Origin of the sequence: Rhizobium sp. Root1203 (assembly GCF_001424945.1) — a bacterium.
Lineage (GTDB): Bacteria > Pseudomonadota > Alphaproteobacteria > Rhizobiales > Rhizobiaceae > Rhizobium.
Window position 1 is genome coordinate 1 of record NZ_LMCW01000014.1, and the last position, 57,671, is coordinate 57,671.

Sequence of the window (57,671 nt, forward strand, 5' to 3'; positions counted from 1 at the left end):
GATCATTCGATATCGGTGCGGTCATCAGATGCTGGCCTCCATCCAGCCAACACCAAGGAATCAGAATAAAACTGATTTGGGAATCACATTCGATTCAGAAAAACACGGAAACGCTTTAAGGCTTTGCATCCGGATGGGTGGCGCGCCTCACATCGGCGAGACCCCGGTTTGCATCCTTGCTTCCGGTGGCTGCTGCCGCGTTGAAGACGCGCTCGGCGTCGCCGTACATCTGTAGGTTCATGTAGCAGTAGCCACGAAGAACCATCAGATCGATGCGCTCCTGCTGCAGCTGCGCGCGCTGGTCGAGATAGATGAGCGTCTCGCGGTAGCGCTTTGCTCCAAAGGCGGCAAGGGCGCGGTCGGAAAGGATGGCGACCTGGAGTTCCGCAGCGCGCTGGCGGCTTTGCGGCGCTTTCGTTGCCGCGACTGCCGCGTTGTTGGAAAGTCCGGCGCGCAGGTAGGCGAGGCTCTGTCCATAAGCCGCATCCTCGCGCACCCTGCGGGTGGGACTGGCAAGCGCGGCTTCGAATGCGTCGGCGGCCTCCATCGGCCGGTTCAGACCCATCAGGCACCAGCCACGGGTGAGCGCGCTCGCGGGGTCAAGGAGTTGCGCGTTGGTCGTCGTCGAGCATCCGCGAGGCTGGCGTGCACCGCGGCGCACGGTAACGGTTTGCATGGCCGCCTGGGTCTGTTCAACCGACCGCGGCGCATAGTCGCTTCGCACCGTCGCCGCATTGGGCGAAGGTGATCTGACTGGCTGTGGAGATGAGCTCGGCGCCTGTGCGTGTGCCGCTGTGCCGGGCGATGGGAGTGTATTCTGCGTCGGCGGTGTGAGCGAGGCCGTTTCTCCGAGCCTTGCTATACGCGTCGAACGTCCCGCCCAAAGGCGTTGAAGCTCCGCGACGCCCTTGCGGTCGTTGAGCTGCTCGCGGGTGATGGCGAGCCCATAGGCCGATGGTTCGTCGTCGGACTTCCAGCGCAAGGCCGTCTCGAACCATCGCGCTGCCGTCTGCGGCTGGTTGAGGGAGCGCGCAAACCAGCCGAATTGCTGCGCCGTCGGCACGTACTTCTGGGCAATCACTTCGGCGGCCATGCGGCCTAGCACGTCCTCGCCGATGTTTGCCGGCGGTTGCAGCGCCATCAGGTTGGCCGTCGCGGCGAGGTAGGTGGCTGTTGCGTCCGGTGAAGCGTCGCGCCATTTGTACATGACGTCTTCTGCTTCCTGCTGTTTCTTCTGCGCGATCAGCGCAAGAGCCAGACCCTGCGAGGCGCTTGCCGAGTCCTCTTTGGCGCGCGCCGCGCGAAACCATTTTTCGGCGTCCGCGTCGTTTTCGCGACGGAGGTGGTACCAGCCGAGTAGCAGATTGTCGGAGGCGAGTCCCTGCGTTTCAGCCAGGTGCTGTACCTGGGCGATATATTCCGGCGCGATTGCCAGATCCGGATTGCCGTTTCCTGCAGCCACAAAGCTGCGGGCAAGATCGTTGCGAATGCTGTCGAATTCGTGGCCGCCGTTGCCGTCGGGACGTTCGAGCGCCAGCAGTATCTGCATCGGCCCATACGGCAGCAAGCCGGAGGCCTTCTGTATCGTTGCAAGCCGTTCCTGCGGGTTCGTGCAGCTCTTCAGGATGTAGGCATAGGCGTCCTGCGCGCGCTCGGCGCGCTCGGTTCGGGCGAAGGCTTCGGCGACGCGCCATAGGACGTCGATGTCGCTGCAGGTGAGCAGGCTCGGCGTGTCGGCTCCGATCTGCACGACCGTGGCATATTGCTTGAGGTTCGAGGCATTCACCAGCCGAGACCGTGCTTCCGCCACGTCGAGGCGGTCGAGAAGATCCGCGGGCGGCTGCCAGGCGGTATCGGCCGCCTGACGATCGGCGATCGCCTTTCGCAGCTCCGCGTATCGCCCTTCCGAATAAAGCTGCCACATCGATTCGACTTGCTTGTCGCCACCTTGCGGGATGGCGAGCGGATCGGCCGGCGGCACCCAGTTCGGATAGAGCGCCTGCAGACGCGAGATTTCCGCCTGAAGCCGCGCCTTGTCGCCTCGGCTGGCAAAATAGCGGAGCGCGCTTTCATCGACCTTCGGCTGGGGGGCGGCCTGGGAGCCTGGCCGCGTAGCGGTCGGTTGCGCCGGCGGGGCCTGCGTTGCTTGGGCGAGCGCGGCGGGCAACTGCGCCGGTTCGTCTGGCGATCGTTCGCCGAGCGGAGCAGGGGCGGCCGCCACGGCCTGAATGCGGTCGGCGACGGAATGCACGTCGAATTCCGGCCTCTTGGGCAAGGGCTCAGGGCCCGTGATGCGCCCCATTAACATGAGCTGTGGGGCGGAACGGTTTGGAGTGTCGAGCCCCAGCGCCTCCTGCAGAGCCGCGCGGTCCTTCAGCGCGGTGACAAGACCTGCCACCACGATCGCAACCGACACTGCAACGAGAGAGGATTTCAAAGACACTCCGGATGTTTCTCCCCGACAAAGGCCAACCCCAGAAGCTGAAGGGTAGACGGATAGTAGAGCGACGGCGCGAACTGCCGGGACGATGCGGGAAGCTTCGTTCCATCTGTTACACAGGCCACAACATCGTTAACAATTCTATAACCAGCGTCCGGAAGCGACTGCTTTGGCTTGCCGGTCTGCAGTTCGATCGTCGCTGGCAAACCGTCTGTGGCCGTCATTCCCGATTGCAATCGTAGCAGCAGCGCCTTGTCCGAAACTCCCGCCCGGGCAAGGTAAAGCGGAATACGAATGGCGTTGTAGCCGAACTCGGCATCGAACCCTTCCGCAGGTCGCGGCTGATGATTGAGGCTCACCCAGTCGGCCGGCAGCTTGCGCGGCCCGAACTGCAACGACCGCAGGAGCGACAAGCCGTCATCGGACAATGCCTGCCATGCGTCGGACGGGGCCAGTACGGCCATGACGGGGATCGCTTCATAGACCCAGTACGACGGATTGATCACCGGGCCGTCGTGGCGTTCAGGTGCAGTAAACCCCTCTACGCCAGGCAGGAGCACGGTGCGCCCGCCGGTCTTTACGACGGCGTGTGCCAGCAGCGCGTCTGCAATTTTCGCCGCGGCTTCCAGATAGGATTGGTTGTTCCAGGCCGAGCCCGCGAGCGCAAGCGCGTAGGCGATCAGCAGGTCGCCGTCGGACGCATTGTTGGTGTCGGTCACATGCGGGGCAACGGCGGGATCCCATTTCCAGACGGCGAGGCCATCGTCGCGCAGCAGCAGTTCGGTGCGGGTGAAATACCAGATCTGCTCGAAATCGGATGGGCTGTCGGCAAGATATGCCAACAGCATCCCGTAGCCTTGTCCTTCGCTGTGGCTAATGCCGCCATTGCCGTCGTCGACGATGCGGCCGCTCGCATCGAGGAATTTTTCCTTGTAGGCGCTCCACGCCTTTGCATCGATCGCCGCTGCCTGTGCAGGCATCGGCTGACACAAGCAGACCATGGCGAGCCCGGCAGCCGCAAGCAGGTTTCGCCACTTGATCATTTGCGCCTGCCCAGTCTAGCAAGCATGCTCGATGTCGAGACGCCGATCAGCAGCGAAAGACCAACCAAGAGCACGGCATAGGACAGAATATTGGTCGATAGCCAGTTTGCCGCGATCAGCCGGTAGTTGGCAATCGTGCCCTGTTCCGCACCGACGAAATCGAAGCGGCTGACAGGCACCGTCTCGATCTTGCCGGTGGCCGCGGAGAAGGTGGTGACATGGCCGGCAATCTGTGGCCAGTTCGCCAGCGCCGTCACGGCATTCGCTCCCTCTCGAAGGTCCTTTGCCGATGGCGCGGAGGCAATCGTCCATGTCGAGTTACCCGAGGTGCTCGTTCCCTGGGCGAGTATGAAGCTGTTGGAGTTCGACGGCGTGAACAGCTGTTCGGCACCTGGAATGAACTGCAGGGAGCTCAACGAAATGTCGAAGTTCCTTCGGAGCCATTCCTGGAACGATGTGATCTGGCCGCGCCAGACCCCGCCGCTGACCTTGGAACGCCATTGGTCGAACATCACGTTGGTCTCGGCCGGGGTGGTCTGCGTGGCGGCGAGCGGTCGCCAGGTTGCCTGGCTGGTGGTCGCGATGTTCAACTGCGACAGCACCCCCTGCGGCATCTGCGAGATCGAGCCGACGAAGATGGCGTCGCGCTCTCCGATTGCGCCTGGTGACGCTGCGGGCTCGATGTCGATAGGACGTCCCGCGACGAGTGCCATCTGGCCGAGCAACGTGGCCGTTGCCGACAGAGTGTCCGCATCGACCCGATCGATGAAGAGCGGCGTCGGCTGCGTGGCGCGGCCGTAGGGATAGCCGGTGCCTGCGAGCGCGGCGAGATTGGGCCGCTGTCCGACCCGGGCGAAATCGGGCATGTGGAATTCGCTGGTATCGAAGAGAGCGAAACGCGGTCCGGCGCCGGCCGTGGTGCCGGGAACACAGAGCTCGTCCTCCTTTGTCATCAGGATCGCTTCGAGCGAAACCGTGTTCAGACCCGGCTTGAAATGCCGCATCGTAACTCGAATGGGCAGGTGCCGGAAGATGCCGCCGCCCGTCGAGGTGATCGGCAGGGTTGAGGCGATGTTGCCGTTGACATAGATGTCGACATGGCTGCCCGGCAGGACCGTTTGCGTGTAGGCCGCATCCAGCAGAACCGTCGCCTCGCCATAGGCATTGGCATAGAAATCAGCCGGCACCGCGATATTGAAGCTTGTTCGAAATCGGCGGCCTGAAAACTCCGTCGATTTCACGCCCAGCTGGGAAAAGGGCAGCGTCCTTGCCGAAAAGATCATCGGCGCATCCGGCGCGCTCCATCTCTGGGTGGAGAGCGCGTCGCGACGGATCGTAGGCGCGCGGTCCGTCGTCGACACGATCGTCTCGATTGCGGTGGAGATGGCCGGCCAGGAGGGGCCGGTCACGAGAAGCACCGGCGCGCCGGACCGCGGATCGGTCGCGAATGTCGCCAGAGGCGCGGTTTGTGACGCCGGCGGCACGGCAAACAAAGGTTGCAGTTCGCTCGGGGTACCCACGACGACGGTCATTTTCCCCGGGCTGGACGCAGGGAGCGAATCCGCCGTGAACGAGAAGGTCTGGTTCGGCATGCCGCTCAATACGGAGAGGCCCTGCGCCAGCCGCAAAAGCGGCTTCGTCGTACCCGGCTGTTCAAGCGCTGGCACGGCGAAATTGAACTCGGTCCGGCCCGCGCCGTCGACGCCCACGGCGCGGATGGCATCGGTGCTGGAGAACTTGGCGGCCTCCTGGCCGGCAAATTTCAGGAAAGTCTCGGAAGGGGCGATGTCCGTCCAGAGCTCGTAGGTCGACTGGACGGTGCAATCGGTGCGGTGGCGATGCGTCGCCTCGATCGTCAGCAGATTTGCGCCCGGCTGCAGAAGCCTTGGGGGTACGGGGAAAGAAACATTGGTGGGCCCGTCCGGCGAGCCGATCGACTGCTCGCCGATGATCCTGTTGTTCAGAAGAATCGTGAGCTGGGAGGCTTCGGGGGCAACGACAATGGCATTCTGGTAGGCGAAATTGAATGTTGCGGTCGCTGCGGCCTGCTCGGGTGTCAGATACACGGACCACGACCTGCGGTCATATTCGCCGTCGAGGCCAAGTTTCGGAAACGGTATGACGTAGCGGCGCGAAAGATCGCCTGCCGCCGGGTTCGCCGGCTGTCGGGTTGCTGTTTGCGAAGTCGGACGCGGCGCAACCGGTGGTGCAATAGGCTGTTCGGGCTGAGCGGGCGCTGCCGTCTGGGGCCGCGGCGCTGCTGCGGGATCCATCGAAAACGGCGCCAGCGGCGGGGGCGTCGCGCCGGGCATTGCCGGCTGGGGCGGGGTCGCAGGTGCTGCCGGCGCCAGGGTCGGGGGTGCTGCCGGTGGGGGAGACGCTGGAATGGTCAAGCGCGGGACGACCGCGCGCGTCTCCGTCGAACGCTCCCCGGACATGTCGAACGGCGCCGTCTGTGCATAGGCGAAAGCCGATGCGCTAACACAAAAAGCAAGTGCGGAGACGACCTTCTTCATCAGCCGTTCGCCTTTGCGGCTTGCCGCTGCTCTTCGCGCTCCGGCCGCATGCTGCGGAAGAAGTAAACCAGGCCACGGCTCGTCTGGTAAAGAGACAGCCCGACAAACCAGATTGTCCCGCGGATAAGGCCGGGATTGCGACGCCGCCCTTCCTGGAACTGTGTCCATTGCGCGGAGTTGGCAAACATCAGATCGGCAATCAGGCGATGGTCGAGCGCGCTCTTGGGGACATACTGGCATCCGACGGCCAGGAGGCCGTCGGATGCCTGAATGTTGCGCACGATCAACGGAAGGGTCTCCGTCTCGGCCCCGCTATAGGGCTGGAAGCGGATTTCGCCTTCGCCACCGACCAGGGCCGCGTCAAGCTGCTTTTCGAATACATGCAAGCGGGCGCCGTGCACGGAGACGTCCTCGATGGAAGCCAGATGCCATTTGCCGTTGATGCCGAACTCGCAGCGGCGGTTGACGCGAACGCGTCGCGACGAGGCACGTTCGCCACGTTCGGATACAACACCGAGCGCGCAGCCAGCCATGATCAGGTTGATGACATTCCATCCGCCGACGACGAGTGTGACGTCGGCCTTGTAGGGTTCCGTGTAGATGCGGAAGATGGTCACGGCGAGCGCGACGATCTGGACGGCAAAGATGACGAAGAACGGCCGACTGATTTCCGACAGTCGGCTGACAGCGATCGACTCGTCCTTCGCGGTCACCTTGAACGTCGGCTTTCGCGGGTTGAGCATCACCGAGATAACGGCCGGCAGGAGATGCACCGTCTGCACGTACTCATAGAGCTCGGAGATCCACGGCCAGCGGAACGAGCCGTAGAGGTAGTTCTGCATCATCAGGTTCACCAGCATGTAGGCGAGCGTATAGGCGAGGAATTCGCCGCCTGAGGCCGTGAAGATCTCGAGATCGAAGAACAGGTAGAAAAGCGGCGCAAACAGGAACACCGTGCGCGGGAAGGGGAAGAGCCAGAATAGCGTCGAGGACATATAGCAGAGGCGTTGCGGGATGGTCAGTCCGCGCTTCAGGAGCGGAAAGCGGAAGCGCAGGATCTGCATCATCCCCTGTGCCCACCGGCTGCGCTGGCCGATGAAGCTCGCGAACGTCGCGGGTTGAAGTCCGGCGATCAGGGGCTTGTCGACGTAGATGCTGTTCCATCCGGCGCCATGAAGAGCCAGAGCGGTTTCGCAGTCCTCGGTGATGCTGATGCCGCTGAAGCCATTCTGCGATTCCAGTGCCTTGCGGCTGAGAACGGCGGCCGATCCGCAGAAGAAGGCGGCATTCCATTTGTCGAGGCCGCGCTGGATGATGCCGTAGAACATTTCGTTCTCGCTCGGCATTTTGTCGAAGGTCCGCAGGTTGCGCTCGAGCGGATCGGGATTGATGAAGAAGTGCGGCGTCTGGACAAGGAAGAGTTTCGGATCGTCGTCGAAGTAGCCGACAGTCTCGAGGAGGAAATCGCGGGCCGGGGCGTGGTCTGCATCGAAGACGGCAATCAGTTCGCCGGAGGAATGCTTCATGCCATTGTTGAGATTGCCTGCCTTGGCGTGTTCGTTGCGGTCTCGCGTCAGATAGCGGACGCCGATGTCCTCGCACAGTTGCTTGAGCTCGTTGTGCCTCGCCACCGCGACCTGCGCTTCGAGCAGCTTGTTGGAGTTGCGCTTCTGCAGTGTCCCGCCGTCGTCGAGGAGCCAAACGTGCAGCCTGTCGGCGGGGTAGTCCATCGCCTTGGCTGCCGACAGCGTATTGGCGAGAAGGTGGGAGTCTTCGTTGTAGGAGGGAACGAAGACGTCGACATGCGGGAACCGGTCCAGTTTGGAGGCACGCGAGGCGCGCGGCGGCAGCGGTGTCGCCACGATAAACAGGCTGAGGGCCAGCATTGCCACGCTGTACATTTCGGCGAGGTAGAGCAGCAGGCCGGGAATGAAGTTTTCAGGCTGGTTGAACGGCGGCAGCGTGCTGGTCGTGCGCCAGTAGACGTAGCGCAACACGATCGACGTGCCGAAGGCAAGCGCGATCAGGCGCCAGATGCCTTCTCCTTTCAATCCCTTGATGACCGCCATGAAGGCGACCACGGTGATGCTGGCGATAAGCTGCGTCTGCAGACTGACGGGCAAGGTGATCAATACGATCACGCAGAGCGAAACCACGGCCCATATCAAGATGCTTCGGGCTTTATGCATCGGCGTCCCTTCGAAGGCATTGAACCGGACACCATGCGGCAATCCGGCCTGTCGTCATCTATCTCCGGCAGGCGGCCGTCATGGCCGCGTCGCCTACGCAGTCCGGCGAGGGCACCGTTACGCCGCTTGCCGTCATCGCTTGCAGTTGGGAGGGCGAGGCCATCGCAACGGCGGCGGCATCGGTTGGCGGCCCGGCCTCGGACATATCGGGCCCCGGCACACGTGGGCCGATGGCTGGTGGCAAGGCTGCCGGCGCCGGCGCTCTGGCAGCCGCCTGACGCGGTGCCTGGCGAACCGCAACCGGTGCAGGCTCGTAGCCGATCGCCATCGGCAAGCTGCGATACCCGCCTTCGTCAGGATAGATCGGGTTTCCCGGCCGCCCGACCGTCGGATCCGCATTTTGGGCCGTGCCGAAAGGATTCCAGATTTCACCGTTGAACGTTCCGACAATGGTATAGCCGTAGACGATGCCGAGAAGCTGGCGTTCCGTCGCTCGAGCATCGCACAGGCGAAGACGAACCTGGATCATCCCGAAATTGCGGGCCTGCGTCTGTGCGGAGCGCGTCGAGCGAATTTGCTGCCAGGAATAGATGCAGGTATCTCCCGCACGGCTTCTGCCTGAAGCGTAGCCGAACGGACCGTAGCTGTTTTGCAGAAATGTCGGCGACCTGACCAATGGGACGCCTGGGACGGCTGCGAACATCTCACGCGATAGGCCGCTTTCGCTGAACATTCTGTATGGCGCGTTACCGGTGTCCGGATTGGCACCGCTCGCGCCGAGAAACTGTACCTTCAGAAAATTCTGGCCCGGCACCGATGACGAGGTGAACAGCGAAATCGCCTGCTCCACACCGTTGCCGCGCTTGTGCTCGACGACGCTGACGATCGACGGCCCGCCGGGCGGCGGCAAGGCCAGCGCCTGCTCGCTCGCCACGGTCTCGGCAGTATTCGGCAGTCTGACGTTGCCGGTGGACGTGCAACCGGCAGCAAGACCTGCTAGCCCGGCAAAGGCTATCAATCTCAGCACGCATGTTTTCGACCGCCGCAATCGCTTTCCTCGCATTCAACGCAAATTAGCGTCGAGTCCTCGAATCAATGACCATCAGAGTCCTCTAATGATGGTAAACGACGGATATGGTTAATAGATCATTAATATTAGGCTCTACGCGGAGAACGAGCCGCGTTGAAACCGCAATCATTGCCGCAGGGCGGTTGCATCGATATCCACATGCCTTTTCAGGTGGCAGGGTGACCGCCTAGGTGCCATCGGTTTCACAAGAACAATCTCTTGTATGAAATATATTTCATAGCATGAATTATATTGACAACGATCTGTTCTGAAGGTTAGTTGTCATCACCGGAGTTCGAGGAGGAAGCCGGTTTCACGATCAAGGTGCGATCCGCGCCATCAGTCTTTTTGGGAGGGGGCTTCGGCCTCGAGGAGGAACTTTGCGCAATTTTCTAGGCACAACCGCATTGGCCGTTTTGGCAGCTGCAGCAATGATCTCGCCAGCAACGGCTGCAGGGACGGAAAATCCGTTTCGCTGCAAGCCCGGCGAAAAATACGTCATGAACGTCATGGTCTCGGGCGTGGAATACTGGTTCCCGGTCTATGAGATGTTCAAGCAGGCAGGCCAGCAGCTCGGCTGCGAAACCGCCTATACCGGCACGCCGGAATATGACGTCAACAAGCAGATCGCCACGTTCGACCAGGCGCTCGCACAGAACCCGGCAGGCATCCTTGTTCATCCGATGAACTCGGACCCTTTCATTGAGCCCATCAATCGCGCGATCGATCAGGGCACGGCTGTCGTCACGTTTGCGGCGGACTCACCGCTGTCCAAGCGTATCTCCTTCATCACGTCGGACAACACCCGCGAGGGCACTTACGCCGCCGACGCTATTGCCCAGAAACTTGGTGGCAAGGGCGAATACGCGGTTCTGGAAAACCCGGGTCAGGACAATCACGACAAGCGCATCTCGGCTTTCATCGCGCGGATGGAAGAAAAATACCCGGACATGAAGCTTGTGGGCCGGGCAGCGTCCAACCAGGATCCGAACAAGGCCTATCAAGGTCTGATGAGCTTGGTGCAGGCGCACCCCAACCTCAACGCCGTCTTCATGCCGGAGGCCAACTCGGCAATCGGTGCGGCCCAGGCGAACAAGGAAAGCGGCGGCAAGATCCTCGTCATGTGCGCTGACGTCAACGCCAACATCCTTGACATGATCAAGGCGGGCGAAGTGTTCGGTTCGATCAATCCGAACCAGGGTATGCAGGGCTACATGGGCTTCATGATGCTGTGGCTTGCCAAGCATCCGGAGCTGATCGACCCGATGAACGATGCCAAGCGTTCCGGCTTCAACCCGATGAGCATTCCCTTTGTCGACAACGGCCTGTCGATCGTGACGGCCGCCAACGCCGAAGACTTCTATTGGGACAAGTATCTCAAGCGCCGCGGTACGAAGGGTATCGAGGAGTAAGCCTTGCAATGCGGCCGTCCGGGACGAAACGCCCGGACGGTCGATGAGACGCTTGAAAATGGAGGGGATTATGGTGCAGGCGCCGGTCCTTGAGATACGCAATATCAGCAAGCGCTTTGGCGCCATCAAGGCGCTGACGGACGTAGGCTTCAGCCTTGAAAAAGGCGAGGTGCATGCTCTTTGCGGCGAAAACGGCGCCGGCAAATCGACGCTGATGAATATTATCGCGGGCGTGCTGCAGCCGAACGAAGGTGAGATCCTGGTCGACGGTGCGCCCGTCAGGATCGCCTCTCCCGCCGTCGCACAGTCGCTCGGCATCGGGCTGGTCCACCAGGAAATCGCTCTCTGCCCGGATGCAACTGTCGCAGAGAACATGTTCATGGCGACAACGAACCGCCGGCGGTCGCCCTTCATGAATTTTGCCAGGCTGGAACGCGACGCGCAGGCCGTCATGAATCGCCTGGCGCCAATCGATGTTCGCCAGAAGGTCGGCGACCTGCCGATTTCCAGCCAGCAGCTGGTGGAGATCGCCAAGGCGTTGACGCTCGACTGCCGCGTTCTGATCTTCGACGAGCCGACGGCGGCCCTGACGGAGGCCGAAGCGCAGGTTCTGTTCGGCATCATCAACGATCTGAAGGCCCACGGGATCTCGATTGTCTACATCAGCCATCGCATGGCGGAGATTTTCAGCCTCTGCGATCGCGTCACGGTGTTTAGGGACGGACGGTATGTCTCAACCGAGAAGGTGTCCGATCTTGTGCCCGACGACGTCGTGCGCCGCATGGTCGGGCGTGAGATCACCCAGCTTTACCCCGAAAAACAACCCGAAGCCGAGCGTACGAGCGAAGCCATCCTCTCCGTTCGCGATCTTGGCGACGGTTCACGCTTCGAGGGAGTCAGCTTCGAACTTCGAAAGGGTGAAATCCTCGGGATCGGTGGTCTGATCGGTTCCGGCCGCACGGAAATCGCCGAAGGCATCTGCGGCTTGCGTCATGCCACCGAAGGCGACGTTCTGTTGAAGGGAAAGGCGCTACGTGTCTCGTCCTACGCCGAAGCCGTACGTGCCGGCGTGGTTTACCTGTCCGAAGACCGCAAGGGCTCCGGCGTCTTTCTCGACCTGTCGATCGCGCAGAATATCGCGGTACTCGATCTCAAGAAGCTGACCGGACGGTTCGGGCTGTTGAATGCCAGGGCAGAGGCCGAGCGGGCAGGTGAGCTGGCACGCCGTCTCGGTGTTCGGATGGGCGGCATCGACATGCCAGTCTCGTCGCTCTCGGGCGGCAACCAGCAGAAGGTTGCGATCGCAAAGCAGCTGGCAGTCAACCCCAAGGTCATCCTCATGGACGAGCCGACCCGGGGAATTGACGTCGGCGCAAAATCGGAAATTCACCGCCTGCTGCGCGACCTTGCGCAGTCCGGTATCGGCATTGTTGTCATCTCCTCGGAACTTCCGGAACTTCTAGGTCTCTGTGACCGGGCAATCGTCATCCGCGAAGGACAGGTTGCCGGCGAAGTCGAGGGCGATGCGATGACGGAGGAGGCGATCATGAGGCTCGCGTCCGGCGTCGGCGCACGACAGCACAACCCATCGAAGGCATCAGAGCATGCCGTCTGAAGAACAAGCAGGGACCGGAGACAAGGCAATGACAGATCACGCATTGGCGATGACGAAGGAGCGCGCTCCTTCCTGGAAGAGACTGGGAACGATGCGCGAAGCGGGTCTGATCGTGATCATACTTGCTCTCTGCATCCTCATGAGCTTTGCCTCGCCGCACTTCCTGACACTCGGCAATTTCAGGGCGATGCTGATGTCGTTCTCGGTTGAGGGAATCGTGGTCGTCGGCATGACGATCCTGCTGATCGTTGGCGGCATCGATCTGTCGGTCGGATCGGTTGTCTGTTTCTCGATGGTGTTGTCCGGATCGCTGTTCCTGTTGGGGCTCGATCCGTGGAGCGCCTCGCTGATCGGCATTCTCGCCAGCGCGTTGATCGGTTGCGTCATGGGCTTCTTCGTGACCGTGATCGGGCTTAACCACTTTATCACCTCACTCGCTGCGATGGTCATCGTGCGGGGTGTCTGCCTGATCATCACGAAGGGAACCCCGCTCTCGCTGTTTACGCTGCCGCCCGCGTTCAAGGCGGTGGGTCAAGGCACGCTCTATGGAATCCCCTACGTGATCCTGATCTTCATCGGCGTGGTCGTTGTCTTCGACTTCCTGCTGCGCCGCGCAACGGCCTTCCGCAAGGTCTTCTACACCGGCAGCAACGAGAAGGCGGCACTCTATTCCGGTATCAAGACGAACCAAGTGAAATTCTGGGTCACCGTTCTCTGCACCACGCTGTCGGGCGTTGCCGGCGTCATCTATATGTCGCGCTTCGGCGCAGCGACCCCCACATTCGGCGTCGGCATGGAGCTGAACATCATTGCGGCGGCGGTCATCGGGGGTGCATCGCTGAGCGGCGGCTCGGGGACGATCCTTGGCGCCATCCTCGGCATGGCACTGCTTTCGGTGGTCACCAGTTCGTTGATCCTGCTTGATGTCTCGGTCTATTGGCAGGATATGATCAAGGGCTGTATTCTCCTTGCCGCCGTTTCGATCGACCATTTCCTGCACAAGCGTAAGGCTGCTTGACATGCCGATTGTCAGACCAAAATCCCAATCCGCCCCCCGCGAGGAAATTGTCATTGCACGCCAGATGCACCAAGCCCTGGTCCTGCATTTCCTGGAAGGACTGACGCAATCGCAGATCGCAGATCAGCTCGGCATCTCGCATGCGACCGTGAACAGACTGATCAAGCGCGGCCGCCAGCTGGGCCTTGTGGAAATCAAGATCAAGTCGCCCGTCGAGCCGCTGCTGGACATGGAGGAACAGCTTCTTGCGCTCGGCGGTATCAGCCGCGCCGTTGTCGTGCCCACGGTGTCCGAGAACCCTCAGACTGCATTGCAATCCGTCGGTGAGGCCGCAGCGCGCCTGCTCCTCGAGCAGATCGCCGACGGCGACACGATCTGCATTACGGGCGGCAAGGGCGTCAGCGCCGTTGTCGCCGGCCTCCAGGCGCCGCGACGCTTCGACGTCGAGGTCATCCCGGCCACGGGGTGCGTCCAGGGCAAGCATTACACCGACGTGAACCACGTCTCGACGATGATGGCCGACCGGCTCGGCGGACGATCGTTTCAGATCCATGCCCCCCTGTTTGCCGACAGCGCGGCCGAACGCGCAATGCTGATCAACATGCGCTCGGTCGAGGACGTCTTCAAGCGGGGGCGCGAGGCCAAGATCGCGGTCGTCGGCATCGGTTCCATCCTATCGGACGACTCGAGCTATTACGACCTGCATCCGTCGTCGAGCATGGACCGTGCGGCAATCGAGCGCTCCGGCGCCTCGTGCGAACTTCTCGCCCATCTCCTCGATGAACATGGCCAGGTCTGCGACTACAGCCTCAATCGCTCCTTGGTGTCGCTGACCCTTGCCGAATTCGCTTCGATCCCCACGAAAATCGGTGTGGCGAGCGGACCAAACAAAGCTGGACCTATCCTGAGTGTCATGCGCGGTCATCACCTCGATACGCTGGTTACGGATGAAGCAACCGGCGCACGCGTTCTCGCGCTGGCAAACGACAAAGGATATCGTGCATGAGCGGGCAACAGTTGATGCGCGGCATCGGCAAATCTGGCGTCACCGCTTCTGCGGTTGGCCTCGGAACCTGGGCCATCGGCGGATGGATGTGGGGCGGCACGGACGAAGCGGAATCGATCGCCGCAATCCAGGCTTCGCTCGACGCCGGCGTGACGCTGATCGACACAGCGCCCGCCTACGGGCTCGGCCGCTCCGAGGAGATCGTCGGAAAGGCGCTTGCCGGCCGGCGTGACAAGGCGGTCATTGCCACCAAATGCGGCCTCGTCTGGCATACCCAGAAGGGCCGGCATTTCTTCGATCAGGACGGCAAGCCGGTTCACCGGTATCTCGGCCGCGATGCAATCTTCCACGAGATCGAGGAGAGCCTGCGGCGCCTCGGCACAGACTACATCGATCTTTATATTACGCATTGGCAGGATCCCACGACCCCGATCGAGGAGACGATGCGCGCGCTGGAAGACCTCAAGGCATCCGGGAAGATTCGTGCGATCGGTGCCAGCAATGTCAGCGCCGCCGACCTCCAAGCCTATATTTCGGTCGGCGGCCTCGATGCCATCCAGGAGCGCTTCAGCATGATCGACCGGGAGATCGAGACCGATCTCCTGCCGTTGACGGCATCAAGCGGTATTTCGACGCTCAGCTATTCCTCCCTTGCGCTCGGCTTGCTGTCGGGGGCAATCGGGCCGGACCGGGTCTTTGCCGGCGACGACCAGCGGCGGGAAAACCCACGATTCTCCGTGGGCAATCGCGAGAAGGCAACGGCTTTCGCCGACTCTATCGGGCCGGTTGCTGCAAAACACGCTGCCAGTATCGCGCAGACAGTCATCGCCTGGACGCTTGCACAGCCCGGCATCACCTTCGCTCTTTGCGGTGCGCGCAATCCCGCGCAGGCATTGGACAATGCCCGAGCCGGTACGATCCGGCTCGACGCGGACGATCATCTAGCCATCAATGCCGCCGTTTCGGCGAAACTGACTGCTATGGACAGGTAACGGGTTACCATCATGAATCGTGAAGAGACATTGGACGGGCTTCGCCAAAGCCCGAAGGTGGACGTGTGTGTCATCGGCGGCGGCATCAACGGCATCAGCGTCTTTCGGGAGCTGGCGTTGCAGGGGCTCAGCGTGCTTCTTGTGGAGAAGTCCGACTATTGCTCCGGCGCCAGCGCGGCGCTGTCACGCATGGTGCACGGCGGGCTTCGCTACCTGGAGAATGGCGAATTCACGCTGGTGCGGGAATCGCTTGCCGAGCGGGACCGGCTTCTCCGTAACGCGCCGCATTATGTCGCGCCGCTTCCCACGACCGTCCCTGTCTTCGATATCTTTTCCGGTCTCGGCAACGGCCTCGTTCGCTTTCTCGGGCTGAGCCGCCGGCCGAGCCGGCGCGGCGCGCTCGCGATCAAAGTCGGGCTAAGCATCTATGACTTCCTGACGCGCAAGCGTGCCATGATGCCGCGCCACGAATTCCGCGGCCGGCGTGCGACGCTCGCCAAATGGCCGGCGCTCAACCCGGATATCAAAAGTTCGGCAACCTACCACGACGCCTGGGTCAGCCATCCGGAGCGCCTTGGCATCGAGCTTCTGGATGACGGAATTGCCGCCGGGTCGGGGGCGCGGGCGTTGAACTATGCCGATGTTCGCTCAGCCGGCGGAGGACGGTTTGTCGTCCACGACCATATCGACGGGGGCTCGGCCACGATTGAACCCACACTCGTCATCAACGCGACGGGCGGCTGGATCGACATCACCAACGGTGCATTGTTTGCGCCGAAAGCGCGGCCGGCGCCCCTGATGGGCGGCACCAAGGGTTCTCATCTGATTATCGAGAATGCCGCGCTCTATGAGGCTCTGGCTGACCACATGATCTACTACGAGAACGAGGACGGGCGGATCTGCATCCTGTTTCCCTATCTGGGCAAGGTGCTGGTCGGATCGACGGATATTCGAGTCGATGACCCGGAGACGGTACGCTGTGAAACAGATGAGCGGGACTATATCCTGCAGTCGCTCTCCTTCGTCCTTCCCGAGATCACCGTTCGGCCCGAGGATGTCAGCTTTCAGTTCTCCGGTGTCCGGCCGCTGCCGACCAGCACGGACAGCTTTACCGGGCGCATTCCACGCGACCACTTCTGCACGGTTGTCGAGGCAGAAGATGGCGGACCGGCGGTGCTGTGCATGATCGGCGGCAAGTGGACGACCTTTCGCTCGTTCGGCGAGCTCGCCGCCGATCTCGCCTTGGAGCGCCTGGGCAAAAGACGCCACGTCACCACGACCGACCGGCCAATCGGCGGAGGCCGGCGATTTCCCCTCGACCGCGCGGCCTGGATTGCACAGGTGGCCGCCGAAAGAGGACTGTCGGGTGCACGCATGGCCGAGCTTTTCGCGCGCTACGGCACTGAAGCGGAGGCAATCGCCGCCTTTATCTCGGCAGAGCCCGACGCAACGCTTCCGCATCCGGGCTATTCGCAACGCGAGCTGCTTTTCCTGATCCGCAACGAAGCCGTCGAACGTCTTGACGACGTGCTTCTAAGGCGTACCACGCTTGCCATCAGCGGAAATCTGTCACTGCAGATGATGGAGGCGGTGCTGGACCTCCTCGCGGCGGAAAAGGGATGGTCGCCTGCCCAGCGCGCCGCGGAACGCGCCCGATTTCTCACCCTTTTGCGTGAACGCCACGGCGTCGACGAAATTACACTTTCCGCAAGGAACGAACAAAGGAGCATGGAATGCGAAACAACAGCAAAGTCCGGATGAACCGGCTGTTCGGCGGCGGTCGATGCCTGGATGTGGCGATCGATCACGGCGTCTGCAACGAACCGTCCTTCCTCAATGGGCTCGAGGACATGTCATCGGTGGTCAAGGCGCTGGTAGAAGCCGCGCCCGACGCAATCCAGATGAACTACGGGCAGGCGGACCTGCTGCAGGATGTGCCCGGCAAGGACAAGCCTGCGCTGGTGATGCGGATCGACATGGGCAACCCCTACAACCGCATCCGTCATCGGGACATGTGGGCGGTGCTGCAGAATGAGGCCGAGCCGCTGATCGGCGCCATCGAAATGGATGCGGCCTGCGTCGTGGTCAATCTCTTCATGCTGCCTGACGAACCTGACCTGTTTCGACAGTGCGTGCAGAACATTGCTCGCGTTCGGGCCGATTGCGACAAGTACGGCATGCCGCTTATGATCGAACCCCTGGTAATGCAGCCGGTGACGGAAAAGGGCGGCTACATGGTCGATGGCGATGCCGAAAAGATCGTCACGCTGACGCGGCTTGCCCGTGAGATGGGCGCGGATATCGTCAAGGCCGATCCGACAAGCAATGCGGAAGATTTCCACAAGGTCGTGGAAGCGGCGCGTTGCCCGGTTCTGGTCCGCGGCGGCGGAAAAGAAGATCTTCGCGCCGTCTTCGACAAATCTGCAGCCTTGATGCGACAGGGCGCCGTTGGCATGGTCTACGGGCGAAACATCTATCAGCACGCCAATCCGAGCGCCGTCGTGCGCGGGCTGATGGCGATCGTGCATGGGGATGTGAGCGGCGAAGAAGCTTTCGAGCTTTACAGCCATAGCTAACAATCAAGGTCTGGACCTTGGGAGGGGTTCTGCATGTCAGAATATCTATTGGGCCTCGACGCCGGAAACACCGTCATCAAGGCGGTCATCTTTGATCGGGACGGCAACGAAATTGCCGCGGCGGCGGAAGAGGGACATAGCCGCATGCCGTGCCCCGGACATGTCGAGCGGGGTCTCGACGAACTCTGGACGAACGCCCGCCGCGTCATCCGAATGTGCATCGAACGGGCCGGCATCCGGGCTGAGGAGATTATTGCGGTCGGCTGCGCCGGCCACGGGAACGGCCTCTACGCGCTCGACCGTGACGGTCATCCGCTGCTGGCGATCCAGTCGCTGGACACGCGTGCAGCGGGGCTGGTCGAGGAATGGCAGGCGCAGGGCGTGGGGGATCGCACCTATCCGATCGGGCAGCAGCGCCCCTGGCCATCGCAAACGCCGACATTGCTCGCCTGGCTGAAACGCCATCGGCAGGAGACCTTTGCCAGGATCGGCACGGTGTTTCTGTGCAAGGATTTCATCGTCAACCGGCTGACCGGCGTCAGCGTCAGCGACGTCTCCGACATGACAGGCTGCGGACTGCTTGACGTCGCCAACCGGCGCTACGACAGGAAGCTGATGGAAGCCTACGGTCTTGGCGAATGCCTCGCGATGCTGCCGCGCCTGATCGAAAGTTCCGATATTGCCGGCCATGTCACCGAGGACGCGGCCGCACAGACGGGACTTGCGGTCGGCACGCCCGTCGTCGGCGGCCTGTTCGACGTGGTCGCGTCGGCCGTCGGGTCAGGGGTGACGCGGACAGGTGCGGCGTCGATCATTGCGGGAACCTGGAGCATCAACCAGGTGATCATCGATGCGCCTCATTTGGCCGGTCCGGTTTTCATGTCGTCCACCTTCGACCGTGAGCGCTATATGGCGATCGAGTCGAGCGCCACTTCCGCCGCCAACCTCGAATGGCTGGTGCGCGAACTCTTCCCGGAGGCACCGGACGGCCGCTCGCCCTTCGACGTCTGCGGAGATCTTGTCGCCGCCATCGAGCCGGCGGCCGACGATCCGCTTTATCACCCGTTCCTTTACGGGGCGCAGCAGGACGGCAATGCACGCGCCGGTTTCTACGGTGTTGCCGGCTGGCATTCCAAGGGGCATCTGGTGCGCGCGGTCTTCGAAGGGGTGGCCTTTGGGCATCGCCAGCACGTTGAGACGATGCGCCGGGCAGGGGCGGTCTTCAACGAAGCCGTGCTCTCCGGCGGCGGGTCCCGAAGTCTGATCTGGCCGCAGATATTTGCCGACGTTCTGGGTGTGCCGGTTTCGATCGCGCGCTCGCGCGAAACCGGTGCTCTCGGGGCGGCGATCACGGCGGGAACAGGCGCAGGCGTCTTTGCGGATTTTGCGGAAGGCGCTGCATCGATGGTCCGGATGGAGCGTCACTATGTCCCGAACGCCGCGATGGAAGGCCACTATGCGCGACGGTATGCTCTCTATCGCGACATCGCCGAAGCCCTGGCGCCAATCTGGCGGCGTCTCGCATCGGCGCGCACGCAGGCGACGGGAGTAGCGGCGTGAATACGACTGCAGATCAAACAGTTGTCGACGTCGGTTCCTATGATTTCATCATCGTGGGAGCGGGATCCGCGGGATGCGTGCTCGCCAACCGCCTTTCGGCCGACCCGGCAAACCGCGTCCTGCTGCTCGAGGCAGGCGGAAGCGATCGTTACCACTGGGTGCATATTCCCATTGGATATCTCTTCTGCATGGGCAATCCGCGCACCGACTGGATGATGAAGACGGCGGCCGAGCCCGGGCTCAATGGCCGTTCGCTCCCCTATCCGCGCGGAAAGGTTCTCGGCGGCTGCTCCTCGATCAACGGAATGATCTACATGCGCGGGCAGGCTGCCGATTATGACGGCTGGCGGCAGGCGGGCAACCGGGGATGGGGTTGGGACGAAGTGCTGCCCTATTTCATCAAATCCGAGGACAATTATCGGGGCAAATCCGGCATGCATGGGGCAGGCGGCGAATGGCGGGTAGAGCGCCAGCGGCTTTCCTGGCCGGTGCTCGATGCGTTTCGCGATGCCGCCGAGGAGCTCGGCATTCCCAAGACCGAGGATTTCAACGACGGCGACAACGAAGGATCGGGCTACTTCGAAGTCAATCAGCACGGCGGGATACGCTGGAACACCACAAAGGCGTTCCTGCGCCCGGCGATGATGCGATCCAATCTGCGCGTCCTGACCGGCGCGGAGACGGAGCGGCTGCAATTCGACGGACGGCGCGTGACCGGTGTCCGCTTTCGACTGAACGGCCGGACGCATGTTGCCCATGCAGGCCGCGAGGTCATCCTCTCGGCCGGGGCGATCAATTCGCCGAAGGTCCTGGAACTTTCGGGGATCGGGCGGCCGGATCTTCTGTCGGCCGCCGGTATCGACGTCGTCCATGCGCTTGAGGGCGTCGGCGAGAACCTGCAGGACCACCTGCAGATCCGCACCGTTTTCCGCATCGAGGGCGCAAAGACGCTGAACCAGCTCTACCACAATCTCTTTACACGCGCCGGGATGGGGCTTGAATACGCACTGCGCCGTTCCGGCCCGCTCTCGATGGCGCCGAGCCAGCTCGGCATCTTTGCGAAAAGCGATCCGGCGGTCGCGACGGCAGATCTCGAATACCACGTGCAGCCGCTCAGCACCGACAAGCTTGGCGAACCGCTTCACCGCTATCCGGCGGTCACCGTCTCCGTCTGCAACCTGCGGCCGGAAAGCCGGGGCACCGTCCATATTGCCGGTCCGGATGCATCCGCTGCCCCCGAAATCAGGCCCAACTACCTGTCGACGGCAGGGGACCGGCTGCTCGCTGCAAAATCAATTCGCCATGCCCGCAGTCTGATGCAGACGGAAGCGATCTCGAGGTTCAAGCCGCAGGAGATGCTGCCTGGGACGGCGTTCCAGAGCGACGACGAGCTCATCGGCCGCGCCGGCGACATCGCGACCACGATTTTCCACCCTGTCGGAACCTGCAAGATGGGCAGCGACAATCTCGCGGTCGTCGATGCTGCTCTCCGGGTACACGGTCTTGCCGGATTGCGCGTCGTCGACGCGTCCATCATGCCGACGATCGTTTCGGGCAACACCAACTCACCGGTGATCATGATCGCGGAGAAGGCGGCAGAGATGATCACCGCGGCAGGATCCTGCTGACCGCCGCGCGTGGCCTTCGACGGTCCCATTTCGTTGTGACTGTACCGATGCCGGTAAAGGGTCGGCTAACCACTCGCTACGGTTTTCCACGCGGGGCAGATCGAAATACGACACCTGTCGTATGTCATTGGATTGGTGGACCATCTACGCCGACGGTTCCCCCTTGCCAATGCAGGGGTGGCGGGCTCCCCGTGGGGCCTATTTTTAGGAACCAAGGATAGAGCCATGAAGTACATTCTCGCCCTGGCGGCATCGCTTGCCCTTGCTGGCACTGCGGGTGCCTCCGTCTCGCTCAACCCGGTCGCGAAGCAGGCCGTCGCAACGACGCATACTGAGAGCGAGGTAGCTCAGGGCCGCAATCGGGACAGCCGGGCGACACCACAGCGGGACAAGAACACCCCCAGCGGCGGCAAGACCATTTTTGGCTGACAACGACGGTCTTCTCTACCCCTAAGAGGGTGGGGGAGACCACTCGTTTCTGGTCGGGCAACACATGCCACGAACAGACTTGTCGCGTGGCGGCTAATCCACGGCGGAAAGGCTGTTGTCGAACGATGCTTCGTCGATCGCTCGGGCTTTTAAAATCGCTTCCCGGAGTTCGTCGCCGGTGATCGGCTTGTGCAGGATCAGGACGCCGCTGGCGGTCACCTCCTTCAGCCGGGACGGCGATGTGTCCCCGGTGACGATGATGGCTGGAACGGGCCGCCCGACATGGGCGCAAAGAGCCCGGATTGCCTCCAGGCCCGTGACGCCGTGCCCGAGACGGTAGTCGGCAATGATGAGATCGACCGCCACCTTGCCCGCCAATTCATCGTCCGCGAGGTCCCTCGAATAGATCTTCTGCACCTCTGCTGCGGTTCGCCCGGCATAGACCAGGTGTCCGTCCAAAGCGAGCAATTGCTTCATCGCGTCGAGGACGTCCGTTTCGTCTTCCACCACCATGATGCCGATTGGGAGAACGGGCGCTGAAGGACCCGCCGGCAGGATCGGCGCCTCCAGCACCTGAGCTTTAGGGACCGCTATGGAAAACATGGAGCCGCGTCCGGGAGCGGAGACCAATCTCAATGAGTGGCTTAGCAGGTCCGCGGTGCGGCGAACGATGGCAAGGCCCAGGCCCAAACCCTGGGTGCGGTCTCGCGCAGGGTTCTGTAACTGCACGAACTCCTCGAAGATCATCCTCTGCTGTTGCGAAGGGATGCCGCTGCCGGTGTCCCAGACCTGGATATCCACCGCGTTGCCGCGCCTGCGGCAGCCGAGCATGACTGTCCCTTCCTCCGTATATCGAAAGGCATTCGACAACAGGTTGTTGAGGATTCGCCGGAGCAACATCGGGTCGCTTTCCACCGTGAGATCGGAAACGATCACGCGCCATGCGAGGCCGCGCTGCCTTGCCTCTGCTGCGTATTCGGCGTGAAGGTCGCGAAAAAGCTCGCGCAGGGACACTGGCTCCTTTGCGACGGTGACCACACCCGCATCGAGACGGGAAATGTCGAGCAAGGCATTCAGGAGGCCGCTGAGGTTGGCGACCACGGATTTCGCTCTACTCGCCAGATCGCGGGCACTGCCGGAGGATACGTCGCCGCGCTGCGCCAATACGGACAGTGTGGATACAAGCAGGCTCAACGCGTGAATGGGTTGGCGCAAGTCGTGACTGGCGGCTGCGAGGAAGCGCGTTTTCGCGCGGTCCGCACTCTGCGCTCGATCTCGCTCCTCCTGCAGGTGCTCGACCAGGTTTTCATTTTCCAGTCGTAGGCTGATCGTCTCGCGCAACATCCTGTAGGTGATACGGCAATAGTAGAAATTGATGCCGACGAGCGAGGCGAGAAGGAACAGGAAGGGACCCGAGATATCGCTGCTGATCAGGATACAGCGCACCGCGATCGGGAGCACCGTCAGGAGAATCGATCCGACCAGGGCCGGCGGAAAGGCCGAAAGTGAGGGGACGGTGCCACAAACCAGCCCGGTCAGCACGATGACCGTGAATGACAGCACAACCGGCGATTCGGGAAGGAAGCCGGCCCAGCCGAGCGTTCCCCATAGCAGGCCCGATATCCAGGAAAACGCCGCCGCGAGCCAGGCCCACTCAATGTTCGAGCCGCGCCCCGCATTGAGCCTGAAGAAACGCCGGGACGCCAGGACGCGTGTGGCGGTGAGCAGATACAATGCGCCAAGCCATGCGGCCAGCCAACCGGTGGAGACGTCACTCCGCAGCACGTACACCGCGGCCAGGGAAATGACGATGTTGGAAATGACCACGCCGTAGGAGTTTCGGTACAGAAGTTCGACGAGAGCCTGACGTACCTTGTCCTCTTGCATCATTTGACCTTCATGCATCGCTTGCCTCCAGGCGCCCTGCGACTATCATCCGGGCGATCCCTTCCATCGAGAATTGATTCTCAGCACCATGTTTCCCACAGGTTGCTGAATAATGAATGTCGCAGCAGCATCTATTGGAGACGATATGAAGCGTCCTATGACCGCCATTCTGGCCGACGACCACGCCATCGTGCGCGAGGGATTGAAGGGTCTCATCTCCGCGATGACGACAATCTCGATCGTCGCGGAGGCGGCGGATGGCGAGACCCTGCTGAACCACGTGCGAAGCAAGCCGGCGGATCTGCTGATCCTCGACCTCGGCATGCCCGGGGTCACCGCAATGCAATTCATCTCCGATATAAAATCGTTGGCGCCTCGAATGAAAATCCTGGTCCTGACGGCAAATGTCGAGCCTCGGATGGTGCGCGCTGCCCTTGAGGCTGGTGCCAGCGCCTATCTGACCAAGGATGGAGACCCGGAAGAGCTCGTTGCGGCTATCGAGGCGACAGAGAAGGGCGAAATCTATCTGGCCCGAACTGTCCGCTTCGCAACAGGCGGGCCGCCGCCCTCCATGCAGGAAATCCTGTCCCCGGTTCCTCTGACGCCGCGCGAGCGGCAGAGCCTTGCAATGATTGCGCAAGGCATGACCGCGCGGGAGACTGCGCAACGGATGGGAATTAGTCCGCTGACGGCGCGAAAGCATCGGGAAAATCTGATGAGAAAACTCGATCTGCACAGCACCGCCGAACTGACAGCCTACGCAGTGCGCCTGGGATTGCCGGCCGGCTGATCTGGAGCAAACGCAGGCAATATTTCTTTAACCATCAACGGTTTATCGCACCGAAAGGCTCACTCGAATACGGCACATGTCGTATTTCTTCGGCCGCAAGCCAGGCCTATTCCTCCCGCTGCTCAATCATGGGAGGAGCCGATGCCGTCGTCGCTGGAACTTTGGATTCCGTTCGCCATTGCGACACTTGCCTTCGCTTGCGTGCCGGGACCGGCCATTCTCTATATGACTGCCCAGACGCTGGCCCACGGCCGACGGGCGGGCTTGATGTCCGCGCTTGGCGTTCACATCGGCTGCTATGTGCACATTGCCGCTGCCGCCATTGGCCTAGCCTCGCTGATCACTCATGCGCCAATCGTCTATGCGGCCATCAAGTTTGTCGGCGCAGGCTATCTGGTCTGGCTCGGCCTGAGGATGTTCCTTGGCTGGAACAATGGCAGCAACGCCGCCGACCAGCCGGGGTCGAACAGCCTGCGCGACAGCATCGTCGTCGAAATTCTCAATCCAAGACGGCGCTCTTTTTTGTGACCTTTCTGCCCCAGTTCGTGGATCCCACGGCCGCCATGCCACTGTGGATGCAATTCCTGCTCCTGGGGTTCTTCGTCAACCTCGTCTTTTCGGTGGCCGACATAGCGTCGGTCGGCATCGCCTCGCTCGCTCTCGAGCGTTTGAAGGGTCGAGGTACAGGATCGGTGCTGCCGAGGGCCTGCGGCACGATCCTCATCGGTCTCGGCATGGCGCTCGCCAGCCATCATGCTTGATAGGTCGGCACGCGCGACGATGGCATCGATAGGATGCTTCATCGACGCGCACGCCTGCTTCATCCGCGGTTCGCTATCTGCCTGCAGCAATGGCCGCCTTTTCGATGACGTCGGCAACCGCTTCCGGTTGAGAGGCGAAGACCGCGTGGCTGGCTTTGATCTCGGTCACATCGCTGCCGGCCCGCCGCGCCATGTCCCGCTCCAAATCGGGATTAATGGAACGATCCTGGGTGGCGACGATCGACCAGCTCTTCCTGGTTTTCCAGGCCGGATCGCCGATCTTGGCTGAAAACGCTTCCTTTGAGGCGAAGACCTGCGATTTGGCAAGGAAGTCCGAGTCCTCCTTCGAGAGGTCTGCTGCGAAATCGGCTGCGAACGCGCTTGGGTCGAGATAGAGGTACTTGCCGTCCTTGGTCTCCCTGATATTCATGCCGCCCGCTGGCTTCGAGCTGGCAAGGGCAAGCAGGCTTTCACCTTTGTCTGGTTGAAACGCCGCAACATAGACCAGACCCGCGACATCGGGCCGGTTGCCGGCTGCCGTAATGACGACGCCGCCGTAGCTGTGACCGACCAGAAGCGTCGGTCCATCCTGCAGATCGAGAACACGGTTCGTCGCCGCCACGTCATCGGCAAGCGAGGTGATGGGTTCCTGGACAATGGTGACGTGGAACCCGCGCTTTGCGAGGATGTCGCTCGCTCTGCGCCAACCGGAGCCGTCTGCCAACGCGCCATGAACGATGACGACGTTCCTGACCTCGGCGGCCGCGACCGGAAATGCAATGACGCTGGTGAGCAGGGCAACTGCCAAGGCGGAAATAGGGCTTCTGTTCATGGGGATCACTCCTTGCGTTTGACGTTGACGTTCAGGACTAAAGGGACGCTCAGCCGAATGTGAAGGCATAGGCTTGCACGCCGGGATCGAGGAACCGGATTTCGAAGTTGCGCTCGGCGACATCGCTTGACTGGCGAACCAGCTGGTAGAGCTTCGTGGTCGTCACCGTACCATTGCCATCGGTGTCGATGTCGGAGCCATGATCTGCTCCCGGCGCCTTGCCGTCGATCGTCACTTCAAAGCGGATCGGTTTGCCATTGCTGCCCGGTCCGAGAACGAGATGCAGGTCGCGGGCGCTGAAACGGTAGGTGATGCCGCCTCCCGGTTGATCGAGTGTCGCCTCTTCGGGGCCGACCACCCAGGTGCCGGAGAGCCCCCACTCATTGAGGCCAGGATTGGAGACGGAATAGTTGCGCGCGGCATCTGCGCGCAGCCTTTCGGGCGATACGAAATTCGACGCTTGCTGATAACCGATATAGGTTTCGCCGGATCGGATGCTGGCGAGATCGGGACTTGCCTCCACTCCCTTTGCATCCGGTGCGGCCGGTGCGCTTGCGGGCATCTTGCTGCCCGCCTCGCGCAGAAGATCCTGGATTGCCTGCTCGGTCTGTTGGTAGTTGCCTTCGCCAAAGTGGTGGTAGCGGATCTGACCCTTGGCATCGATCAGGTAGTGGGCAGGCCAGTAGCTGTTATCGAACGCCCGCCAGATGCGGTAGTCGTTGTCGATCGCAACGGGATAGCCGATCTTGAACTCGCTGACCGCTTTCTTGACATTGGCGACCTTTTTCTCGAAGGCGAACTCAGGGGCGTGTACGCCGATCACCACAAGCCCCTGATCCTTATATTTTTCGGCCCAGGCACGAACGTAGGGTGTGGTTCTGATGCAATTGATGCAGGAGTAGGTCCAGAAATCGATGAGAACCACTTTTCCCCGCAACTGCTCGGTGCTTAGCGGTGCGGAATTCAGCCATTCGACAGCCCCGTCGAGCGAAGGCGCACGGCCTTCCACGGGAAGGTCGCTGACAAACGGCATGCCCGTGGCGACTGCGGCGACCGCGTCGTTGCTGGCGACCTCCGACGATGCGGGACCGGCAGGCTTTGCGTGGAACGTGTCCAGCACGGCCTGTTCGATCGATGTGGTGCTGGCATAGGAGAACCGTGCCAGCAGGCCGGTGTCGAGACCGAGCGCGATGACGGCGACGCCTGCCAGAACCGCAGCCCCGAGGAATTGCCGGATACGCTCGCTTGCGCCCAGGAACCCCTTCATGCGGGTGAAGACCTTGGCGCCGACAAGCAAGGCGACGGCAAGCGAGGAAGCGGCACCGGCAGCATAAGCGATCAGCAGGAATGTCGTCTGCAGATTGGCGCCTTGCAACGCGGCACCCGTCAGCACCAGTCCGAGGATCGGGCCGGCGCATGGCGCCCAGAGCAGCCCGGTCGCGACGCCGAGAACAAGTGAGCTTTTTGCGGTGGGCGCATTGCGTGGATCGCCCGTTGCGTTGAGAAGATTGTTGCCGAACGATACGCTCGGCCGGGCAAGCAGGCTGGCGATGCGAGGGACAAGAAGGCTCAGTCCAAGAAGCGCAAGCAGGACGATCGCAAAAATGCGACCATACTCGTTGGCGCGGATGGCCCAGCTGCCGCCGACCGCGGCGAGCGTTGCGACGATTGCAAAGGTGGCGGCCATGCCCGCCAACATCGGCAATGTGCTTTTGACGAACGGCTGCCCGGCGCGCGCAAAGACGAAGGGGAGGATGGGGAGGATGCACGGGCTGAGGATTGTCAGCGCACCTCCCAGATAGGCAATGATAAGAAGCGTCATCATCGTTTCCTTTGAGAGCGATTGAGAAGGCTCTGGACGGCGATTGCCGGGCAGCGAGGCGCATCAAGCCGGCATGACGTATATGGGATGTGTCCGGTTCCCCGGGCAAATGTACCGAAGTGTAGGAATGGGCCGGAATGGCTACACGGCGACACAAAGGACCGGGACCCATGGGAAATGCGGTGATGTCCGGTGCGGCCGGATCGATGGTCGCGTTTGACTGGGTATTTGTATCACAACGTATCCAGCCGGCCGGAAGCTACACCGCCTTTCAAATGGTGGCGCCTCGGGACACATCCGGGATACATGTGGCAGGTGTTCTAGGGCTCATGATTCACGTGACAGGAGAGAGAGAGATGACTGAGGAGATCAACCATCAACGCCGCCGTTTCTTCGGTGTTGCCGCCATGGCCGTGGCGGCGGTCGAACTCGGTACGACCGCGACTGCCAGCGCGCAGTCGCCACAACCCACCGCGGCGGAGGCGCCGGCAGTCAAGACGCGGTCGAAGGCTTCCTTCGCAGGGCTCAAGCAGGTCAAGGCGGGTGTGCTCGATATCGGGTATGCCGAGGCAGGGCCGGCAAACGGTCCGGCGGTTCTGCTTCTGCACGGCTGGCCCTATGACATCTACAGCTTCGTCGACGTCGCACCGCTGCTTGCATCGGCCGGCTATCGCGTGATCGTCCCCTATCTGCGGGGCTACGGAACGACGCGTTTCCTGTCCAAGGATACGCCGAGAAACGGCCAGCAGGCAGCGCTTGCAGCCGACATGATCGCTCTCATGGACGCGTTGGGCATCGAGAAGGCAATCGTCGCCGGCTACGATTGGGGCGCGCGCACCGTCAATATCATGGCTGCCCTATGGCCGGAGCGCTGCAAGGCGATGGTATCGGTCAGCGGTTACCTGATCGGCAGCCAGGAGGCCAACAGGAAGCCGTTGCCGCCCAAGGCCGAGCAGGCCTGGTGGTATCAGTTCTATTTCGCCACCGAACGTGGCCGGCTCGGCTATGAGGCCAATCGCCATGAGTTCGCAAAGCTCATCTGGCAGACTGCGTCGCCCACGTGGGATTTCGACGATGCGACGTTCGACCGGTCGGCTGCGGCTTTCGACAATCCCGATCATGTCGAGGTCGTCGTCCACAATTACCGTTGGCGCCTGGGCCTGGTCGACGGCGAGGCGAAGTACGACGCTTACGAAGAACGACTGGCAAAGGGTCCGATGATCTCCATTCCGACGATCACGATGGAAGGAGACAAAAACGGAGCGCCCCATCCCGAGCCCTCGGCCTACGCCGGAAAATTCTCAGGACGATACGAGCATCGCACGATCAGCGGGGGGATCGGCCACAATCTGCCCCAGGAGGCGCCGGAAGCATTTGCGCAAGCGGTACTGGACGTCGATCGGATGTAGGATCAAAAGCGCCGGCGCGGCGGAATTTGTCCCTTTCGCGCCGGCGCGATCAAGGTCTAAGGAAGAGGGCGACGCAAATCACTCCCTTACAAACCAGGAACGGAAGCATGGAGCACATCGACCATATCCTTATAGTCGACGATGACCGCGAAATCCGTGAATTGATCTCGAGCTATCTCACGAAGAATGGCATGAGGACGACCGTGGCAGCCGACGGACGCCAGATGCGGAGCTTCCTCGAGGGCAATGCTGTCGATCTCATCGTGCTTGACGTCATGATGCCTGGCGATGACGGGTTGGTTCTGTGCCGCGAGCTCAGGGCCGGCAAACACAAGGCAACGCCGATCCTGATGCTGACGGCCCGCGACGACGAGCTGGACCGGGTTCTCGGGCTCGAGATGGGGGCAGACGATTATCTGACGAAACCCTTTGCGGCGCGCGAACTTCTGGCGCGCATCAAGGCTGTGCTGCGCCGGACGCGCATGCTGCCCCCCAATCTTCAGATCAGCGAAGCCGGCCAGTTGCTGAGCTTCGGCGACTGGCGGCTTGACACGGTCGCGCGCCACCTTATCGACAGCCAGGGAACGGCGATTGCCCTGAGCGGCGCCGAATACCGGCTGCTGCGCGTCTTTGTCGATCATCCCCAGCGCGTGCTCAATCGAGATCAGCTCTTGAACCTGACGCAGGGGCGCGATGCCGATCTGTTCGACCGCTCGATCGATCTGCTCGTAAGCCGGGTGCGCCAGCGGCTCGGAGACGATGCGCGCGAGCCGACCTACATCAAGACCGTCCGTAGCGAAGGCTATGTCTTCTCTGTGCCGGTCGAGATATCGGAGCTTCGCCCGTGAACAAGCTGGGTTCCGTTGCACCGAACCGGTTATGGCCACAAACCCTGCGTGCGCGGATCTTCCTGATTCTACTGGCAGGATTGGCGATCGCATACGGGCTTTCCTTCGCCGTCCTCTACCTGGAGCGCTACATGTCGGCCAAGGCCGTCATGCTCGGCACCCTGGAAAACGATATTGCGACATCGATCGCGGTTCTCGACCGGCTTCCGGCGAGCGACCGCGAGGGGCTTCTCGATCGACTCAGTCGCGGCAACTACCGCTTCATCCTCGGGCCAGGTCAGCCCGGCGTTCCGGACACGTCCAGCCGGGGGCGCGAGATTGCCGGCATGATAGAAGGTGCGGTCGGTCATCGCTTTCCGATGCGCATCGAGGCTGTACCCGGCGACGTTGCCAGATTGCAGGCCCATTTGACATTGAGCGACGGAAGCCCGCTGACGATCGACATCACGCCGCGCGGCGTCATGCCGATTGCCCACTGGCTTCCCTATGTCTTTATCGTTCAGATGCTGCTTCTCGTCCTCTGCGCGTGGTTTGCCATGCGCCAGGCGGTTCGTCCGCTGGGCGACCTCGCCGCCGCTGCCGATGCGCTTGACCTGAGCAGCAAGGGGCCGATCATGAGCGACGGAGGGCCGAGCGAAGTTGCGCATGCGGCGAAGGCCTTCAACGCGATGCGTGACAGGATTGCCCACTATCTCGAAGAACGCGTCCAGATTCTGGCGGCGATCTCACATGATCTCCAGACGCCGATCACCCGGATGCGTTTGCGCGCCGACATGGCCGAGGACAGTCCTGAGAAAGACAAGCTGTTGCACGACCTTGGTGAAATCGAACGACTGGTGCAGGACGGAATTGCCTATGCAAGAAGTGCGCACGGCAACGGCGAAAAGTTCTCCCGCATTGATCTTGCATCGTTCATCGAAAGCCTCTCCTACGACTATCAGGACACGGGAAAATCCGTGACCGTGGTCGGTGTCGTCCAGGGGACGGCGTCGACCAAGCCGCACGCGCTGCGCCGTATTCTTTCCAATCTGGTCGACAACGCACTCAAGTTCGCCGGCGCCGCCGAGATCAGCGTCGAGCGCAAGGACGAGGGCGCGGTCGTCATTACGGTGCTGGACCGGGGGCCGGGGATCCCGCAAGAACAGCTCGAAGCCGCCATGCAGCCGTTCTATCGGCTCGAGCAATCCCGAAACAGGGAGACCGGCGGGTCGGGCCTCGGACTCGCCATCGCACAACAATTGACGGCGGCGCTCGGGGGCTCGATCAGGCTCTACAACCGTGCCGGCGGAGGTCTGGCCGCCGAAGTCGTCATTCGCTGAGGGATTTTGTACGGCACGATATCCGGCCGGCGCAAAGCTACGTTCTGATACAGTTTCGGCCGATTTGAAAATATGTCGGATACGTCAGCCGGGCAAACCACACTCCGTCAACGGATGTCGCATTGAGCGACGTATCAAGGAGTGATCACGATGACAAATATCGACAAGGTTCTCTATACCGGCAAGACTCGAACCACCGGCGGCCGCGACGGCTTTTCGCGCAGTGCCGACGGTCAGCTGGACATCAAGCTTTCCCCTCCTGGAAGCAATCGCCCCGGCACCAATCCCGAACAGCTTTTCGCGGCCGGATGGTCGGCTTGCTTCATCGGAGCGATGGGCAAGGCGGCAGTGGCGCGTCAGGTACAACTGCCTCCGGACGTTTCGGTGGATGCCGAAGTCGACCTTGGCGCCACCGCCGGAGCCTATTTCCTGCAGGCACGCCTTACGATCAACCTGCCCGGCATTGAACCTGAGCTAGCGCGCTCGATTGTCGAAGACGCCCATCAGACGTGCCCGTATTCTAAGGCCACGCGTGGCAACATTCACGTCGATCTGGTTATCGCGTGATGGGCGAGATTGCCGCTGCAAGGCTGGCCTTCAGCGGCAATCGGGCCATCCGGGCGAAAAAGAAAGCAGGCGAGGCAAAGCCTCGACCAAGGAGCGCCAATGAAACTGATGATCCTCTTCATTCTCGGTGCGGCCGTGTTCGCAGCGCCTTGCGTCTACGACAGCACGTCGCGGGAGCCGTCGCCTTTGGCCGGCGTCCTGGCCGCGACGACGATCGATGCGGTCCCACCCAAGACATGAACTCATAATACACCGTGCCACGCGTGCTCGTGGCACGGGCCGACCGGTCAGTTCGCTGCCAACGTTGCTCCTCCAGGAGCCATTGCCGCGACAAAGACGTCCCAGCGCTCGTCAAAAAGCAGGCGGGAGGCGCCGTCATCGGGTGCGTCGGCCGTGCCAAGCCGCACGCGGTTGTTGGCACCTTCCAGGAGATCCACGAGGATATTGCAAATTGATGCGGGATCGCCCGGCCGAAGGGCGTACGCGGCCTGGGCGGAGACGACCGCGTCCCTCAGCGGCTCCAACGCGGCACTCGTCCACACGGCGAGTTTGTCGCGCATCGACGGTGAGGTTGCCGCCTCGGCGCTGACGGACAGATAGAAGGCAGAGTATTCCCGGTTCGTGCCGATGGTGAAATAGCTGAGCGCGACATTGTGCAAGGACCCGACAGGCTCCGTCCTCTCCGCCGCTGCCTGTGCGAGGGCGCCACGAAATCGAACGAGATCCCTGGAAACCACGGCTTCCAGCAGAAGCGCCTTGTTCGGGTAGCGACGATAGATCGTGTGTTTGGACATGCCGAGATCGGCCGCGATCTCCTCCAGAGACGTGCTGGCGATGCCGTTCCGGGCGAAAGCAGCGCGCGCGCCGTCGAGCAGACGCATGTTGATGGCGTTTGCCTCGTTCTTACTTGGCCGGCCGCCGGCGCGGCGTCGTTCTGCTTCCAATGCCTTGATCCATCCGTGGGTTTGATGCTGCAATCGACGCTTGAAGATTGCACTTTGGGCCAATCCTTGATAATCGGCACGATATCGTGCTGTTTTGAATGTTTCAAGAAGGCTTCCGTCATGTCGTCCATCACTCTCTCGGGGCTCGCCTGGTCAACGGCGGATGGCCGGAGCGTCTTTTCCACTCTCGACCTGACCTTCGGCTCCGAGCGCGTCGGCCTCGTCGGCAGGAATGGTGTCGGCAAGACCACGCTGCTGAAGATCATTGCAGGCGAATTGCAGCCTTCGGCCGGTTCGGTCACGGTCAGCGGGAGCCTTGCCATGGCGCGACAGGCCGTGCAGATCGACGCGGATGAGACGGTTGCCGATCGTTTCGGGGTGAGGGGTGCCCTTTCGGTGCTGCGCCGTGCCGAGAGCGGCGAAGCAAGCGTCGAGGAGCTTGCCGAGGCAGACTGGACGGTCGAGGACCGGATCGTGGCCGCACTTGCACACGTCGGTCTTGAGGCTCGTCCAGAGACCGCGCTGGTGCTGCTTTCGGGCGGCCAGCGGACCCGTGCGAGCCTGGCCGCCGCCATCTTCCGCCAACCGGATTTCCTGCTGCTCGACGAACCGACGAACAATCTCGACCGTCACGGCAGGCAGGCTGTGATCGATCTCCTTGCCGGCTGGCGACGTGGGGCGATCGTCGTCAGCCATGACCGCGAACTGCTGGATCGTATGGACGCGGTCGTCGAGATGACCGCGCTCGGAGCCCGTCGCTACGGCGGAAACTGGAGCACCTACCGGGCGATCAAAGCAATGGAGCTCGAAGCGGCCCAGCAGGATTTGGCACACGCGCAGAAGACCGCTGCCGAGGTTAATCGTAAGGCGCAGCTTATGGCGGAGCGAAAAGACAGGCGCGATGCGGCGGGCGTCCGCAAGGGTGCACGGGGCGACATGCCGCGCATTGTGCTGGGTTTGAGGAAGAACAAAGCTGAAGCGACCAAGGGGCAGGGCATCAAGATCGCCGACCGTCAGAGGGAGGAGGCCTATGACGCTGTAGCGTCTGCGAGGTCCCGCGTCGAAACCCTGCGCGAGCTATCTGTCGCCCTGCCGCCGACGGGACTCGCGACAGGGCGCATTGTTCTGGCTCTTGACGATGTATCTGCCGGATATGACGCCGAGCGACCGATCCTTCGGGATTTTACCTTTTCGATCGTCGGCCCGGAGCGTGTCGCGGTAGCCGGCCCAAACGGATCAGGAAAGACCACCCTTTTGAAGCTCGTCGCCGGTGAACTGCTGCCATTGCGGGGTTCCGTTTCGGTTAATGTGCCCTTCGCCATGCTCGACCAGAGCGTCGGCATCCTGGATCCGGAGACAACGATCCTCGACAATTTCATGCGGCTCAACCGGCATTCGACCGAGAATGCCTGCCGCGCCACGCTTGCGACATTTCTCTTCCGTGCCGATGCCGCACTGCAAATAGTGGGTACGCTCAGCGGAGGGCAGATGCTGCGGGCCGGGCTCGCCTGTGTGCTCGGCGGCCCGCGGCCTCCTGCCCTGCTGATCCTGGACGAGCCCACCAATCATCTGGACATCACGTCGATCGAGGCAATCGAAGCAGGGCTTCTCGCCTACGACGGCGCGCTGATGGTCGTCAGCCACGACGAGACCTTCCTGGCCAACATCGGTACCGTGCGGCGCGTGGAAATGGCACAGGCCATGCGCTGAAGAGGTAACCGACGTGGCGATCAGCCGGGACCGGGACTGGTGAGATTGGAGGCGGGGGCGACGATCTCTTCCGGCGGTCCAACCCGCTTCAACTTGCATTTCAGGGGATCAGCAGGAGTTTGCCCGTAGTGGCGCGGCTTTCCATGTCGGCATGCGCCTTTGCGGCTTCGGCGAGCGGATAGATGCCGCCGATATTCACTGTCAGCGTCCCGTCGGCGATCCAGTCGAAGAGCTGCCGGCTTCGCGCGCGAAGCAACTCGGGTGTGTGGATGTGATCGAAGAAGGTCGCATAGCCGAGTTTGATGCTCTTCGGCAGGCTCATGATGTCGAGCGGTCCTGGGCCGCCGAGCACCGGGCCGTACCAGCAGAAGGTCCCGGAACGGCGGAGGGAGGCGAGTGACCCTTGGAAGGTCTTTGGCCCGGAGCCGTCATAAACGACATCAACGCCCTTTCCGCCGGTCAGGCGCACGACCTCGTCGGCAAAGTCACCTTCCGCATCGACGATCACATGATCGGCGCCGGCCTGTCGGGCAAGCTCGGATTTCTCCGGGGAGGAGACGCGGCCAATGACGCGGCCGCCCCTGTGTTTGATGATCTGCGTCAGAAGCAGGCCAAGCCCGCCTGCCGCCGCGTGGACCAGCGCGGTGTCGCCGGGCTGGACGGGATAGAAGTCGGTGGCGAAGTGGCTGGCGGTGAGACCTTGCATCATGACGGCGGCGGCCGTCCGGTCATCGATCTCGTCGGGAACCGCGACAAGCGCGTCAATGGGGGCGGCGATACGTTCGGCGTAGCTGCCGGGGACGTAGACCCAGGCGACGCGATCGCCCGGCTTGAAGCGATCATTTTCCACTCCGATGTCGATGATGCGGCCGGCGCCCTCGACGCCGAGGATTCTCGGAAAGGGCATTTCGGTCCAGAACATTCCCTGCCGTACGCCGATGTCCATGAAGTTCACACCGGAAGCTGCGACTTCGACGACGACTCCGTCTGGTCCGGCCGCAGGTTGCGGCCGGTCGACGGCTTCCATCACGTCTTGCCCGCCCACTCCATTCATTACAACAGCTCTCATTGTTTCGTCCTTTCTTGACTAAACATTCCAAAATTGGTCAAATGGTCTTGCCTGCGGTCTTTTTTGCGTTCCGCTTATGTGATGGCGCGCAGGGCGAGCCTGGCCAGCGATTGAAGGTGCGCGCGATCAGCTCCGCCGCGCGCCGCGATGCGAATTCCGGCGAAATTTGCAACGAGAAAGTCGGCAACCTCAACCGGCGACAAGCCCGCAACCACATCGCCGGCGGCCTGCGCCTCGGCGATGCGCCGGCGCATGGCCTCCTTGAGGCGGCGGTCGGCAACCTGATGCACGGCAACAAGCTCCGCGCGTGTTTGGCCGAATTCGCAGATCGAACCGACGCCGAGGCAGGTCCGCCTCGCTTCTTCGACGACCCGATCGATCATCTGTCGAATGCCATCCACCGCTTGCCCCTCACGACGAAGGATTTCAATATGGGCATGGGTCTCGGCCGTTGCATAGCGCTCGACCGCCGATCGATAAAGCTGCCACTTGTCTCCGAACGTATCGTAAAGGCTCTGCCGCCCGATACGCATCGATTTCACAAGCATATCGGTCGACGTGCCCTCGAACCCGTGGTCTCGAAACACATCGATGGCAGCGTCCAGCGCCTGCTCCCTGTCGAATTCCTTTGATCTCGCCATGGAGGGAGAAATAGGCTTTCTGGAATAAGTAGTCAAGAATGTTTTGCAGATGGTCTGGCGGTCGCTGCGAAAAGCACTGCGGCCGATCGGTTTATTAGGCAGGCTTGCCGCGTGTTGTGCGCGAGCTGATTTCGTCACCGGAAAGGCGCTAGGCACCCCGAAAGTCCCTTTGCACATCGTCAGGTGTCGCATGGAGCGAACTGACGGTTCCGTGATTGAAATGGCAAACGCTGCAGCGGTCGGTCTACGAGGCGTTGGCTGTTGGCGCGCTCGGTCCGGCGCTTGCTGTCACGCGGAACGGCTTGGCGGGTTCTCCGCGCGCTATCGCCGCCAAGAGGCCCTCCCTGGATTCACAACCAGCCTGAAAAAGGTCGAACAATCTGGACGCTATCGAGCAACCTTCCACGCTGTTCGGATTGGTCTTTGTCAGGCGGCACCATTCGGACAGTGCCTCGAAGACGACGTCGATATCGTCACTAAAGGAAATAGCGCGTAGCAGATCACTCATGGTCGCTCCTCCGTTTGGGCAGAAGCGCGTAACTTCCAAGCGGTCGCAGCCAACATTCGCAACCGATGAGGAAGCAGTACTCTCTTTCTTGCGAACTCGCTATCAAGTTTGACATGTCGGTGAAACCCGCGGGCGGTTGGCAAACGGCGCAAATGCCGGACTGCCCAGGGCGTTTGTGAGAGCGCTTTCCGACAATTGCCCCAGGGAACGCTCGCTGTCATGCGCTGCATGCATGGGTGGCGTGAAGTCTTGTCCCTGTTAGTCGACGCGGTGCGAAGCTATATGAAGGTCATCGAAGCAAACAAAGCGCCAAGGACTGGCAGCTCTGCTTCGAAAGCCCAGGAAAGGGGATTATCATGAACGTAGCACGCTCCTTCAACAATTGGCGCAAGTACCGTCAGACGGTCTCCGAACTTGGCCGCATGACCTCACGCGAACTGCAGGACCTGGGCATAGACCGCTCGGATATCCACAGCGTGGCACGCGCAGCCATTGCTCGCTAACGCAAGCTGAGCCCATTCTACTTCTCAAGAAAACGTCCGCTGAATTCCGGCGGGCGTTTTTTGTTGCCCTGTTTCGTGCCGTAGCGCCAATCGGTTTTGAACCGCGATAGAGTTTCCCGCGTGGTACATGGCGCATCGCCGATCACGCGTGTTTTGCCTAGAATTTAGGCTTGTACACGCACGGCAACCCTCACCGATGCAAATTCGTCGGTCAGTTTTCCAGCTGCTGTTCCGCGACCACGCTGACGACCACCTGGTCCGTGCCCTTCGGATAGAGCGGAAGAGTAAGGGTGATCGCCAGATCTCTTCCTCCGACACTTGCTGTGTAGGCTTTGTGAATGCTGTCCTGACCGCGCGTTTCTCCTGCAGGCCGCGCGGCGGCAAGATTTTTGAGCGACGACTCGAAGGCTTCCGCGTCGACGTCGGTGAAGGCTACGGTGCAGCCTTCGACTGCCTTTCCGCCTATGGTCGACTTAGAGACGACGACCGCTTCGAATGAGTCCCCGCTTTCCCCGTCTCCGACAATCCAGCCCTCCAGGGCAACCGGGTTTTCAACAGGCGTCAGGCTGACAGCCATATCGTTTGCAAGGGGTGTCCAGCTTCGATCCTTCGCAAGGACCACCGTCCGCTCGAAATAAGGTCCGGGGGACAGGCAGTGTCGATGGAAAATGTCGTATGGGGATGCTGCCTGCGCGGCAATGCAAGGGTTGGCGAAAAAGACCGCGGCGATTGCTGCCGAAAGAGATCGTCTCATATGAACTGACCTAATGTTCTAGCCCGGAGAGTAGCCTAGCCAGACACTTCGTCAATTCTTCGTCCGTCATCGACGATCTTGGAACTGCCCGCGATGGCAAGCCCTCGCGGTGGAGCCAAAGAGAGCTGCAGCGATCCAGGCACTGCCTGGCCTGATGCCTTACTGTTCCGAGAACGCTCGCGACATGCTGTCCGTTACCGGCTTGGCAATATAGCTGAAGAACGTCCTCTCTGCCGTCTGGATCATCACCTCGACTGGCATGCCCGGAGTTGGCGTGAATCCGTGGACCCTTGCGATTTCTTCGGGCGAAACGTTGATGCGCGCGACATAGACATCATGATCTGCCATGCCGGGCTTGCTGTCTTGCAGAGCATCGGCCGACAGATAGATCACATCGCCATGCAGGACGGGTGTTGTTCGCTGGTTCAGTGCGATCAGGCGTATGGTGGCAACCTGGCCCACCTTGACGCTGTCGATGTCGTTGCGCCGTATCTGCGCCTCGATGAGCAGGGGCACACCTGCGGGAAGGATTTCGAGAATGGCCTTGCCACTTTCGATGACGCCGCCCGTCGTATGGTAGTGCGTGCGCACGACGGTCCCTGAAACGGGCGAATTGATCGTTGCGCGCTGAAGAACGTTTTCGGCCTCGCGCAGCTGCTCGCGAACCACATCGCGTTCACCTTGAATCGCTTGCAGGCGGTCGAGGGCTTCTTCCCGGTAGACGCCTTCGGTTCTGAGTATCTCCTGCTGCTCTTTTACCGCTTGCGCTTGCGTTTCTGCAATCTCTGCCTCGAGCCTTCCTACTTGTCCCTCGGCCTCGGCGATCGCGCGCTGTATCGCCTTCACATCGTTGCCGCGCACCAGACCCTTTGTGAGCAGCAACTGCTTGTCCTGATACTCGGCCTTGAGCAGATCCACTTGCAGCACGGTCGCATCACGTTGCCGCCGGTAGCCTTCCTCGCGAAAGCGCAGGGCCTTTACGTTTTGCTCGAGAAGGGAAAGCTCGCTGGAAAGCTTGAGCTGCCCAGCCTTGAAATTGAGTTGCTGGCTGACGAGGATCGACCAGACATCGGGATCGTCGCGATAGTTGTTCAGCAGGTCGGTGATGACAAGATTGTCTTGGCGATCGGCTTGGGCGGTCAATCGAGCCGCGGTGCCGTCCAGTCTCATACGGCGCAGAAACAGCTCCCGCTTTTTTGACTTTGCCGCCGTCTCGTCGAGCAGGACAAGCGGCTGCGCTTCCTTCACCTGATCGCCCTCATTGACGAGAATTTGCTTGATGATGCCGCCCTCGAGGTGCTGAACGATCTTGTTCTGGCCCGTGGCGACGAACCGACCCTGGGCGATCACGGCTGCGGCGAGAGGAGCCGTCGACGCCCATGTGCCGAAACCGCCGAATGCCACCCCCAGGAGGATCAGCCCGACGGTCGTCTGCTTCCAGATGGATCGCGGTACGTCGGAATACCATTCTATGTCGTGTACCTTGGCGATGTCGGACATGATGCTCGCCTCCTACTGCAACTGATGGCCAAACGAGCCACCCTCTATGCTGATCCCGCGAGCCCCCATCGCCTGCAGGACGTCCATGCGCATACCGAAGAGCGCCACGGTCCCGTTCACCAGCAGGAGTATCTTGTCGACATTGTTGAGAAGCGCGGGCCTCTGGGTGATGGTGATCATTGTTATCTTCTGCTCTTTCGCCTGCTGCAGCGCGCGAACGAGGGCCGCTTCGCCCGCCGTGTCGAGGTTCGAATTGGGTTCGTCCAGGACCACCAGGTGCGGATCTCCGAAAAAGGCGCGGGCGAGTGCGACACGCTGTTTCTGACCGCCGGAGAGGGGCGATCCGTCTGCAGCGACCACGGTTTCGTAGCCATGCGGCAGGCTCGCGATCATCTCGTGAACATCGGCCAGCATGGCTGCGCGGTAAATCTGCGCATCGTCGGCGTCCATTCGCATGCGGGCAATGTTGGCTTTGATGGTGCCCGGGAACAGTTGCACGTCCTGCGGCAGGTAGCCGATGTTCTCACCGAATTGGCGCTGGTCCCAGTTGCGCAGATCCATGAGGTCGAGCCTGACATTTCCCGATGTCGGCAGGATCGATCCCACAAGCATTTTGCCCAATGTGGTCTTTCCGGCGCCGGAATTGCCGATGACGGCAAGAGAATCGCCGGCCTGCAAGCCAAACGAAAGCCCATTGAGGACGACACGCTTGGTTCCCTGCGGCACGTAGAGCAGTCGTTCGACGTCCAGACGGCCTTCGGGCTTCGGCAGATTGAGGCGCTCGAAATTGAAAGGCGAGGCGCGCAGCAGCGCTGCTATCCGGCCATAGGCGGCGCGCGACTGGCTGAACTGGTTCCAGCCTTCAATTGCGCCTTCGATCGGGGCAAGGGCACGTCCTGCAATGATAGAGGAGGCGATCACCATGCCGCCGGTCAATTCGCCCTCAACGGAGAGATAGGCACCCCAACCGAGCATCGTCACCTGCGTGAGAAGCCGTGTTCCCCTTGAGACAGCAGCGATGGCAATGTTCCGGTCCTGGGCAATGATCTGTGCCTTCAGGGAGGCCGCGGTGTCCTTCCCCCAGATCTGCACGGCCTCCGGTATCATCGCCAGCGCATTGATGATCTGAGAGTTGCGGGTCATGGAATCGAGGTGAAGGTTCGCCTTTACCTGTGCCGTGTTCGCTTCGGCAAAAGGGCCTGCCGTCATTCGCTGGTTTATCTGGGTGAGGATCAGCAGCAGGATTGCGGTCACCACCACGATAAACCCGAGATCCGGGTGAATGAGAAAGACCGCTACGAGGAAAACGGGCGCGATCGGTGCATCCAGGAAAGACAGCAGCGTCCTCGACACAAGGAAGCCTCGGACCTGCTGGAGGTCCCCGAGGGTCTGATATTCCTTGCCGTTTCCTTGCAGCGACGCACGCGCTGCGGCGCTCAGGATGGGGGCGCCAAGCTGCGCGGCAACTTCCACCGCCGTGCGCATCAGCACGAAGCGTCGCAATGCGTCGAACATGGATTGCAGGATGATTGCGCCGACGATCACCAGGGTCAGCATGATCAGAGTGTCGATCGAGCGGCTTGTCAGGATGCGGTCGGAAATTTGGAACAAATAGATCGGAATTGCCAGCACAAGCACGTTGCTTGCCAGTGTGAACAGCAAGACGATCATCAGGTTCCGCCGCACCGCGGTGATGCCTGCCTGGAGGCTGGCATTGAAATCGACCGGCGCCAGCCGCTTATGGAACGTGCCGCTGCCTCCTGACCCGCCACCCCCGGTGGACGGCTTGTCGACTGTGCCGTGCGTGGCGGCTATCGGGCCGCAGTCGCCATCGATAACTTTCAATCCATCGACGGCCTTCGAGGCGGGGGCCTCACGCACCGTCGGTCTTGGCCGGCCCTCGACCGGGCCTTCGGCAACTGGCGCCTCTGCAACGGGCTCGCTGAAAGGACGTCGTGCGTCCGGCGATGCGGCCTGGCTATCGCTAACCACGTAGGGGGGGCGTGGCGCCCCTACGGCCACCGCTGCCGGCGCTTGTTCAAGCATGCCCTGTCGAGGCAGCGCAGCGCCGGACGCGACGGTTTTGCATTCCTCCACGGCACGGTCGAATTCCTGATAGCTATCGTCCATGCCGCGGGGAGCAGCCTGACGCAGATTGGTGTTGTCTGGTTTGGCGCCCATCAATCCAGTCGGGACTGCAGGGGTTTTGCGGATTTCATACATATGTCCCTCTAATGTCCAAGCATGGTGTTGAGCCCGTCATCCGGGTGGGCATCGTAGTCTGCCGGGATATTGGCCCCGGTCTGGGTTGCATCCGGAGCCAGCATCGAGTCGTCGAGGAAAAGGATGGCCTCGTTGACGAGCGCATCGGGATTGGAGGCTCCGAAGTCAGGCTGGTGCGATATCAATTCGGCTTGAAAGAGCGTTTCTTGAGAATACTGCTCGCCGCCGACATAGGTCTTGCCGAACGAATCGAGGTCGACGATGACTGCATTGTTCAGAAGCGCGTTCGAACCCGTCGAGATTGACCATTCCGCACCTGGGTGAGGAGAAACCGCATCCATCGCAAGCGCGATCTGATCGCTGTCACCCAGAATGTTTGTCTGCTTGATGTACTGAAGGTTGATCAGGTCGCCGCTTATGTAGAGGACCCTCAGCCCATCGAGGCCCGCAAACGCGTGATCCGAAAGCACTCCGCCTGGAATAGTCTTGCCGCCGCTCGAGAGTCCGTTGGCGGCATCCAGGTAATCTTGCGGCAAGGAATCGAACCGGTCCGAGCCGCCGATGGTGTAGATGTGTGCCTGGTTCCAAAGCAGATTTCCCGACGATGAGATCGCGCCCGCTCCGGTGGTCTGAAAACCGGACACGGCGCCCACCACATCGTTGTCGAACAGAATGTTCAACTGCTGAATGATGTTGGCGTCGTAGACAGACCCGCCAATGATGATCAGGTCGTAGCCAAAGCCGAGCTCGACGACGGACGCATGGTTCATGCCAAGATTGTCGCCGCTGACGATGCTCGTCGTCACGCCCGACGATGAGAGAACACCGACATCGTTGTCGCTCATGAAGACAAGCTGTTCGAGCCAGTTCACGATCATCAGATCGCCTTTGATCTCAGTGATTGACCAATATGCCGGATAATCGCTCGAGTGCGACGACCCGCCGGCCGATACACCGGAGTTATCCAGACGTTCGAACGTTGCGATGTTGTAAAGCTCGTTGGCGTCACCTGTCGTCCAGTGATTGACGGCAGAGGTGATCGCGTCGGTGTCCCAGATTGCGTTGATTTGGATAATCGCATTCAGTTCGATGTGATCGCCGAGGACTGCGGTCACCGCGCCCCCGCTCCAGAAGTTCTTCATGACGGCGTCGTTGACCAGCGTGTCGCCGCCGGCTTGCAGTTCGACCGAGACTTTGATGGTGACTGCCCCATCCTCCGATATGAAGGTGTTTGATTGCGGATCGGGTTCGCTGTCGTCGGTTTTCTCGTCGAACGTGTAGTGGTCTTTGAGGAGAGGCGCTTCGGCGACGAGTTCGCCATTGACGTAGATGCCGTCGATGGCTTCCGTACCGTGCAAAAAGATCTGTGCCGCCTCGACAGGACCCGAAGCGGCGGCGTCAAGGTGGGTAATCGCCGTTTTGATGACCTCAATGGTTTCCGCGCTCGAACCGGGTCTCTCCAGATCACCGAGGGGCGACAGCGACGCTGCGTATTCTGCGCCGGAAAACAGCGCCGAGTTGTCGATAGGATCGGGGGAAAATTTGAGATTGTGGCCGCCGACGCTGAAATAGTCATCGTCCGATAGCACGATCGCCTGGTTGAGATAATTGGCCACTGAGCCTGGGGGCTGCATCTCCGGCGCGTCAAATTTCATCGTCTTGGCGGCGGCATGATAGGACCAATGCTGTGGCCAATGATGGTCACGTCCCACGTGCAGGTCGTCAGCTCCATGAAGACGTGGCAAACCCTGGAACAGGGGTGGCCAGGGACGTACATGCCACGGATCATGACCGGGAGAACGGTAGTCTATTCCCGGTTCGTAATCGAGCAATTCGAAGGGCGCAGCGAAGTCTGAATCCACCACCGGGTGTACATCCGGTTCGGTTTGTACCAGGTTGAGAGTGAATTCCTGATAGGCCTCTCTATAGCGCGCGTCCTCGACGCTTACATGAAAGACGCCGATGAAGTGGGCGATCTCTTCGGTAATCTTGTCCAACATGATCACGGCAGGAACTCCTCTGTCAGCATCGGCCATCTCTGAACCTTGCCGTCAGGATCAGGTCGGTCGTACCTTGTGCAGGCTGCGCGTAGAAACCGCGCGCAGCCTGCCTTGCCTACTTCACATTTCATCTAGGTGTATTCGGCCCTAGCTGCTGCCATCACTGGCATCGTCGCCGATGACGGTGCTGGTCAGATCGCCGCCGACGATGGTCATGTCGATTGCGTTCTGCTGCAGGTTAGCGCCCATCACGATATCCTGGTTGAAGGCGCTGGTATCGATGACGGCATCTGCCGATGCTGAACTCGTGCCGGTGACAATACCATCGTCACCATTGCCCGAACCCCACGACCCGCCGTCGCCGGCACCGCCGTAGCCGTTGGTGGCTATGCCGCCGTCTGCGCCGTCGCCGCCGTTTCCGCCGAACGCCCAGCCGCCGTAGCCGTCGCCGCCGATTCCATCGGCCCATGCGCCGCTGAGGGCAGTTCCGCCTTCACCGCCGCCTGCCCAGGCATCCCCGCCGTAACCGTCGCCGGTCGTGGCGTCGCCCGTGGTAGCTGCCCCACCGGCTCCGGCTGCACCGTCGCCACCGTCGCCGCCGGTTCCAGCGCCGTTTCCAGCACCGCCACCAAAACCGGTGCCGGCGCCAAGCGCGTCGCCACCGCGGCCACCGTCACCGGCGTCCGTAGCATTGCCGCCCGAACCACCGGCGCCGCCTGCGCCGGCGCCACCACCGGCGCCGCCGTTGGAGTCACCGCCGTCCCCGGCAGTGCCGTTGCCGCCATCACTGTCGGCAAACACCGGGTTGATCAATCCAAGAACTGCCCCGACACCAGTCGTGGCGGCACCACCGGTACCGGCACCACCGTCTCCGGCGTTGTCGGCGTTACCGCCATTGGCGTCACCGCTGTCCCCGCCCTGGTCGCCATTGCCGGCGGTATTGTTGCCGCCGTTGCTGCCGTCACCGGCAAGTGCCAGCCCTGCGCCGAGGCCGAGGCCAAGGCCCAAGCCGACGCCGATGCCTTCGGCACCGCTGCCGCCACGTCCGCCGTGGCCGTAGCCGCCCTGGGCGTTGCCGCTCGTGGCATTTCCGCTGCTGCCATCACCGCCATCGGCATCGCCGCCTTCGCCGATGCCCCCGAAAGCCAGGCTCGCAGCCAGACCGCCGGCCCCGGCACCGCCGACTCCGGCGCCTGCGGTTGCACCGCCGCCGTTGCCGCCATCGCCGCCGTTGGCATCGGCATCGCTGCCGCCCTTGCCGCCGTCGCCACCGCCGCTGATCCCGTCGGATGCAAACGCCAACCCACCGTTGGCATTGTTGTTGAGCTGGAAGGTCCCGTTGTTGGTGACCTGGGCATTATCGAGATGGTCATTGTCCTGCAGGTTGGCAATCTGATTGATCACATTGCCGACGTCATTGCCCTCACCGGTCAGCGCGCCGTTCAGAATGTCGTCGAACTTCGTGTTGAACAGGCCGTCGATCGAGCTGCCGCCCTGGACGTCGATGTCAGCGAAGTCGTCGTCGCTCGGCAAGTAGCCTTCCAGGCCGACGTCCACGGTTACGTCGACGGTCGTATTCGTATTGTTGGTGTTTTCGTTATAATTCTCGCTGGCATTGAAATTGCCATTGAGGTTGCCGTTGCCATTCAGGTTCAGGCTGCCGTTCCCGTTGAGGTTCAGGTTGCCGTTGCCATTACCATTGCCGTTGAAGTTTTCCGATTCACTTCCCTGGTACTGGTTCTGGCCCTGTTCCTGCTGTTCCTGTTGCTGTTGTTGCTCACGTTGCTGCTGCTGTTGCTGCTGATCGTCGTCATGGGATGACGGATCATAATTATGTCTGTGCTTGTCAGCCATTGTCGTGTCCTCTGGCTCTGGATCCGCAACAGCTTGGCCACAATTCATCTTATTTATGGTCTTGGCCGTGCAGATGTTGAACTTGAACGATTGGATGAAGGCGGAGTTTATGGGGTGACCGCATCCCCGTGATTGGATTGCGTGTTCAGTTGGCAAGCCCTCCCGTCGTTGGCGACGCGGCATTTCAGCATGGAGTTTCGACGCACGAAGCCAGCCCATGCCTCGCAGGCGACCCTCCAGACCCAGCCGCAACGTTGAATGTGCTGCTAATATACGGGGAAGGTAAGCTGCTAGATGGAGCTAGTACCCCGACCGGGGAGCCGCTGAGCCGCTGTTTTCAAGGTCTCCTGCGCCAGAACCGGTCAAGCCTGTGTCGTTTTGAAACGGATAGCTCCCGGAGACCGGCGATAAGCATCGTTCCTCGATCAGTATTGTGATGCAAATCGCGCGAAGGTGGCTGTCTGCCGCCCGAAGGCGTGTCCAAATTCATCTTCAATGTCGCTTGCTCGACGCACGACGCCCCCGGATGTGGAGCCATTGATCCTTTCGCCTAGGCCTTAAGTGCTAATAGCCCGCCACAAGAGGTAGCGGATGTTCAGAGCTACCGCCTTGGTAGGTAGTTTCATGCGAGCCTGCCCATTGATTTATCGTAAAAAAACGGTTTAGCACACGCTGTGCGCGATATTCTGCGCGATGCCAGCGAGCCACCGGCAGGGGAGCATAGCTCCTTCGAGCTATTCCCAATCGGGTCTGTTTGGTCTAGATTTTCCAGCAAGAGGCGGAGGGGGAAGCGCACCGCGCTCCGCAAAAAAATGCCTGGGGAGGCTACTACAATGACGCATGATGCGCCGACCTTGCACAACTTCAGCGTGGATCTGGTGCCGCCGTTGGAGGCCATTCGCTATTTGCGCACACTCTTGTACGTGGGGCCGCCCGATGTCGTCTCCGACGCTATCGCTGCGGCGATCGAGAGAGAGTTTCCGTCGCTGTGCGTAAAAAATGTTTCCGAATTGAAAGCTGCGCTCGGCGACTTCGAAGTACCCCTGCGTCTCTTGCTGGTCGATCTCGAACTCGCACACGGTCTCAATAGCTGTGCTGGCGAAATCCTGAAGCGACACCCCTCCGTCGCGGTTGTCATCGTTACCGAGGGCGATCAGCGTGAGAGCGCCAGCAGGCTGAATTTCGTCGACACCCGGCTGGTTCGCGGCGTCCTTCCGCTGAACGTGAGCCTCGATGTTCTGCTTTCGGTCCTTCGGATCATCTTGAAGGGCGGAACATATTTCCCGTCTGTCACCTACAGCAATCAAGACGGCGTGTTGTGGGAGGCGAGCAGCCCTCGTTCGCCGGATTCGCCCGCGGAGACGAAACTGCATTTTGCGCAGGAAATCCGAGGAAAAACAATGCATCAGCTGACAAAGCGTGAAAACGAGATCTTGGGCCGAATTGCATTGGGCAACCAGAACAAGATCATCGCGGCCGCTTTCGGATTGTCCGAACATACTGTCAAGATTCACATCCACAACATCATTACCAAGCTCGGCGTCCACAACAGGACGGAAGCGGTCGCGATCTATTTCGAGCATCTGGAAACATACGGCGGTGAGGCTTTGCCGGACGGTTCTGTTCGTTCCGGCAGCAGTTCGGTGCCAGGTGACGATGCGTAAGTTTCAGGATGTTCTGTTGCTGCTAGGGCAATTGAACTACACTTGGACTAACACTGAGAGCCTTTTGATTCACGTGATCGCCGGGCTCTGCCAGTCCGACAAGGAAACGGCAATCGTCATCTTCCTGACACTGAACACCTCGCGCGCACGGATCGATTTGGTGGAGCGGCTGGCGAAGATGCAGCGGACGCCTGCAGCGTGCAGAAGCGAGGTCCTGGAGGCAACAAAGCGCCTCTCCGAGGAAGGCAAACTCAGAAACAAGTACAACCACTGCATTTATTCGTTTGACCCCGACAGCGGCCGCGGTCTGACGCAGTCGATGCGGATCTTCGAAAGCCGGGATGAAATAAAGTACGGAAAGATCGAGGAACTCGACGATCAGGAGATCGTGCGGATCAAGGAGAGCATCCAATCCTTGATCAAGCTCAATCGAGATTTGTGGGATCTGACCGAGCGATACAATTTTCCAAAATAGAATTTCGACCGCCAGGTGGGGCTCTGTGTTGGCTCGAGGTTCGCTTTCGAGCCCGTGCTCCGACAATTGTAAAGCCATCAAACGGCCGGCGTGAACCGGCCGTTTCGCATTATTGTCACCTGGCGTTGTATTTGGCGTCGAGCTCGTCCATGGCCTTGACGTTGCCGGCCGAACGGCCATTCTCGTCGAACGTCTGGGCGAGAAACGCATCGGCGATGGATTTCGCGAGTTCCGTCCCGATGACGCGTGCGCCCATCGTGATGATCTGTGCGTTGTTTGAAAGTGCCGCACGTTCAGCGGAATAGGTGTCATGCGTCAGCGCTGCGCGAATACCCGGCACCTTGTTGGCCGAGATGCAGACGCCGATGCCGGTGCCGCAGACAAGGATCGCCTTGTCATAGGTTCCGTCGATGACGCCCGACGCAACTCGGTCCGAAAGGTTTGCATAGAAGGGATCGGCGCCGGTACCCGTGCGCGAAACTTCGTGCACGTCGAAACGGTCCTTCAGATGGTCGGCCAGAACCTTGGCGAGGCCTTCGCCGGCGCTGTCTCCTGCAATAGCAAGCTTCATTGTCTTTCTCCTCAGAGTTTGGCGGTGCATTTTTCCAGGATGTCGAGGAAACCTTCGACGTTCCAGGCCGAGCGGCCGATGAAAAGCCCGTCGATATGCGGGCTCGAGATGAGTTCCTCGCAGTTCTGCGGGTTGACCGAGCCGCCGTAGAGGCAGGGGATCTTCCGGGCGAGTACCTCCTCGGCGACGGCGATGATTTCGGCCTGGCGGGCATCCGCATAGTCTGCGGTTGCCGGGATGCCCTTTTCGCCGATCGCCCAGACCGGTTCGTAGGCAAGAAGAATCTCGGCGGCTTTCTGGTCGCCGGAGAGTCTCGAAAGCGCACCCCGCACCTGCGCGGCCAGAATTTCGGCGGCCTTCCCGCTTTCGCGGTCGGCAAGGGTCTCGCCGATGCAGATCAGAGGAATGAGGCCGTGGCGCACGGCAGCTTCGGTCTTCAGGGCCACGGTTTCGTCGGTCTCGCCGAAATGTTCGCGACGCTCGGAATGCCCGAGCTCGACCATATCGAGATTGCAGTCCTTGAGCATCGGCGGCGAGACTTCGCCGGTCCAGGCACCCTGGTCAGCCCAGTGCATGTTCTGTGCGCCGACCTTCACGGAGGTCTTCGCAAGCATCGACTTGACCTCGCGCACGGCTGTAAAAGGCGGAATGACGAAGCGCTGGATGCGAGGGTCGCCTGCGGCATCGGCAGCTTCGAGCCCTTTTGCAAAGTGCTGCGCCTCCGCAAGCGTCTTGTTCATCTTCCAGCTGGTGCCAACCCAGAAACGCGGTTTTTCGGTCATGTCGGATCCTGTGTTGATGCGACGGTGAGCGTGATGCCCGCCCGCTCGAATTCCTCCAGGACAGCAGCGTCAGGTGCCCTGTCGGTAATAATGGCGTCAAAGTCGGCCAGATCCGCCATGACATGCAGCGCTGTATGGCCGATCCTCTGGTGGTTGACCAAGAGGCAGGTCCTGGCCGACGATGCTATCATTGCCCGTTTGGCGCGCACGACGTTGTCGTCCATGTGATAGGCGAGCCTACCGCTGACGGCGGGGGTCGAAATGAACGCGATATCGGCTCTCAGCCGCGACAGCGCTTCTTCCGTGACGACGCCGAGATAGGCGCTGAACTTCGCCGAATAGATGCCGCCGAGGCCGATCAGCGTGAGGCCGGCCTCGCCTTTCAGCCGCTCCATGATCGCCGCGTTGTTGGTGATCACGGTCAGGGGCCGCTTCTGCAGCAGCATTTCGCCCAGCACGGCGGCCATCGAACCATCGTTGACCATCACGGTCATGCCCGGTTCGACCAGCTCCAGCGCGCTTCGTGCCATGGCGATCTTGGCTTCGTTGCCTTGCCTCTCGCGAATACGGAAGTCGCTCTCGAACTGCGTTCCGGCGTCGATCGTCGCGCCGCCTCGTACCTTGCGCAAGACGCCGGCCTGTTCGAGATCGTCGAGATCGCGATGGATCGTCATCTTCGACACGATGAAGCGATCGGCAAGATCATCTAGGTCGACGGTCTTGTTTTCGACGAGCAGATTGACGATGAGCTGCTGCCGCTCTTCCCGCTTCATTCCGGTCTCCACTGGTTTTGAGATAAGATAACGGAATTGTCGTGATAAGCAACATTAGTGATGTTATTTTGCGATCAAATTATGTTGTGTTTCGCACTATGCCAGGAGCGTCTTTGCGGTGCGTTCGTCGGTGATGAGTCCAAAAAGGCGGCGGCTGTTTAAGATTGCCCTGATGGCCGGCACCTTTGCCTGTCCGCCAGCCAGCGCCACGAGCCGCTCCTTCTTGGTCTTCGGGAACGATGCCGAAAGCGTGCGAGCCGTCAGCGGCGTATCAAGGATATGGCCATCTGCGTCGAAGAAGTGCCCGAGGATTTCACCGACGCCACCTGCTGCTGCAATGGCCTGGATTTCTCCGGGCTCCACCATGCCAGACAGAACGAGCTGCGCCTCGGCGTCGACGGTTCCCAGGCCAACGAGCTTCAGATCGGCATTGTTGGCAAGATCGAAGACCTCCTTGACGGCGCGCTGCGCCTTCAGGACTTCGCGGTCCTCGCCGGTATTGGCAAAGAAGGGAACAGGCATGACGTAGGCATGCGTTCCGGTCTTCTCGGCGATGCGGTGCATCACGTCATAGGGGTTGGCGCCATAGTTTCGCGTCAGGCCACCGAGCAACGAGACGAAGCGCAGGTCTTTCGCACTTACCCGTGGCATATATTGGACTGCGGCAGAGAGCGTACGGCCGTGGCCAAGGCCGATGACGGTATTGTCGCCGCGCTCGATCTCGCGTTTGAGATAGCCCGCGCCTGCGTGCCCCAACGCGCGAAGCGGCAGCCCTTCCTCGCCGAGATCCGGCGCGACCTCGCAATACTGAAGCCCGAACCGTTCGGAAAGGCGCATCTCCAGCTCGACGCATTCGACGATATCGCCGTCGATCGTGACTTTCACGACGCCATCGGCAACTGCGCGCGCGATCAGTCGATGTGCCTTCACCGATGGCACGCCAAGGCGTCGGGCGACCTCGGACTGGGTAAGGCCACCCGCGTAGTGGAGCCAGGCAGCACGTACGGCAAGCGTATCATCGGCGTCCGTCATCACGGCTCCCTTTCGAATGTCGAAGACGGCGAATCCGCCGCATCGCGATGCTGCCTTTTAGTGGTCTCCGTGTCAGATGTTCAAGTCGGCGACGCCGGTGTCGATATGCGGCGCCCAGAAGGCGACGCTTTCGGCGATCTGAGGGATGACCTGACGATCGTTGGGCTCGCGTTCCTTGAAGGAGAGTTCGAGGCAGATTTCATTGTCTTTTGCCCCGCCCTCGGCAAAGGCGTGCAGCAGCGGTGCCGGCTGGATGCGGCCCTTCGCGTTGAACTCGGCCGTGAACGGCCTGTGCCCACCCTTGTCCAACAGGCTCTGCTTGATGTGAATGATCGGCGACACCGGCGGAACGGCACGCGCCCAGGCATAGGGGTCGAAATCGGCTGAGTAGGTGGACGTGACATCGCCGTGATCGATATCCGCCATCATCCACATCGGGACAGCCATTTTCGCAGCCGTCAACCGCTCCTGCAGCGAAAGGCTCGCGGAGATCGTCTCGCCGAATTCCCGGCCGATGCTCATCGGTTCCCAGAATATGTAGGAGAGACCGGCTGCGTGCGCATGCTCGGCCACCTCCGCCCAGCAGTCGATCGCGATCTCGATGAGCGCTTCGCGTCTCGCCGGATCGTCGAAATCCTTGTAGGTGAAGATTGCAAACTGGGTCCCGACAGAATCTCCACCGAGATCGGCAACGATGTCCGCGAAGGTCTTGAACCACTCTATGTAATAACGCCGGACATCGGCGTCCGGGTGGCCGAAATGGTTGAGGCGTCCGTAAGGGCCGGTCATGCCGGAGGTTACCCGAACGCCGGTGCGCTGCAGCGCCTTGTCCATAGCGCGGGTCAATCGCCTGATGACCGGCGCCTGCCAGCTCGGATTGATGAATTCATGCGTGAGCTGGAGGTCGCGGATGCGAAGCGCATGGGCAACCGTGTCGATGAGGTCATCGGGATCCGCAAAGCGGTTTACCAGCGGATTGGTGTTGAGGGAAAGAGTTAACGGCATCGGACCTCCTTCAGGCTGCGGCAAGGCGGGTCGAAGCGAACCACTCGCCAAAGGCGGCACGCTCCGCTTCGCTCAGGTGCAAGTAGTGCTTGGTCCGGCGATAGAGGATATCCTCGGCCGCCGCCGCCCATTCCGTGGCGACGAGATAGCGGGCCTCGGCTTCGTAGAGCTGGCCGCCGAAATGGCGCCCGAGCCCCTCGATACCCGTCGCACCGGCAACCACGTTCTTGGTGCGGGCGCCGTAGAGGCGGCCATAGTGGTGCACGAGCCTGCGCGGCATCCAGGGATAGGCGTCACGCAGGCCGTTGGCGAAGGTCTCGTAGTCGGCATTCGGAATTTCGCCGCCGGGCAGGGGGGCTTTCTCGGTCCAGTCTCCGCCCATGTTCGGAAAAATATGGATCAGGCGCTGCATGCCGCGTTCGGCAAGCTCACGGAAAGTGGTGATCTTGCCGCCAAAGACGTTGAGCAGGGGAGCGCCGCCTGTCTCGTCCAGATCGAAGACGTAGTCGCGGGTAACAGCGGACGGATTGCCCTTGCCATCGTCGAAAAGCGGACGAACGCCGGAGAAGCTGTGAAGCACGTCCTGACGGCGCAGCTTTTCCTTGAAGTAGCGGTTCACGGCCGTCAGCAGATAATCGATCTCCGTCTCGTCGGCAGAGACCTCCTCGGGGCGGCCCTCGTAGGCGATATCGGTCGTCCCGATCAGCGCCTTGTCACCCTCATAGGGGTTGATGAAAATGACGCGCTTGTCATGGTTCTGCACCAGGTAGGCGTTGGAGCCCGCCCAGAACTTCGGCACGATGATATGGCTGCCCTTCACGAGGCGCACGTTGCGGCTGGAACTGGAACCTGCGACGCGGTTGATGATGTCCGTTACCCAGGGACCGGCGCAGTTGACGAGACATTTTGCGCGGAAGGTTCGCGTCTCGCCTATCAGACTGTTCTTCGTCGCGATGATCCAGCTGCCGTTTTCTCTGCGGGCCGAAACGGCCGGTGAACGGGTCAGAACCAAAGCGCCCTTTTCCGCCGCACTGAGCGCGTTGAGGGTCACGAGGCGGGCGTCGTCGACCCAACAATCGGAGTATTCGAAGCCGCGCGTATATTGATCGAGGATCGGCGTTCCTTCCGGATCGCGCAAGAGGTTGAGCGTGCGCGATCCCGGCAGCTTTTTTCGGCCGCCGAGATGGTCATAGAGGAAGAGGCCGAGCCGCACGAGCCAGGCCGGCCGATCTTGAGGGCTGTGCGGCAGGACGAAACGCATCGGCCAAATGATATGCGGCGCCGCGTTGAGCAGCACTTCACGCTCGATCAAGGCTTCGCGCACCAGGCGGAATTCGTAGTATTCGAGGTAGCGCAGGCCGCCATGGACCAGCTTGCCCGAGCGCGACGAGGTTCCCTGCGCCAGATCGTCCTTTTCGCACAAGGCCACCTTCAGGCCGCGGCCCGCTGCATCGCGCGCGATCCCCGCGCCGTTGATGCCTCCGCCGATGACGAAGAGATCCAGGAGTTCGGGTTCGGTCATGTCATACTCCCTCGATGTATTGCTGCATCAGAACTCGATTTACTCGCCTGTCGGCGACGAAGACGTTGCGGCTCCGGCGAGCATGTCCCAGGCGGGCACCATTGCTTGGCGAACGTCCGTGTAGGCAGAAAACAGCCGGTCGAACCGGGCAGCCTCGGCCACATCCGGAATCTCCCCGTCCCCGAGAAGCGGCGTCACCCAGTCGGCAATGCAATCGTCCATGCTGGGATAGACGCCGACCGCTACCGCCGCCATCATCGCCGCACCTGCGGCTCCCGTTTCATCGCGGCGCGACTGCCGGATCGGTGCGTTGACGGCAGCCGAGAGCGAACGGCGCAGGGCGGCTGAGCGCGTGGCGCCGCCGGTGACGCGCAGCTCTTCAGGCATTGCACCCATCGCCGCATAGCAGTCGCGCGTCGCAAGTCCCAGTCCCTCGACCACGCTGCGTAGCAGGTCCGGGAAACCATGCCGCGTCGAAAGCCCGGTGAAGCCAGCGCGCGCGTTGGCGTTGACGAACGGCCCGCGTTCGCCGGCTTCGGAGATATAGGGATGGTAGAGCACCGAGCCCGGTCGGCTTTCAGCAAACCAGCCGTCGATGCGCGCAATGAGATCCGCGTGCGAAGCAGTCTTGCCCGCCTCGGCCATCAGATAGGCAGCGACCTCCAGGATCCAGTCGATATTGATGGTGGCGCCCATATTCGTCTGCACCTGGGTGACGATGCCGGGAATGGGCAGGGCGATTACATAGCCCGTTCCCTCGCGATTGAGCTGGACGTCGGCAACGGCCTTGGCGCGCATGTGTACGCCTGTCGAACCGATCGTCGAGCAGGCTGCATTGCGGGCGCCGCTGCGCACGCCTGCGCCAAGCGCCGTCATCACCATATCGACATAGCCGAGGCAGACCGGCGTTCCGGCAAGGAGCCCGCATGCCTTCGCGGCTTCGGCGGTCAGCGCGTGGCTGATCTCGGTGCCGTCGATGATCTCGGGAAGGAGCGCACGCCGATGATCGAGGCCGAGCGCATTGATTACCACCGCATCATACTCGCGCGTCCGGAAATTGCCGAACGTGAAGCTCGCTTCGGACGGATCGGTTGCCCGAACGCCCGTCAGGTTGAGATAGAGCCAGTCCTTGCAGTGGAGCGCCGTCTCGGCCCGGTCCAGAAGATCCGGCAAGAAGCGGTCCATATGCGCGAGTTGCGCACCCTGCTGGCAGGTGTTGAGCCCGGTGCCTGTTGCCTCGAAGCGGGCACGGTTCTGGTTTCCGCCGGCGAGCGACGTGACCGTGGGCGCTGCGCGTGCGTCGAGCCACAGCCAGGCATCGGCGACCGGCGTATTGCCGCGGCCGACGAGCCACGTACCGTCGCCCTGTCCTGTAACGGCCATGGCCGTGGTGCGCGACGCGAGATCGGGTACCTTTTCCCCGAGGCCGCGCAATGCGCTGGCGCAATCGAGCCAGGTCTGTCCCAGCGACTGCGTTGCGGCTCCGTCGTCGCCGGTCGCGTACCTGTTGCGCACGGAGGCCGTGGCGATCTGGCGTCCGGAAAGGTCGAAGGCGACCGCCTTGATGACGGAGGTACCGGCATCTATCCCGATGATGATCTTCTGGGTCGATGTCATCGAAGGACTATATCGCCACTATTGCAAACACCGCGGCGGGCAATACGCGCGTCCAATTCATATGACGTCCTCCCGATTGGCCAAATTCGTTGAGATGATGCATCCGGCTACCAACTTCAGTCTTTCTAGGGCTGCGGCTAGCGCGCGGCACTGTGCAAATTCCACATCGAACGATTAGCCGAAACCTCGCATGAGCCTCGTCGCAAAATATAACATAAAGATATCACATTGCTAGTAATAATTTTCTAGCAATGAAAATTTTTTCATTTAAAATAAACGGAATAGGAACAGGGCAAGATGCCTGCGTGCTGGCCGACTTCACCATGGTCGTCGGCGACGACCGAGCAGTGTACTATTTAGATTGCTGTAGGAAAAACAAGCAGTTGTATACATTTTAAGTTGAGCCTCTGGCAGCGATGGATTGTGCGCCCACTGCCAATTTTTGCTGCACTGCACCACCGTTGGCAGTATGTGAAGCGCCGTCTATCTGGTCAATTTCTTATGGAGGCACCGTTGACAGCCTCTAAGATTTATAACATTGTAGCCGACATAAATAACATAGTTCTATCACGGAAGCGTGCTTCCTGATGGTATTGCAGGCCAAGGCGGTTGGAGGAGACAGGCGCCGGTCTTTGTTGAGGAGGCTTCCTATGCGGATTTTCGTCCAGACTTGCGCTCTAGAGCATCAGCTGCCGGCTTCCATTCCGCTGCTGCTCAGTGCTCCCGCCCGTCTGCGATCGCCGTCGCGCTAGCCTTCTCCACCTCGCCGTTTCAAGTCAAAGGCCGTTCAGACATGAGCACACAGCCCGAATATGCAACATCAAAGCCAAGCGGCGGCAATCGCAAGCTTATCGTGAGCGCGGTACTGGCCATCGTCGTGGTCGGCGCAATTGCGGTCGATACGACGGTCGTCAAGATCGGCTCTGAAAACGATGTACGGCAGCAGGCGTTTTCTTCGGAGACGTTCGGTGCCGAACAGTTTCCGAAGATCAAGGCGAATGTCGAGGAGCGGGCCGTTGCGGCGGCAGACCTTGCGACCGCCATCGCCGCCGATAAGAAGGCCGCCGCCGAAAAATTCGGGACTGCAACGAGCACCGGGCCGGTCATCCCGGTTACGCTGACCGGCGTCTTCGGCGCCCGCAAGTCTAACACCAACGAGATGAAGATCGATGGGTTGCCTCCCGAGACGGTGGTCCGTGTCCAGACCGGTCCCGCGGTCAACGGCACGGACCTCCGCGATGCAACGGGCACCATCGAATTTGGCCAGTTCACCAATCAGATTCAGTACCAGGATGCCGGTTCGGCCATCAACAACGAGATGAAGAAGGCGGTTTTCGGCAGCCTCGATCCCGACACCCTGGATGGCAAGCAGGCGACGGTGGTCGGCGTCTTCAAGCTCATCAACCCGAAGAACTGGCTCGTCACGCCTGTCAAGGTCGAGGTCAAATGAGTCAGCCGCACATTAATAACTCAGCAAAAGGCGAAGTCGTTCTCGCCGCTCGCAACATCGCCAAATCCTACGGCAATGTTCACGCCCTCAAGGGTGTGAACTTCGACATTCATCGTGGCCAGGTCACCACGCTGTTCGGAGAGAACGGGGCCGGCAAGTCAACCTTGATGAAGATCCTTTCGGGTGTGGTCCAGCCTAGTTCCGGCGAAATCATCCTCGATGGTGCGCCCATCAGCTTTACCTCGTCGACCCATGCGCGCGAACGCGGAATCTCCATCATTCACCAGGAACTCAGTCTCGCTCCCAATCTCAGCGTCCGTGACAACATCTTCATGGGACGGGAGATCATCAAGGGCGGGGTCGTCGACTTCGCCGAGGAGGAGCGCCAGACGCGGGCGCTCATGGAAGAACTGGAGGAAGACATCGATCCGTTGACGCGCGTCGAGGATCTCCGTCTTGGCCAGCAGCAGATCGTCGAGATTGCGCGCGCCCTTTCGGTCAATTCGCGCATCCTGATCATGGACGAACCGACCTCGGCGCTGAGTGCCACCGAGGTGGAAGTTCTCTTCAAGGTCATCCACGACCTGACGAGCCGCGGCGTCTCGATCGTCTACATCTCGCATCACCTGGAAGAGGCGCTGCAGATCACCCATCATGCCGTCGTGCTGCGCGACGGAAACATGACCGCCTATGCCGAACGCAAGGACATCGATCTCGAGTGGATCGTCCGCAACATGGTCGGCGAGAATTTCGATCTTGGCAGCCCGCCGGAAAGCCATCAGTTCGGCGGCGTTGCACTTTCCATCGAAAATCTCAGTGTTCCGGGTCCCTCCGGCGCCGCCTACAACGCGGTCGATCGCCTGTCGCTCAAGGTGCGTGCCGGCGAAGTCGTCTGCATCTACGGGCTGATGGGGGCCGGACGCACGGAACTCCTCGAATGCGTCGCTGGCCGTCTGCGTTCGAGTGGCGGACAGGTTCTCCTCGGAGGACGGGACGTCGGCGGACTGAGCATCGCCGGTCGCATTGCCAGCGGACTTGTCCTCGTGCCCGAAGATCGCCAGCGCGATGGCCTCGTTCAGACGATGACCGTCGGCTCCAACCTGTCGCTTGCGAGCATTCGCGCGTTCACGAGGGGCCTCTTTACCTCCGGTCAGCGCGAGCGCGATCTCGTCAACGATGCAATCCGGCGTGTGCATGTAAAGACAGATGGTGGCGCGGCGCCGATCGGTTCCCTGTCCGGCGGCAACCAGCAGAAGGTCGTCATCGGCAAAATGCTGGCAACGCAGCCGAAAGTCATCCTGCTCGATGAACCGAGCCGCGGGATCGACATCGGCGCAAAGGCAGAA

46 protein-coding genes and 1 pseudogene (1 of these 47 running past the window's edge) are annotated in these 57,671 nt (G+C 61.2%); 23 read left to right on the forward strand and 24 right to left on the reverse strand.

What is annotated here, in order from left to right; genetic code table 11:
* Nucleotides 1-115: 115 nt before the first annotated feature.
* From ASC97_RS16825 to bcsN, 5 genes are read right to left on the reverse strand one after another with little or no spacing between them, the layout of a single operon-like run.
* Nucleotides 116-2,437, reverse strand: coding sequence for a hypothetical protein (locus ASC97_RS16825; protein ID WP_057469507.1), 2,322 nt, complete (start codon nucleotides 2,435-2,437; stop codon nucleotides 116-118).
* Nucleotides 2,434-3,483, reverse strand: a complete 1,050-nt coding sequence (locus ASC97_RS16830; protein WP_057469508.1) for a glycosyl hydrolase family 8 — start codon at nucleotides 3,481-3,483, stop codon at nucleotides 2,434-2,436. Before ASC97_RS16830 ends, ASC97_RS16825 begins: the two co-directional genes overlap by 4 nt.
* Nucleotides 3,480-5,999, reverse strand: a complete 2,520-nt coding sequence (locus tag ASC97_RS16835) for a cellulose biosynthesis cyclic di-GMP-binding regulatory protein BcsB (protein ID WP_057469509.1) — start codon at nucleotides 5,997-5,999, stop codon at nucleotides 3,480-3,482. The genes ASC97_RS16830 and ASC97_RS16835 overlap by 4 nt, the downstream gene beginning before the upstream one ends.
* Entirely contained in the window at nucleotides 5,999-8,188 is a 2,190-nt protein-coding gene (bcsA, locus tag ASC97_RS16840; protein WP_057469584.1) for a UDP-forming cellulose synthase catalytic subunit, read from the reverse strand. Before bcsA ends, ASC97_RS16835 begins: the two co-directional genes overlap by 1 nt.
* Before the next feature lie 58 nt (nucleotides 8,189-8,246).
* Entirely contained in the window at nucleotides 8,247-9,251 is a 1,005-nt protein-coding gene (gene bcsN / locus ASC97_RS16845) for a cellulose biosynthesis protein BcsN (protein ID WP_113001486.1), read from the reverse strand.
* A gap of 386 nt (nucleotides 9,252-9,637) precedes the next feature.
* Here bcsN and ASC97_RS16850 point away from each other — a divergent pair, with 386 nt between their 5' ends.
* The 10 genes from ASC97_RS16850 (at nucleotide 9,638) to ASC97_RS16895 (ending at nucleotide 21,493) form a co-directional block, all read left to right on the forward strand.
* Complete coding sequence (locus ASC97_RS16850) at nucleotides 9,638-10,669, forward strand: substrate-binding domain-containing protein (protein ID WP_057469510.1); 1,032 nt, start codon at nucleotides 9,638-9,640, stop codon at nucleotides 10,667-10,669.
* A 70-nt stretch (nucleotides 10,670-10,739) separates the two neighbouring features.
* Nucleotides 10,740-12,284, forward strand: coding sequence for a sugar ABC transporter ATP-binding protein (locus tag ASC97_RS16855; protein ID WP_057469511.1), 1,545 nt, complete (start codon nucleotides 10,740-10,742; stop codon nucleotides 12,282-12,284).
* Nucleotides 12,285-12,312: 28 nt separating this feature from the next.
* Nucleotides 12,313-13,302, forward strand: coding sequence for an ABC transporter permease (locus ASC97_RS16860; RefSeq protein ID WP_113001485.1), 990 nt, complete (start codon nucleotides 12,313-12,315; stop codon nucleotides 13,300-13,302).
* Nucleotide 13,303: 1 nt separating this feature from the next.
* Nucleotides 13,304-14,308 (forward strand): sugar-binding transcriptional regulator, encoded by a 1,005-nt coding sequence (locus tag ASC97_RS16865; RefSeq protein WP_057469513.1) that lies wholly within the window; start codon nucleotides 13,304-13,306, stop codon nucleotides 14,306-14,308.
* A complete protein-coding gene (locus ASC97_RS16870; RefSeq protein WP_057469514.1) occupies nucleotides 14,305-15,300 on the forward strand; it encodes an aldo/keto reductase in 996 nt (331 codons plus the stop codon). Before ASC97_RS16865 ends, ASC97_RS16870 begins: the two co-directional genes overlap by 4 nt.
* Before the next feature lie 12 nt (nucleotides 15,301-15,312).
* A complete protein-coding gene (locus ASC97_RS16875) occupies nucleotides 15,313-17,061 on the forward strand; it encodes a glycerol-3-phosphate dehydrogenase/oxidase (RefSeq protein ID WP_057469515.1) in 1,749 nt (582 codons plus the stop codon).
* Nucleotides 17,034-17,876 carry a class I fructose-bisphosphate aldolase gene (locus ASC97_RS16880; RefSeq protein WP_057469516.1) on the forward strand — a complete coding sequence of 281 codons (843 nt, stop codon included), beginning with the start codon at nucleotides 17,034-17,036 and terminating at the stop codon, nucleotides 17,874-17,876. The genes ASC97_RS16875 and ASC97_RS16880 overlap by 28 nt, the downstream gene beginning before the upstream one ends.
* 33 nt (nucleotides 17,877-17,909) lie before the next feature.
* Nucleotides 17,910-19,436, forward strand: a complete 1,527-nt coding sequence (locus ASC97_RS16885) for an FGGY-family carbohydrate kinase (RefSeq protein WP_057469517.1) — start codon at nucleotides 17,910-17,912, stop codon at nucleotides 19,434-19,436.
* On the forward strand, nucleotides 19,433-21,064 hold the full coding sequence (locus ASC97_RS16890) for a GMC family oxidoreductase (RefSeq protein ID WP_057469518.1): 1,632 nt from the start codon (nucleotides 19,433-19,435) through the stop codon (nucleotides 21,062-21,064). The genes ASC97_RS16885 and ASC97_RS16890 overlap by 4 nt, the downstream gene beginning before the upstream one ends.
* Nucleotides 21,065-21,289: 225 nt before the next feature.
* Nucleotides 21,290-21,493 carry a hypothetical protein gene (locus ASC97_RS16895; protein ID WP_057469519.1) on the forward strand — a complete coding sequence of 68 codons (204 nt, stop codon included), beginning with the start codon at nucleotides 21,290-21,292 and terminating at the stop codon, nucleotides 21,491-21,493.
* Nucleotides 21,494-21,586: 93 nt separating this feature from the next.
* Here ASC97_RS16895 and ASC97_RS16900 read toward each other — a convergent pair whose 3' ends face one another.
* Complete coding sequence (locus ASC97_RS16900; protein WP_244481501.1) at nucleotides 21,587-23,398, reverse strand: hybrid sensor histidine kinase/response regulator; 1,812 nt, start codon at nucleotides 23,396-23,398, stop codon at nucleotides 21,587-21,589.
* 127 nt (nucleotides 23,399-23,525) lie between these two features.
* On the opposite strand from ASC97_RS16900, the gene ASC97_RS16905 reads away from it, so the two are divergent.
* Both ASC97_RS16905 and ASC97_RS16910 read left to right on the forward strand, forming a co-directional pair.
* Nucleotides 23,526-24,170, forward strand: coding sequence for a response regulator (locus ASC97_RS16905; protein WP_057469520.1), 645 nt, complete (start codon nucleotides 23,526-23,528; stop codon nucleotides 24,168-24,170).
* A 141-nt stretch (nucleotides 24,171-24,311) separates the two neighbouring features.
* Nucleotides 24,312-24,931: pseudogene (locus tag ASC97_RS16910) on the forward strand (LysE family translocator).
* 73 nt (nucleotides 24,932-25,004) lie between these two features.
* On the opposite strand, the gene ASC97_RS16915 reads toward ASC97_RS16910, so the two are convergent.
* Nucleotides 25,005-25,763, reverse strand: coding sequence for an alpha/beta fold hydrolase (locus ASC97_RS16915; RefSeq protein WP_057469521.1), 759 nt, complete (start codon nucleotides 25,761-25,763; stop codon nucleotides 25,005-25,007).
* A gap of 49 nt (nucleotides 25,764-25,812) precedes the next feature.
* Complete coding sequence (locus ASC97_RS16920) at nucleotides 25,813-27,585, reverse strand: cytochrome c biogenesis protein DipZ (RefSeq protein ID WP_057469522.1); 1,773 nt, start codon at nucleotides 27,583-27,585, stop codon at nucleotides 25,813-25,815.
* Between the two features lie 356 nt (nucleotides 27,586-27,941).
* Here ASC97_RS16920 and ASC97_RS16925 point away from each other — a divergent pair, with 356 nt between their 5' ends.
* From ASC97_RS16925 to ASC97_RS34680, 5 genes are all read left to right on the forward strand, one after another.
* Nucleotides 27,942-28,994 (forward strand): alpha/beta fold hydrolase, encoded by a 1,053-nt coding sequence (locus ASC97_RS16925; RefSeq protein WP_057469523.1) that lies wholly within the window; start codon nucleotides 27,942-27,944, stop codon nucleotides 28,992-28,994.
* Between the two features lie 107 nt (nucleotides 28,995-29,101).
* A complete protein-coding gene (locus ASC97_RS16930; RefSeq protein WP_057469524.1) occupies nucleotides 29,102-29,842 on the forward strand; it encodes a response regulator in 741 nt (246 codons plus the stop codon).
* Complete coding sequence (locus ASC97_RS16935) at nucleotides 29,839-31,161, forward strand: sensor histidine kinase (protein WP_443216750.1); 1,323 nt, start codon at nucleotides 29,839-29,841, stop codon at nucleotides 31,159-31,161. The genes ASC97_RS16930 and ASC97_RS16935 overlap by 4 nt, the downstream gene beginning before the upstream one ends.
* Nucleotides 31,162-31,311: 150 nt before the next feature.
* The gene (locus tag ASC97_RS16940) at nucleotides 31,312-31,728 is read left to right on the forward strand and encodes an organic hydroperoxide resistance protein (protein WP_057469525.1); all 417 of its coding nucleotides are present in this window, start codon (nucleotides 31,312-31,314) and stop codon (nucleotides 31,726-31,728) included.
* Between the two features lie 99 nt (nucleotides 31,729-31,827).
* A complete protein-coding gene (locus ASC97_RS34680; RefSeq protein ID WP_200959487.1) occupies nucleotides 31,828-31,968 on the forward strand; it encodes a hypothetical protein in 141 nt (46 codons plus the stop codon).
* A 47-nt stretch (nucleotides 31,969-32,015) separates the two neighbouring features.
* Here ASC97_RS34680 and ASC97_RS16945 read toward each other — a convergent pair whose 3' ends face one another.
* Nucleotides 32,016-32,672, reverse strand: coding sequence for a TetR/AcrR family transcriptional regulator (locus tag ASC97_RS16945; protein WP_057469588.1), 657 nt, complete (start codon nucleotides 32,670-32,672; stop codon nucleotides 32,016-32,018).
* Between the two features lie 120 nt (nucleotides 32,673-32,792).
* Here ASC97_RS16945 and ASC97_RS16950 point away from each other — a divergent pair, with 120 nt between their 5' ends.
* Nucleotides 32,793-34,382 (forward strand): ABC-F family ATP-binding cassette domain-containing protein, encoded by a 1,590-nt coding sequence (locus ASC97_RS16950; protein ID WP_057469589.1) that lies wholly within the window; start codon nucleotides 32,793-32,795, stop codon nucleotides 34,380-34,382.
* A 100-nt stretch (nucleotides 34,383-34,482) separates the two neighbouring features.
* Here ASC97_RS16950 and ASC97_RS16955 read toward each other — a convergent pair whose 3' ends face one another.
* From ASC97_RS16955 to ASC97_RS16965, 3 genes are all read right to left on the reverse strand, one after another.
* The gene (locus ASC97_RS16955; RefSeq protein WP_057469526.1) at nucleotides 34,483-35,451 is read right to left on the reverse strand and encodes a quinone oxidoreductase family protein; all 969 of its coding nucleotides are present in this window, start codon (nucleotides 35,449-35,451) and stop codon (nucleotides 34,483-34,485) included.
* 74 nt (nucleotides 35,452-35,525) lie between these two features.
* Nucleotides 35,526-36,092 (reverse strand): TetR/AcrR family transcriptional regulator, encoded by a 567-nt coding sequence (locus ASC97_RS16960; protein ID WP_057469527.1) that lies wholly within the window; start codon nucleotides 36,090-36,092, stop codon nucleotides 35,526-35,528.
* A gap of 244 nt (nucleotides 36,093-36,336) precedes the next feature.
* Complete coding sequence (locus ASC97_RS16965) at nucleotides 36,337-36,600, reverse strand: hypothetical protein (protein ID WP_057469528.1); 264 nt, start codon at nucleotides 36,598-36,600, stop codon at nucleotides 36,337-36,339.
* A 356-nt stretch (nucleotides 36,601-36,956) separates the two neighbouring features.
* Here ASC97_RS16965 and ASC97_RS33075 point away from each other — a divergent pair, with 356 nt between their 5' ends.
* Nucleotides 36,957-37,103: a DUF1127 domain-containing protein gene (locus tag ASC97_RS33075; protein ID WP_080725425.1), complete on the forward strand. Its 147-nt coding sequence runs from the start codon at nucleotides 36,957-36,959 to the stop codon at nucleotides 37,101-37,103.
* Nucleotides 37,104-37,314: 211 nt separating this feature from the next.
* Here the strand turns inward: ASC97_RS33075 and ASC97_RS16970 are convergent, their stop codons facing one another.
* From ASC97_RS16970 to ASC97_RS35935, 5 genes are all read right to left on the reverse strand, one after another.
* Nucleotides 37,315-37,857 (reverse strand): hypothetical protein, encoded by a 543-nt coding sequence (locus ASC97_RS16970; RefSeq protein WP_057469529.1) that lies wholly within the window; start codon nucleotides 37,855-37,857, stop codon nucleotides 37,315-37,317.
* 159 nt (nucleotides 37,858-38,016) lie between these two features.
* A complete protein-coding gene (locus ASC97_RS16975; protein ID WP_057469530.1) occupies nucleotides 38,017-39,357 on the reverse strand; it encodes an HlyD family type I secretion periplasmic adaptor subunit in 1,341 nt (446 codons plus the stop codon).
* A gap of 12 nt (nucleotides 39,358-39,369) precedes the next feature.
* The gene (locus tag ASC97_RS16980) at nucleotides 39,370-41,538 is read right to left on the reverse strand and encodes a type I secretion system permease/ATPase (protein ID WP_057469531.1); all 2,169 of its coding nucleotides are present in this window, start codon (nucleotides 41,536-41,538) and stop codon (nucleotides 39,370-39,372) included.
* Nucleotides 41,539-41,588: 50 nt separating this feature from the next.
* Nucleotides 41,589-43,580 (reverse strand): hypothetical protein, encoded by a 1,992-nt coding sequence (locus ASC97_RS16985; RefSeq protein WP_244481506.1) that lies wholly within the window; start codon nucleotides 43,578-43,580, stop codon nucleotides 41,589-41,591.
* Between the two features lie 147 nt (nucleotides 43,581-43,727).
* On the reverse strand, nucleotides 43,728-45,434 hold the full coding sequence (locus tag ASC97_RS35935; RefSeq protein ID WP_057469532.1) for a hypothetical protein: 1,707 nt from the start codon (nucleotides 45,432-45,434) through the stop codon (nucleotides 43,728-43,730).
* An 833-nt stretch (nucleotides 45,435-46,267) separates the two neighbouring features.
* Between ASC97_RS35935 and ASC97_RS16995 the strand changes: the two genes are divergently transcribed.
* The gene (locus ASC97_RS16995; RefSeq protein ID WP_057469533.1) at nucleotides 46,268-47,098 is read left to right on the forward strand and encodes a response regulator transcription factor; all 831 of its coding nucleotides are present in this window, start codon (nucleotides 46,268-46,270) and stop codon (nucleotides 47,096-47,098) included.
* Nucleotides 47,091-47,573 carry a hypothetical protein gene (locus tag ASC97_RS17000; protein ID WP_057469534.1) on the forward strand — a complete coding sequence of 161 codons (483 nt, stop codon included), beginning with the start codon at nucleotides 47,091-47,093 and terminating at the stop codon, nucleotides 47,571-47,573. Before ASC97_RS16995 ends, ASC97_RS17000 begins: the two co-directional genes overlap by 8 nt.
* A gap of 115 nt (nucleotides 47,574-47,688) precedes the next feature.
* On the opposite strand, the gene derI is transcribed toward ASC97_RS17000, so the two are convergent.
* The 7 genes from derI to ASC97_RS17035 form a co-directional block, all read right to left on the reverse strand.
* Entirely contained in the window at nucleotides 47,689-48,144 is a 456-nt protein-coding gene (gene derI / locus ASC97_RS17005; protein ID WP_057469535.1) for a D-erythrulose-4-phosphate isomerase, read from the reverse strand.
* Nucleotides 48,145-48,155: 11 nt separating this feature from the next.
* On the reverse strand, nucleotides 48,156-48,926 hold the full coding sequence (locus ASC97_RS17010; RefSeq protein WP_057469536.1) for a triose-phosphate isomerase: 771 nt from the start codon (nucleotides 48,924-48,926) through the stop codon (nucleotides 48,156-48,158).
* Entirely contained in the window at nucleotides 48,923-49,699 is a 777-nt protein-coding gene (locus ASC97_RS17015; RefSeq protein WP_057469537.1) for a DeoR/GlpR family DNA-binding transcription regulator, read from the reverse strand. The genes ASC97_RS17010 and ASC97_RS17015 overlap by 4 nt, the downstream gene beginning before the upstream one ends.
* 96 nt (nucleotides 49,700-49,795) lie before the next feature.
* The gene (locus tag ASC97_RS17020; RefSeq protein ID WP_057469538.1) at nucleotides 49,796-50,731 is read right to left on the reverse strand and encodes a sugar-binding transcriptional regulator; all 936 of its coding nucleotides are present in this window, start codon (nucleotides 50,729-50,731) and stop codon (nucleotides 49,796-49,798) included.
* A 72-nt stretch (nucleotides 50,732-50,803) separates the two neighbouring features.
* Complete coding sequence (locus ASC97_RS17025; protein WP_057469539.1) at nucleotides 50,804-51,736, reverse strand: TIM barrel protein; 933 nt, start codon at nucleotides 51,734-51,736, stop codon at nucleotides 50,804-50,806.
* Nucleotides 51,737-51,746: 10 nt separating this feature from the next.
* Nucleotides 51,747-53,258: a glycerol-3-phosphate dehydrogenase gene (locus tag ASC97_RS17030; protein WP_057469540.1), complete on the reverse strand. Its 1,512-nt coding sequence runs from the start codon at nucleotides 53,256-53,258 to the stop codon at nucleotides 51,747-51,749.
* A 39-nt stretch (nucleotides 53,259-53,297) separates the two neighbouring features.
* A complete protein-coding gene (locus ASC97_RS17035; protein WP_057469541.1) occupies nucleotides 53,298-54,875 on the reverse strand; it encodes an FGGY-family carbohydrate kinase in 1,578 nt (525 codons plus the stop codon).
* A 793-nt stretch (nucleotides 54,876-55,668) separates the two neighbouring features.
* Between ASC97_RS17035 and ASC97_RS17040 the strand changes: the two genes are divergently transcribed.
* Together ASC97_RS17040 and ASC97_RS17045 are read left to right on the forward strand one after the other, a co-directional pair.
* Complete coding sequence (locus ASC97_RS17040) at nucleotides 55,669-56,325, forward strand: DUF2291 family protein (protein WP_057469542.1); 657 nt, start codon at nucleotides 55,669-55,671, stop codon at nucleotides 56,323-56,325.
* A protein-coding gene (locus ASC97_RS17045) for a sugar ABC transporter ATP-binding protein (protein ID WP_057469543.1) crosses the window boundary here: on the forward strand, nucleotides 56,322-57,671 show its 5' portion. 195 nt of this gene lie beyond the right edge of the window; the window shows 1,350 of its 1,545 coding nt (coding positions 1-1,350); it begins with the start codon at nucleotides 56,322-56,324; its stop codon lies off the right edge, out of view. The genes ASC97_RS17040 and ASC97_RS17045 overlap by 4 nt, the downstream gene beginning before the upstream one ends.

Excerpts from the sequence above, each read along its gene's own strand:
- derI (WP_057469535.1), bottom strand. The coding sequence starts at position 48,144 with ATGAAGCTTGCTATTGCAGGAGACAGCGCCGGCGAAGGCCTCGCCAAG.
- ASC97_RS16930 (WP_057469524.1), top strand. The coding sequence starts at position 29,102 with ATGGAGCACATCGACCATATCCTTATAGTCGACGATGACCGCGAAATC.
- ASC97_RS17040 (WP_057469542.1), top strand. The coding sequence starts at position 55,669 with ATGAGCACACAGCCCGAATATGCAACATCAAAGCCAAGCGGCGGCAAT.
- ASC97_RS17030 (WP_057469540.1), bottom strand. The coding sequence starts at position 53,258 with ATGACCGAACCCGAACTCCTGGATCTCTTCGTCATCGGCGGAGGCATC.
- ASC97_RS16875 (WP_057469515.1), top strand. The coding sequence starts at position 15,313 with ATGAATCGTGAAGAGACATTGGACGGGCTTCGCCAAAGCCCGAAGGTG.
- ASC97_RS17035 (WP_057469541.1), bottom strand. The coding sequence starts at position 54,875 with ATGACATCGACCCAGAAGATCATCATCGGGATAGATGCCGGTACCTCC.
- ASC97_RS16920 (WP_057469522.1), bottom strand. The coding sequence starts at position 27,585 with ATGACGCTTCTTATCATTGCCTATCTGGGAGGTGCGCTGACAATCCTC.
- ASC97_RS16860 (WP_113001485.1), top strand. The coding sequence starts at position 12,313 with ATGACAGATCACGCATTGGCGATGACGAAGGAGCGCGCTCCTTCCTGG.
- bcsN (WP_113001486.1), bottom strand. The coding sequence starts at position 9,251 with ATGCGAGGAAAGCGATTGCGGCGGTCGAAAACATGCGTGCTGAGATTG.
- ASC97_RS16855 (WP_057469511.1), top strand. The coding sequence starts at position 10,740 with ATGGTGCAGGCGCCGGTCCTTGAGATACGCAATATCAGCAAGCGCTTT.
- ASC97_RS17000 (WP_057469534.1), top strand. The coding sequence starts at position 47,091 with ATGCGTAAGTTTCAGGATGTTCTGTTGCTGCTAGGGCAATTGAACTAC.
- ASC97_RS16950 (WP_057469589.1), top strand. The coding sequence starts at position 32,793 with ATGTCGTCCATCACTCTCTCGGGGCTCGCCTGGTCAACGGCGGATGGC.
- ASC97_RS16885 (WP_057469517.1), top strand. The coding sequence starts at position 17,910 with ATGTCAGAATATCTATTGGGCCTCGACGCCGGAAACACCGTCATCAAG.
- ASC97_RS35935 (WP_057469532.1), bottom strand. The coding sequence starts at position 45,434 with ATGGCTGACAAGCACAGACATAATTATGATCCGTCATCCCATGACGAC.
- ASC97_RS16995 (WP_057469533.1), top strand. The coding sequence starts at position 46,268 with ATGACGCATGATGCGCCGACCTTGCACAACTTCAGCGTGGATCTGGTG.
- ASC97_RS16915 (WP_057469521.1), bottom strand. The coding sequence starts at position 25,763 with ATGAACAGAAGCCCTATTTCCGCCTTGGCAGTTGCCCTGCTCACCAGC.
- ASC97_RS16835 (WP_057469509.1), bottom strand. The coding sequence starts at position 5,999 with ATGAAGAAGGTCGTCTCCGCACTTGCTTTTTGTGTTAGCGCATCGGCT.
- ASC97_RS16975 (WP_057469530.1), bottom strand. The coding sequence starts at position 39,357 with ATGTCCGACATCGCCAAGGTACACGACATAGAATGGTATTCCGACGTA.
- ASC97_RS16955 (WP_057469526.1), bottom strand. The coding sequence starts at position 35,451 with ATGAGAGCTGTTGTAATGAATGGAGTGGGCGGGCAAGACGTGATGGAA.
- ASC97_RS17020 (WP_057469538.1), bottom strand. The coding sequence starts at position 50,731 with ATGACGGACGCCGATGATACGCTTGCCGTACGTGCTGCCTGGCTCCAC.
- ASC97_RS16960 (WP_057469527.1), bottom strand. The coding sequence starts at position 36,092 with ATGGCGAGATCAAAGGAATTCGACAGGGAGCAGGCGCTGGACGCTGCC.
- ASC97_RS16940 (WP_057469525.1), top strand. The coding sequence starts at position 31,312 with ATGACAAATATCGACAAGGTTCTCTATACCGGCAAGACTCGAACCACC.
- ASC97_RS16870 (WP_057469514.1), top strand. The coding sequence starts at position 14,305 with ATGAGCGGGCAACAGTTGATGCGCGGCATCGGCAAATCTGGCGTCACC.
- ASC97_RS34680 (WP_200959487.1), top strand. The coding sequence starts at position 31,828 with ATGAAACTGATGATCCTCTTCATTCTCGGTGCGGCCGTGTTCGCAGCG.
- ASC97_RS17015 (WP_057469537.1), bottom strand. The coding sequence starts at position 49,699 with ATGAAGCGGGAAGAGCGGCAGCAGCTCATCGTCAATCTGCTCGTCGAA.
- ASC97_RS16905 (WP_057469520.1), top strand. The coding sequence starts at position 23,526 with ATGAAGCGTCCTATGACCGCCATTCTGGCCGACGACCACGCCATCGTG.
- ASC97_RS16830 (WP_057469508.1), bottom strand. The coding sequence starts at position 3,483 with ATGATCAAGTGGCGAAACCTGCTTGCGGCTGCCGGGCTCGCCATGGTC.
- ASC97_RS33075 (WP_080725425.1), top strand. The coding sequence starts at position 36,957 with ATGAACGTAGCACGCTCCTTCAACAATTGGCGCAAGTACCGTCAGACG.
- ASC97_RS16925 (WP_057469523.1), top strand. The coding sequence starts at position 27,942 with ATGACTGAGGAGATCAACCATCAACGCCGCCGTTTCTTCGGTGTTGCC.
- ASC97_RS16965 (WP_057469528.1), bottom strand. The coding sequence starts at position 36,600 with ATGAGTGATCTGCTACGCGCTATTTCCTTTAGTGACGATATCGACGTC.
- ASC97_RS17010 (WP_057469536.1), bottom strand. The coding sequence starts at position 48,926 with ATGACCGAAAAACCGCGTTTCTGGGTTGGCACCAGCTGGAAGATGAAC.
- ASC97_RS17025 (WP_057469539.1), bottom strand. The coding sequence starts at position 51,736 with ATGCCGTTAACTCTTTCCCTCAACACCAATCCGCTGGTAAACCGCTTT.
- bcsA (WP_057469584.1), bottom strand. The coding sequence starts at position 8,188 with ATGCATAAAGCCCGAAGCATCTTGATATGGGCCGTGGTTTCGCTCTGC.
- ASC97_RS16880 (WP_057469516.1), top strand. The coding sequence starts at position 17,034 with ATGCGAAACAACAGCAAAGTCCGGATGAACCGGCTGTTCGGCGGCGGT.
- ASC97_RS16895 (WP_057469519.1), top strand. The coding sequence starts at position 21,290 with ATGAAGTACATTCTCGCCCTGGCGGCATCGCTTGCCCTTGCTGGCACT.
- ASC97_RS16900 (WP_244481501.1), bottom strand. The coding sequence starts at position 23,398 with ATGCATGAAGGTCAAATGATGCAAGAGGACAAGGTACGTCAGGCTCTC.
- ASC97_RS16980 (WP_057469531.1), bottom strand. The coding sequence starts at position 41,538 with ATGGGCGCCAAACCAGACAACACCAATCTGCGTCAGGCTGCTCCCCGC.
- ASC97_RS16985 (WP_244481506.1), bottom strand. The coding sequence starts at position 43,580 with ATGTTGGACAAGATTACCGAAGAGATCGCCCACTTCATCGGCGTCTTT.
- ASC97_RS16865 (WP_057469513.1), top strand. The coding sequence starts at position 13,304 with ATGCCGATTGTCAGACCAAAATCCCAATCCGCCCCCCGCGAGGAAATT.
- ASC97_RS16970 (WP_057469529.1), bottom strand. The coding sequence starts at position 37,857 with ATGAGACGATCTCTTTCGGCAGCAATCGCCGCGGTCTTTTTCGCCAAC.